54 protein-coding genes (2 of these 54 cut by a window edge) are annotated in these 54556 nt (G+C 68.8%); 27 read left to right on the top strand and 27 right to left on the bottom strand.

Going from position 1 to position 54556, the window contains the following annotated elements:
* A protein-coding gene (locus tag AMK58_RS12180; protein ID WP_014239340.1) for a cold-shock protein crosses the window boundary here: on the bottom strand, positions 1–144 show its 5' portion. The gene continues 66 nt to the left of window position 1, outside the view; 144 of the gene's 210 nt are visible here — the first part of the coding sequence; the start codon lies at positions 142–144; its stop codon lies off the left edge, out of view.
* A gap of 201 nt (positions 145–345) precedes the next feature.
* The gene (locus tag AMK58_RS12175; protein ID WP_035671294.1) at positions 346–1821 is read right to left on the bottom strand and encodes a DNA recombination protein RmuC; all 1476 of its coding nucleotides are present in this window, start codon (positions 1819–1821) and stop codon (positions 346–348) included.
* A 174-nt stretch (positions 1822–1995) separates the two neighbouring features.
* On the opposite strand from AMK58_RS12175, the gene AMK58_RS12170 reads away from it, so the two are divergent.
* Entirely contained in the window at positions 1996–2580 is a 585-nt protein-coding gene (locus AMK58_RS12170; RefSeq protein WP_035671298.1) for an NUDIX hydrolase, read from the top strand.
* A 6-nt stretch (positions 2581–2586) separates the two neighbouring features.
* Here AMK58_RS12170 and AMK58_RS12165 read toward each other — a convergent pair whose 3' ends face one another.
* On the bottom strand, positions 2587–3774 hold the full coding sequence (locus AMK58_RS12165) for a ChaN family lipoprotein (RefSeq protein WP_059398934.1): 1188 nt from the start codon (positions 3772–3774) through the stop codon (positions 2587–2589).
* Positions 3775–3915: 141 nt separating this feature from the next.
* On the opposite strand from AMK58_RS12165, the gene AMK58_RS12160 reads away from it, so the two are divergent.
* On the top strand, positions 3916–4653 hold the full coding sequence (locus AMK58_RS12160) for an SDR family NAD(P)-dependent oxidoreductase (protein WP_059399062.1): 738 nt from the start codon (positions 3916–3918) through the stop codon (positions 4651–4653).
* 218 nt (positions 4654–4871) lie between these two features.
* Here AMK58_RS12160 and AMK58_RS12155 read toward each other — a convergent pair whose 3' ends face one another.
* From AMK58_RS12155 to hemA, 3 genes are all read right to left on the bottom strand, one after another.
* Positions 4872–5648 carry a response regulator gene (locus AMK58_RS12155; RefSeq protein WP_035671309.1) on the bottom strand — a complete coding sequence of 259 codons (777 nt, stop codon included), beginning with the start codon at positions 5646–5648 and terminating at the stop codon, positions 4872–4874.
* A 113-nt stretch (positions 5649–5761) separates the two neighbouring features.
* Positions 5762–6307, bottom strand: a complete 546-nt coding sequence (locus tag AMK58_RS12150; RefSeq protein ID WP_035671311.1) for a transcriptional regulator — start codon at positions 6305–6307, stop codon at positions 5762–5764.
* A gap of 192 nt (positions 6308–6499) precedes the next feature.
* Positions 6500–7714, bottom strand: coding sequence for a 5-aminolevulinate synthase (hemA, locus tag AMK58_RS12145; RefSeq protein ID WP_059398933.1), 1215 nt, complete (start codon positions 7712–7714; stop codon positions 6500–6502).
* A gap of 455 nt (positions 7715–8169) precedes the next feature.
* Between hemA and AMK58_RS12140 the strand changes: the two genes are divergently transcribed.
* Positions 8170–8571: a hypothetical protein gene (locus tag AMK58_RS12140; protein WP_105217731.1), complete on the top strand. Its 402-nt coding sequence runs from the start codon at positions 8170–8172 to the stop codon at positions 8569–8571.
* 74 nt (positions 8572–8645) lie between these two features.
* Here the strand turns inward: AMK58_RS12140 and AMK58_RS12135 are convergent, their stop codons facing one another.
* Complete coding sequence (locus AMK58_RS12135; protein WP_035675507.1) at positions 8646–10046, bottom strand: aspartate aminotransferase family protein; 1401 nt, start codon at positions 10044–10046, stop codon at positions 8646–8648.
* Between the two features lie 208 nt (positions 10047–10254).
* On the opposite strand from AMK58_RS12135, the gene AMK58_RS12130 reads away from it, so the two are divergent.
* The gene (locus AMK58_RS12130) at positions 10255–10890 is read left to right on the top strand and encodes a glutathione S-transferase family protein (RefSeq protein ID WP_035675506.1); all 636 of its coding nucleotides are present in this window, start codon (positions 10255–10257) and stop codon (positions 10888–10890) included.
* 20 nt (positions 10891–10910) lie between these two features.
* On the opposite strand, the gene AMK58_RS12125 is transcribed toward AMK58_RS12130, so the two are convergent.
* Positions 10911–12659, bottom strand: coding sequence for a putative bifunctional diguanylate cyclase/phosphodiesterase (locus AMK58_RS12125; RefSeq protein ID WP_059398931.1), 1749 nt, complete (start codon positions 12657–12659; stop codon positions 10911–10913).
* A 110-nt stretch (positions 12660–12769) separates the two neighbouring features.
* Positions 12770–13036 carry a hypothetical protein gene (locus AMK58_RS30385; protein WP_137165126.1) on the bottom strand — a complete coding sequence of 89 codons (267 nt, stop codon included), beginning with the start codon at positions 13034–13036 and terminating at the stop codon, positions 12770–12772.
* Between the two features lie 81 nt (positions 13037–13117).
* On the opposite strand from AMK58_RS30385, the gene AMK58_RS12120 reads away from it, so the two are divergent.
* From AMK58_RS12120 to AMK58_RS12115, 3 genes are all read left to right on the top strand, one after another.
* The gene (locus tag AMK58_RS12120) at positions 13118–13957 is read left to right on the top strand and encodes a universal stress protein (protein ID WP_035675501.1); all 840 of its coding nucleotides are present in this window, start codon (positions 13118–13120) and stop codon (positions 13955–13957) included.
* Positions 13958–14098: 141 nt separating this feature from the next.
* Complete coding sequence (locus AMK58_RS30380; protein ID WP_035675500.1) at positions 14099–14503, top strand: hypothetical protein; 405 nt, start codon at positions 14099–14101, stop codon at positions 14501–14503.
* 240 nt (positions 14504–14743) lie between these two features.
* Complete coding sequence (locus AMK58_RS12115) at positions 14744–15070, top strand: hypothetical protein (RefSeq protein WP_035675497.1); 327 nt, start codon at positions 14744–14746, stop codon at positions 15068–15070.
* 464 nt (positions 15071–15534) lie between these two features.
* On the opposite strand, the gene AMK58_RS12110 is transcribed toward AMK58_RS12115, so the two are convergent.
* Positions 15535–16425: a LysR family transcriptional regulator gene (locus AMK58_RS12110; protein ID WP_035675533.1), complete on the bottom strand. Its 891-nt coding sequence runs from the start codon at positions 16423–16425 to the stop codon at positions 15535–15537.
* A 407-nt stretch (positions 16426–16832) separates the two neighbouring features.
* Between AMK58_RS12110 and AMK58_RS12105 the strand changes: the two genes are divergently transcribed.
* Positions 16833–17078 carry a hypothetical protein gene (locus AMK58_RS12105; protein WP_035675494.1) on the top strand — a complete coding sequence of 82 codons (246 nt, stop codon included), beginning with the start codon at positions 16833–16835 and terminating at the stop codon, positions 17076–17078.
* A 26-nt stretch (positions 17079–17104) separates the two neighbouring features.
* Here the strand turns inward: AMK58_RS12105 and AMK58_RS12100 are convergent, their stop codons facing one another.
* Positions 17105–18586, bottom strand: coding sequence for a DHA2 family efflux MFS transporter permease subunit (locus AMK58_RS12100; protein ID WP_236778125.1), 1482 nt, complete (start codon positions 18584–18586; stop codon positions 17105–17107).
* Positions 18587–18646: 60 nt separating this feature from the next.
* Positions 18647–19426 (bottom strand): enoyl-CoA hydratase-related protein, encoded by a 780-nt coding sequence (locus AMK58_RS12095; protein ID WP_059398930.1) that lies wholly within the window; start codon positions 19424–19426, stop codon positions 18647–18649.
* Positions 19427–19592: 166 nt separating this feature from the next.
* Between AMK58_RS12095 and AMK58_RS12090 the strand changes: the two genes are divergently transcribed.
* The 3 genes from AMK58_RS12090 (at position 19593) to AMK58_RS12080 (ending at position 23270) form a co-directional block, all read left to right on the top strand.
* A complete protein-coding gene (locus tag AMK58_RS12090) occupies positions 19593–21269 on the top strand; it encodes a peptide ABC transporter substrate-binding protein (RefSeq protein WP_035671323.1) in 1677 nt (558 codons plus the stop codon).
* Positions 21270–21399: 130 nt separating this feature from the next.
* Entirely contained in the window at positions 21400–22365 is a 966-nt protein-coding gene (locus tag AMK58_RS12085; RefSeq protein WP_059398929.1) for an ABC transporter permease, read from the top strand.
* 11 nt (positions 22366–22376) lie between these two features.
* Positions 22377–23270 carry an ABC transporter permease gene (locus tag AMK58_RS12080; RefSeq protein ID WP_236778124.1) on the top strand — a complete coding sequence of 298 codons (894 nt, stop codon included), beginning with the start codon at positions 22377–22379 and terminating at the stop codon, positions 23268–23270.
* 134 nt (positions 23271–23404) lie between these two features.
* Here AMK58_RS12080 and AMK58_RS12075 read toward each other — a convergent pair whose 3' ends face one another.
* The 4 genes from AMK58_RS12075 to AMK58_RS12060 all read right to left on the bottom strand — a co-directional run bounded on the left by AMK58_RS12075 (position 23405) and on the right by AMK58_RS12060 (position 26545).
* Complete coding sequence (locus AMK58_RS12075) at positions 23405–23869, bottom strand: protease complex subunit PrcB family protein (RefSeq protein WP_035671332.1); 465 nt, start codon at positions 23867–23869, stop codon at positions 23405–23407.
* 8 nt (positions 23870–23877) lie between these two features.
* Positions 23878–24498, bottom strand: a complete 621-nt coding sequence (locus AMK58_RS12070) for a glutathione S-transferase family protein (RefSeq protein WP_035671334.1) — start codon at positions 24496–24498, stop codon at positions 23878–23880.
* A gap of 139 nt (positions 24499–24637) precedes the next feature.
* Positions 24638–26041: an oxygen-independent coproporphyrinogen III oxidase gene (gene hemN / locus AMK58_RS12065; RefSeq protein WP_079285222.1), complete on the bottom strand. Its 1404-nt coding sequence runs from the start codon at positions 26039–26041 to the stop codon at positions 24638–24640.
* Between the two features lie 81 nt (positions 26042–26122).
* Complete coding sequence (locus AMK58_RS12060) at positions 26123–26545, bottom strand: DUF4112 domain-containing protein (protein ID WP_051140085.1); 423 nt, start codon at positions 26543–26545, stop codon at positions 26123–26125.
* Between the two features lie 483 nt (positions 26546–27028).
* Here AMK58_RS12060 and AMK58_RS29490 point away from each other — a divergent pair, with 483 nt between their 5' ends.
* From AMK58_RS29490 to AMK58_RS12050, 3 genes are all read left to right on the top strand, one after another.
* Entirely contained in the window at positions 27029–27265 is a 237-nt protein-coding gene (locus AMK58_RS29490) for a hypothetical protein (RefSeq protein ID WP_079285221.1), read from the top strand.
* Positions 27266–27403: 138 nt separating this feature from the next.
* Complete coding sequence (locus tag AMK58_RS12055) at positions 27404–28480, top strand: Tim44 domain-containing protein (RefSeq protein WP_059398928.1); 1077 nt, start codon at positions 27404–27406, stop codon at positions 28478–28480.
* Between the two features lie 136 nt (positions 28481–28616).
* Positions 28617–29438, top strand: a complete 822-nt coding sequence (locus tag AMK58_RS12050; RefSeq protein ID WP_059398927.1) for an ImuA family protein — start codon at positions 28617–28619, stop codon at positions 29436–29438.
* 56 nt (positions 29439–29494) lie between these two features.
* Here AMK58_RS12050 and AMK58_RS30375 read toward each other — a convergent pair whose 3' ends face one another.
* Positions 29495–29665 carry a hypothetical protein gene (locus tag AMK58_RS30375; RefSeq protein WP_014239377.1) on the bottom strand — a complete coding sequence of 57 codons (171 nt, stop codon included), beginning with the start codon at positions 29663–29665 and terminating at the stop codon, positions 29495–29497.
* A 248-nt stretch (positions 29666–29913) separates the two neighbouring features.
* On the opposite strand from AMK58_RS30375, the gene AMK58_RS12045 reads away from it, so the two are divergent.
* Positions 29914–30606 (top strand): tRNA-uridine aminocarboxypropyltransferase, encoded by a 693-nt coding sequence (locus AMK58_RS12045; RefSeq protein WP_079285220.1) that lies wholly within the window; start codon positions 29914–29916, stop codon positions 30604–30606.
* A 296-nt stretch (positions 30607–30902) separates the two neighbouring features.
* Entirely contained in the window at positions 30903–31481 is a 579-nt protein-coding gene (locus AMK58_RS12040) for a tyrosine phosphatase family protein (protein ID WP_035671348.1), read from the top strand.
* A gap of 21 nt (positions 31482–31502) precedes the next feature.
* On the opposite strand, the gene AMK58_RS12035 is transcribed toward AMK58_RS12040, so the two are convergent.
* Complete coding sequence (locus AMK58_RS12035) at positions 31503–34703, bottom strand: error-prone DNA polymerase (protein WP_059398926.1); 3201 nt, start codon at positions 34701–34703, stop codon at positions 31503–31505.
* A gap of 10 nt (positions 34704–34713) precedes the next feature.
* Positions 34714–36258 (bottom strand): Y-family DNA polymerase, encoded by a 1545-nt coding sequence (locus AMK58_RS12030; RefSeq protein ID WP_059398925.1) that lies wholly within the window; start codon positions 36256–36258, stop codon positions 34714–34716.
* Positions 36259–36425: 167 nt separating this feature from the next.
* Here AMK58_RS12030 and AMK58_RS12025 point away from each other — a divergent pair, with 167 nt between their 5' ends.
* The 3 genes from AMK58_RS12025 (at position 36426) to AMK58_RS12015 (ending at position 38840) form a co-directional block, all read left to right on the top strand.
* On the top strand, positions 36426–36947 hold the full coding sequence (locus AMK58_RS12025; protein ID WP_059398924.1) for a hypothetical protein: 522 nt from the start codon (positions 36426–36428) through the stop codon (positions 36945–36947).
* Between the two features lie 104 nt (positions 36948–37051).
* Positions 37052–37615: a HupE/UreJ family protein gene (locus tag AMK58_RS12020; RefSeq protein WP_035670925.1), complete on the top strand. Its 564-nt coding sequence runs from the start codon at positions 37052–37054 to the stop codon at positions 37613–37615.
* 118 nt (positions 37616–37733) lie between these two features.
* Positions 37734–38840 (top strand): TAXI family TRAP transporter solute-binding subunit, encoded by a 1107-nt coding sequence (locus AMK58_RS12015; protein ID WP_035670940.1) that lies wholly within the window; start codon positions 37734–37736, stop codon positions 38838–38840.
* Positions 38841–38847: 7 nt separating this feature from the next.
* Here AMK58_RS12015 and AMK58_RS12010 read toward each other — a convergent pair whose 3' ends face one another.
* Positions 38848–39510, bottom strand: coding sequence for a glutathione S-transferase family protein (locus AMK58_RS12010; protein WP_035670922.1), 663 nt, complete (start codon positions 39508–39510; stop codon positions 38848–38850).
* A 369-nt stretch (positions 39511–39879) separates the two neighbouring features.
* Here AMK58_RS12010 and AMK58_RS12005 point away from each other — a divergent pair, with 369 nt between their 5' ends.
* From AMK58_RS12005 to AMK58_RS11985, 5 genes are all read left to right on the top strand, one after another.
* On the top strand, positions 39880–41268 hold the full coding sequence (locus AMK58_RS12005; RefSeq protein ID WP_059398923.1) for a leucyl aminopeptidase family protein: 1389 nt from the start codon (positions 39880–39882) through the stop codon (positions 41266–41268).
* Between the two features lie 144 nt (positions 41269–41412).
* The gene (gene fliG, locus AMK58_RS12000; RefSeq protein ID WP_035670918.1) at positions 41413–42435 is read left to right on the top strand and encodes a flagellar motor switch protein FliG; all 1023 of its coding nucleotides are present in this window, start codon (positions 41413–41415) and stop codon (positions 42433–42435) included.
* A gap of 150 nt (positions 42436–42585) precedes the next feature.
* Positions 42586–42828, top strand: a complete 243-nt coding sequence (locus AMK58_RS11995; RefSeq protein WP_035670915.1) for a DUF4160 domain-containing protein — start codon at positions 42586–42588, stop codon at positions 42826–42828.
* On the top strand, positions 42803–43081 hold the full coding sequence (locus AMK58_RS11990; protein WP_035670912.1) for a DUF2442 domain-containing protein: 279 nt from the start codon (positions 42803–42805) through the stop codon (positions 43079–43081). Before AMK58_RS11995 ends, AMK58_RS11990 begins: the two co-directional genes overlap by 26 nt.
* Positions 43082–43198: 117 nt before the next feature.
* Positions 43199–43639 carry a MarR family transcriptional regulator gene (locus AMK58_RS11985; RefSeq protein WP_035670909.1) on the top strand — a complete coding sequence of 147 codons (441 nt, stop codon included), beginning with the start codon at positions 43199–43201 and terminating at the stop codon, positions 43637–43639.
* A gap of 13 nt (positions 43640–43652) precedes the next feature.
* Here the strand turns inward: AMK58_RS11985 and AMK58_RS11980 are convergent, their stop codons facing one another.
* Complete coding sequence (locus AMK58_RS11980) at positions 43653–44579, bottom strand: 2-hydroxyacid dehydrogenase (protein WP_035670907.1); 927 nt, start codon at positions 44577–44579, stop codon at positions 43653–43655.
* Between the two features lie 55 nt (positions 44580–44634).
* On the opposite strand from AMK58_RS11980, the gene AMK58_RS11975 reads away from it, so the two are divergent.
* From AMK58_RS11975 to AMK58_RS30865, 3 genes are all read left to right on the top strand, one after another.
* Entirely contained in the window at positions 44635–45273 is a 639-nt protein-coding gene (locus AMK58_RS11975; RefSeq protein WP_035670937.1) for a pseudouridine synthase, read from the top strand.
* Positions 45274–45792: 519 nt separating this feature from the next.
* Entirely contained in the window at positions 45793–46227 is a 435-nt protein-coding gene (locus AMK58_RS11970) for a DUF983 domain-containing protein (protein ID WP_035670905.1), read from the top strand.
* 54 nt (positions 46228–46281) lie between these two features.
* Entirely contained in the window at positions 46282–46422 is a 141-nt protein-coding gene (locus AMK58_RS30865) for a hypothetical protein (protein ID WP_167555892.1), read from the top strand.
* A 221-nt stretch (positions 46423–46643) separates the two neighbouring features.
* On the opposite strand, the gene AMK58_RS11965 is transcribed toward AMK58_RS30865, so the two are convergent.
* The 6 genes from AMK58_RS11965 to AMK58_RS11940 all read right to left on the bottom strand — a co-directional run.
* Positions 46644–48281 (bottom strand): ABC transporter ATP-binding protein, encoded by a 1638-nt coding sequence (locus tag AMK58_RS11965; RefSeq protein ID WP_059399060.1) that lies wholly within the window; start codon positions 48279–48281, stop codon positions 46644–46646.
* A 49-nt stretch (positions 48282–48330) separates the two neighbouring features.
* Positions 48331–49443 carry an ABC transporter permease gene (locus tag AMK58_RS11960; protein WP_059398922.1) on the bottom strand — a complete coding sequence of 371 codons (1113 nt, stop codon included), beginning with the start codon at positions 49441–49443 and terminating at the stop codon, positions 48331–48333.
* Positions 49444–49603: 160 nt separating this feature from the next.
* On the bottom strand, positions 49604–50713 hold the full coding sequence (locus tag AMK58_RS11955; RefSeq protein ID WP_014239396.1) for a microcin C ABC transporter permease YejB: 1110 nt from the start codon (positions 50711–50713) through the stop codon (positions 49604–49606).
* A gap of 29 nt (positions 50714–50742) precedes the next feature.
* Positions 50743–52629, bottom strand: coding sequence for an extracellular solute-binding protein (locus AMK58_RS11950; RefSeq protein ID WP_035671360.1), 1887 nt, complete (start codon positions 52627–52629; stop codon positions 50743–50745).
* Positions 52630–52671: 42 nt separating this feature from the next.
* The gene (locus AMK58_RS11945; RefSeq protein WP_035671363.1) at positions 52672–53628 is read right to left on the bottom strand and encodes a hypothetical protein; all 957 of its coding nucleotides are present in this window, start codon (positions 53626–53628) and stop codon (positions 52672–52674) included.
* Between the two features lie 13 nt (positions 53629–53641).
* Positions 53642–54556, bottom strand: the 3' portion of a protein-coding gene (locus AMK58_RS11940; protein WP_236778122.1) for an extracellular solute-binding protein. 897 nt of this gene lie beyond the right edge of the window; only the last 915 of its 1812 coding nucleotides appear in the window; the start codon falls outside the window, past its right edge; it ends in the stop codon at positions 53642–53644.

Raw genomic sequence — 54556 nt, 5'->3', positions numbered from 1 at the left:
CACCTTCTGGCCTTCATTCAGGCTGCGCAGGCCCGCGCGCTCGACCGCGGAGATGTGGACGAAGACGTCCGCGCCACCGTTGTCCGGCTGAATGAAGCCATAACCCTTGGTGCTGTTGAACCACTTGACGGTACCGACGGGCATGATTGCTCTCCGTTTCGTATGAAAGGCGCCGCATCGGCCGGTGCGGCGCATCAGACTGTGTCCAGGCATAGCGACGATCTGGGCACCCGAAGGCGTAGCAGGCCGGCAGTCCGAAGCAGAATGACAGGAGGGAAATTGGGACCGCTTCCCTCCTTTGCAAGGCGAAACAAGACGGGCAAATCCGGGTTGCTGGCTTCGGCTCTACGCCCTGGCTGCCGCTCGCAGGTCCGCCGCTCGCAGATCCGCGGCCCGAGGCTCAGCCGTGCGAAGCTCCGGCGCCTGTAGCGGGCGCGGGGCGTGGTCCAGCGGTTCCAGCAGGGGAATCTCCTCGGCGCTGTCCGGGGTGGCGTGCAGGTCGCGGAAGCGGCGGGCGGTGACCAGGACGCGGGACTCCAGGCTGCCGACCGCCCCGTTGTAGCAGCCCACGGCCTTGTCGAGCTGCCCGCCCAGCCGCTCCATGTGGCCGCCCAGGTCGTGCAGGCGCTTGTACAGCTCGGCCCCCAAGGCGCTGATTTCGCGGGCGCTGTCGGTCAACCGCTCCTGCCGCCAGCCATAGGCGACGGCGCGCAGCAGCGCGATCAGCGTCGTCGGGGTGGCGAGGATCACCCGGTGGTCGATGCCCGCCTCGATCAGCGCCGGGTCGTGCTCCAGCGCCGCGGAGAAGAAGTTCTCGCCGGGCAGGAACAGCACGACGAATTCCGGCGAATCCGCGAACTGGTCCCAATAAGCCTTGGTGCCGAGCTGCTTCATATGCTCCCGCACATGGCGGGCGTGGCGCGACAACCCGTCGCGGCGGGCGCCGTCGTCGGCTGCCTGCACCCCGTCGAGATAGCCTTCCAGCGGCGTCTTGGCGTCGACCACGATGGTCTTGCCGCCGGGCAGCTTGACCACGAGGTCGGGGCGCAGCCGCCCGCCGGCGGCCTCCACGCTCATCTGCTCCACGAAGTCGCAGTGGTCGAGCATGCCGGCCATCTCGCAGACCCGGCGAAGCTGGATCTCGCCCCAGCGTCCGCGCGCCACCGGGCTGCGCAGGGCGCGGACGAGGTTGCCGGTCTCGGCGCGGAGCTGGGACTGGGTCTCCACCAGCGACAGCACCTGCTGCTTCAGCCCCTCATAGGCGCCGGCGCGGCTGCGTTCCATCTCCTGGATCTGGCCGTCCATGCGCTCCAGCGACTGGCGGACCGGGGCGACGATGTCGGCGATGGCGGTCTGCCGTTTCTCCAGGTCGCCGCGCGCCTGCTCCTGGAAGGTCGTCAGCGTCTCCTTGGCGAGGTCGAGGAAGCTCTGGTTGTTGGAGCGCAGGGCCTCCGCCGACAGGGCCTTGAAGCTGTCGGACAGGGTGGCCTGCGCGCGCTCCAGAAGGGCCAGCTTCTCCGCCGCCGACGCGCGCTCACGGGCCAGCGTGGTGGACAGTTCCGCCTGCCGTTCGCGGGCGGCGGACAGCTCACCGGTCAGCCGGGTGATCTGGTGGTCGCGGGCTTCCACCTCCTCCCGCAGGTCGCCCTCGATTCGCTCGGCGACGTCGAGCCGGGTGACCAGTTCGGCGTGGATGGCGGCGGCTTCCGCCTCGGCGCGTGCGGCGTACAGGCGCACGATCATGCCGGCGAGGATCGCCCCAAGAAGGGCGCCGGCAAGGCCGCCGAGAAGCACCGACTGTGCGTCGAACGCGAACTGCATGAAATTCCCCGAAGAACGCTGCAAATGCCGAGACCAGAGGCGAGGTTACAGGAACGAATCAGGAAAGAGAACGGGCGATGAACAAAGAAGAACCCCTCCAAAGCCCGTTCCGCCTGCACCGAGGCTCGGTGATGCGGGCTTGCCCGCCGACCCCGTCTGCGCCATATCCGACGGATGCCCGACGATCCGTCCTCCCCCTCCGGTCTTCCTCCCGGCCCCGTCAAAGGCCCCCGGCTCCGCACCGTCCCGCCCGGCGAGGACCGTGAGCGGCTGACCTGTCCGGACTGCGGCTACATCGCCTACCAGAACCCGCTGATCGTCGTCGGGTCGGTGGCGACGTGGGAGGACCGCATCCTGCTGTGTCGCCGCGCCATTGAACCGCGCAAGGGCTACTGGACGCTGCCCGCCGGCTTCATGGAGGAACGGGAGAGCACCATGGAGGGTGCCGCCCGCGAGGCGTGGGAGGAGGCGCGGGCCAAGATCGCCATCGACTCGCTGCTGGCCGTCTACGATATCCCGCGCATCAGCCAGGTGCAGCTGATTTTCCGCGCCCGCCTGCTGTCGCCGGACGTGTCCGCCGGGCCGGAAAGCCAGGAGGTCGGGCTGTTCGGCTGGGAGGAGATCCCCTGGGACGATCTGGCCTTCCCGACCGTCCAGTGGGCCTTGCGCGAGCACCGGTCGCGGCTGGGCCGCCAGGATTTCGCCCCGGCGATGAACCCCACGCCGGACGTGCTGGCGCAGTGGGAGCGGATGCTCTAACTCCGATCACTCCACCACCGGCGCAGCGGGGAACTTCGCCACCAGCTCCGCCGTGCCCTGCTCGCGCTTCACGGTCAGCGGCAGCCAAGTGCCGGGGGCCTGGCGCTGCACCACCGTCGTCAGGTCGGAGGCCTCGCGCACCGGGGACCCCGCCGCCGCGACCACGAGGTCGCCCGCCGTCAGGCCGGCGGCGGCGGCGACGCTGCCCTCGGTGACGGAGCGCACGCGCACCCCGTCCGGTCCCGGCTCCAGCATCACGCCCAGCCGGGGGCGCGGCGTCTCGGCCGGCGCCTCGCTCTCGCCCAGCCCGTAGACCGCGTCGGCGATCCGCCCGTCCAGCTCGGCGCAGGGGCGGTCCTCGTCCCAGGGCAGCAGGACGACGCTGTTCCGGATGCCCAGGTCGGCCAGCTGGTGGGGGACGCCGTCGCGCCCCTCGATGTGCCCCTGGCCAAGGATGGCGACGACGGTGCGGCCGGTCCGGCGGTGGGTCTCGGCGATCCGCTCGGCCATGGCGCGGTCCCAGACGGACTGCGCCTCGACGAAGCGTTCGAAGCTGCCGGAGCGGCGCTCGGTCGGGCCGTGGGCGGCCATCACTTGGCGCAGCCGCTCGGTGTAGGAGGCCGGGGGAGGGGCCGGGTCGCCCACGCCTTCCCGCTCGCCGGCGGGGACGGCGGCCCAGCCCTCGCGGGCGGTGCGGCTGACCAGCCCGCGGTCGACGTTCAGCGCGACCACCGGCAGCCGGTTCATCCGGGCGAAATGCAGGATCGGCAGGTAGAAGCGCGCGTCGTAGCCCCAGACCTTCGGCCAGTTGGTCTCGCGCAGCAGCTCCGCCTCGGTCAGCTGCCCGGCGCTCCAGCGGTCGAGGACCGGCTGGACGCTGCGCGGGAACATCTCCATGCCGACCGCCAGATCGGGATTCAGCGCGTGCAGGGCCGCCAGGCTGTGAAGCTGCCAGCGGTGGTGGTCGGCGTTGTCGTGCCGCTCCCCCAGCAGCACGGCGGGCGACGCCGCGGCGCGGCGCAGCAGGTCGGCGGCGTTCAGCGGGCGGGCGGCGGCGTCGGACCAGCCGCCGGGCGGCACACAGGCATTGGTCTGGGCGGCGGCCTTCGCCGCGGTGGCGTCGCCCAGGCCGGCCAAGAGGCTGCCGGAGAGCAGACCGGAGAGCAGAAGGACGGCCATCAAACGGGGGAGCACGTCGGCGGTCCTCCTGGACTCGGTGAAACGGTTGGACCCAGGCTGAAGGTTGGGCGGTGGAGGGCGCCCGTCAACGGTGCATGGTCTGACCGGCAACGGCCGCGCTGGCGCGGTGCGGCGAAGCGGGGTATCGTGGACATCATGCCGCACCGTAAAACCGTCATTCTGACCGGCGCGAGCCGGGGCATCGGCCACGCCACCGTGCAGCGCTTCAGCGCCGAGGGTTGGCGGGTCATTTCCTGTTCCCGCGAGGAGGTGCCGGACCATTGCCGGCGCGATCCGAACTGGACCCACCACATCCCGACGGACCTGTCCGATCCGGACAGCCGCGCCCGTTTCCTGGAGGAGGCCAACCGCGCGCTGGACGGCGGGCCGCTGCACGCGTTGATCAACAACGCCGGCATTTCGCCCAAGACGCCGATCAAGGAGCGCCTCGGCTGCCTGAACGGGGCCATCGAAGGCTGGCATCGGGTGTTCGAACTGAACTTCTTCGCCCCTCTGGTGCTGGCCCGCGGCTTCGCGGCGCCGCTGTCGCGGGCGAAAGGGGCGATCGTCAACGTGACCTCGATCGCCGGCCACTCGGTGCACCCCTTCGCGGGGTCGGCCTATTCGACCTCCAAGGCGGCGCTGTCCGGCCTGACCCGCGAGATGGCCGTGGAGTTCGCCGAGATCGGCGTGCGCGTCAACGCCGTAGCGCCGGGCGAGATCGAGACCGCCATGACCGGCCCGGAATACGACGTGCTGATCCCGCGCATCCCGCTGAAGCGCATGGGCACGCCGGAGGACGTGGCGGCGGTGGTCTTCTACCTGTGCGGTCCTGATTCGGGCTACGTCACCGGGACGGAGATGTTCATCACCGGCGGGCAGCACCTGTATTGAGGCGGGTGGTTGCCCGTTGCGAGTGACGGACTGGGATCACAAGATTCACACGGATTTCACCGATCTTTTCACGGATTTCACGGATTTTTTAGATCGCTTGCTCAGCAATGGCTCCTCGACAAGCCACTACTGGGCGAGCATCAAAGAAAAATCCGTGTAATCCGTGCTCTAAATCCGCGAAATCCGTGACGTCATTTTGCCCGCAAGAGTCCTGAACCTCAGCCGAGGTTGTGCTTCGCCACCACCGCCGCGAAGTCGTCGCCGAAATGCTCGCCGACGCGGATGACCGAAACGCCGTGCGGGATCTCCTTCAGGGCCGGGTTGTCCAGGCTCATCGAGGTCAGCAGCGCCATCGGTACGTTGTGGGTGACGCTCATCGCGCGCAGGCCGCGGATCAGGTCCAGGCCGGACAGGCCGTCCATGACCATCGACGCGATCAGCATGTCCGGCGGGACGCGCACGGCGAGGCTGATCGACTCGATGGGGTCGCTGACCGTCACGGTGCGGAAGCCGCAGGCCGCCAGCTCACTGCCCAGCTTCTTGGCGACGACCTTGGACGGGGTGACCAGCATGATTTCGACGTTGCTGATCTGGATGTCGGTGATCTCGAACTGGTAGCGCACCGGCAGGGCGCGGATGATCCGGTTCGTTTCCGCAACCTGGGGCTGCTCGGCGCGGTCCACCAGCTCGGCGATCCGGTCCACGAAGGTCTGCGCGTCGTTCAGCTCGCGCGCCTCCAGCCGCTTCAGGCCGGACAGGTAATCCTCCAGGCGGTGCGCGACGAGGCTGACGGTGGGGTAGCCGAAGCTGGTGCCCATGCCCTTGAAGTTGTGGGCCTCCAGCCGGAGCACACCGATGACTGCGCTTTCCTCCCGCGTGCCCTTGGACAAACCTTCCAGGGCGGCGTTCATCACTTCCAGCCGGTCGCGGGCGTCGTCCATGAATTCGACGCGCAGGCGGTCTTCAAGATCGTCGGGCGACAGGTTGGAAGCCATGGGAGGGGGTCCTGACTATGCTTTCGGGTTAGGCATTATGGCCCCGAAAGTTACACCAGAACCCTAACGCGAAACAAACTCCCGCATGAAACGCGGCTAAAACGCCGCGCCGATCACAACCGCGACAGGAGATTGTTGAACCAGTTCAGCCGTTCCTCGGCCTGGGCGATGTCGTGCTCCAGCCAATCGGCGAAATGGCCGTCGGTTCCCGCACTCGCCCGCTTCAGGTCGCCCAGCCGGGCCAGCTCCGTCTCGCACAGGGAGGCGAGGTGGTCGATCTGGTCGCGCTGCGACTCGACGTCCAGCAGGTGCAGGAAGCGCAGCTTCAGCGCGATGACCAGCTTGTTCAGGCCGTCCGCCGACGGGGCGCGCACGTTGGCGCGCATCAGCGTGTCGAATTCCGCCCGTCCGGCCTCAGTGGCGCCGAGCAGGGCGTTGTCCTCCATGCCGGTGCCGTCGAGCGCCTCGATCAGCCCCTCGTAGCGCAGCATCTCCAGCGACGTGCCCATGAGGTCGAGCGACGGGCCGACGATGCGGTCGAGGAAATGGCGGAGTGCGCCGGCCAGCTCGGCGTAACGCTGTGGCCCGTTCTGGATCAGCGTGCCCAGGACGGCGAGGCGCACGGCCTCCTTCGGCATCAGCGAGTTGTCACGGTACATGGCGAACCCCTGGGCGGTGGCAATTGGACAGCGGCTGTCGACGTTTGCGGACCGAACGTTGCGAAACGTTCTCATCAACGTCTAAAGGTAAGGCGCCCCGGCCCACAAGTCCAGAGCGCCGATGCCATCATCGCAGGGAGATCACCGAATCCCCTCCCCCGCACGGGCGGGGCGCGGAGGAGGGGGGAGAGGTTACGCCGCCAGACGCAGCTCCAGGCGGCTCCACACGTCGAGCAGGGCGTCGACGAGCCGCGCCATCTCGGCGTCGCTGTGCAGTGGGGTCGGGGTGAAACGCAGGCGCTCGCCGCCGCGCGGCACGGTCGGGTAGTTGATCGGCTGAACATAGATGTCATGCCGTTCCATCAGCTCGTCCGAGGCGCGCTTGCAGCGGTGGGCGTCGCCAACCATCACCGGAACGATGTGGCTGGCCGACGGCATCACCGGCAGGCCGGCCTCGGCCATCAGCCGCTTCAGCGTCGCCGCGCGCTCCTGGTGCTGGTCGCGCTCCGTCTGGCTCTGCTTCAGATAGCGGATGCTGGCCAGCGCCCCGGCGGCCAGGACCGGCGACAGGGAGGTGGAGAAGATGAAGCCGGCGGCGAAGCTGCGGATGCAGTCGACCAGCGCGGTGGAGCCGGTGATGTAGCCGCCCTGGACGCCGAACGCCTTGCCCAGCGTGCCCTCGATGATGGTCAGCCGGTCCATGGCGCCGTCGCGCTCCGCCACGCCGCCGCCGCGCGGGCCGTACATGCCGACCGCGTGCACCTCGTCCAGGTAGGTCATGGCGCCGTGCTTGTCGGCGACGTCGCACAGGTCATGGATCGGGGCGACGTCGCCGTCCATGGAATAGACGCTCTCGAAGGCCACGACCTTCGGGCGGTCCGGGGCGATCTGCGACAGCAGCTCGTCCAGGTGCTTGGGATCGTTGTGGCGGAAGATGTGCTTCTCGGCGCCGCTGTTGCGGATGCCGGTGATCATCGAATTGTGGTTCAGCGCGTCGGACAGGATCACGCAGTTCGGCAGCAGCTTGCCCAGCGTCCCCAGCGTCGCGTCGTTGGACACGTAGCCGGAGGTGAAGAGCAGCGCCGCCTCCTTCCGGTGGAGGTCGGCCAGTTCGCGCTCCAGCAGCACGTGGTAGATGTTGGTGCCGGAGATGTTGCGCGTGCCGCCGGCGCCGGCGCCCACGCCGTCGATGGCGTCGTGCATCGCCTTCAGGACGACCGGGTTCTGGCCCATGCCCAGATAGTCGTTGGAGCACCAGACGGTGACCTCCCGCTCCTTCCCGGCGGCGTCGCGGAAGGTGGCTTTCGGAAAGTTCCCCGCTTGCCGTTCGAGGTTGGCGAAGACCCGGTAGCGGCCATCCTGCTTCAGGCTGGCGATCTGGGTGCGGAAAAAGCTCTCGTAATCCATCGCGCGTTCCGTTCGCGTTCATCCGAAGGGGCGGGTGCAGTCCGGGCGGTCCAGCCACCGGGCCTAGCACGTTAGGAAGATGGCATGATCGTCGCCGCGTTGCCACCCGGCATTGACCGATGTCAATAGGTCCGCCCGGCAAGGAGGCAATTCTCGCCGATCCGCCGCCGCGAGGCCATTCGACCTATGGATGATCGTCCGCGCGGAGCGATTCATGTCCGTCACCCGTCATGCCATTGCGGAGGGCGGGAAACACCCTTTCTTCCTGTCATTCCATTGGTGATCGCAAGTGATTGTGAATATCCATGAGGTATAACGGACAGCAAAGGCAGAGGCGTCTCCTGTCCGATTGTGCCAAATACCTTTGTTGTGTTCTTTTACGAACAAGGTCGTATGGACGAAAGAGGGGGTAAGTGAGAGGGTTCAGTTAAGTCGTTGATGGGGAGTGTTGCGCGATGAGTGCCGTTCTGACGTTCGACAGCGCGCGTAGCCGGCGAATGTCCGGCCCGGAATTGAGCCATGGTGCCATCGGTCCCGGCGGCAGCAAGGTCATCCCCTTCCATCCGGCCCCCGCCGCGGCGGTTTCCCCAGCGCCGTCCCTGCCGCGGCGCCCCGCGGTGCCGTCTCCGGCCCGCGCCGATGGGGTGGCCCCGCCGGCGGAGTCCACGCCGCGGCCCGAGCGTCTGGCGCGGCTGATCTACATGGCGAGTGTGGGCGGCTACATGGCCGTGCGTGAGGATACCCTGGTGGAACTGGGCGGGCGCATGGTTTGGCCGACCGCCGACGCGCTGATCCGCGATGCGGCGGCGGCGGGCGTCCCGGTCTCGTCGCACGTCATCAACACCGCCCGTTCCTGACGCCTGCCTTCGAATGAAAAGGGCCGCCCGCGCCGGATGGGCGGGGCGGCCGTTCGTCGTCGCGGAGCCCGGCGTTACCCGCGCAGGACGGGGATCGCGGCGTCCAGCGCCGTGGTCAGGCGGTCGAACATGAGGTTGATGTCCTCTTCGCCGATGACCAGCGGCGGGCAGACCGCCACACTGTCGCCCATGGCACGGATGATCAGGCCGTTCTCCTGGCTCAGCCCGTTCACGACGGCGCCGGCCCGGCCCACCGGATCGAACGGGGCCTTGGTCTCCTTGTCGGCGACCAGTTCAAGGGCGCCGATCAGCCCGATGCCGCGCGCCTCGCCGACCAGCGGATGGTCGGCCAGAGCCTTCAGCCGGCGCTGGAACAGCGGGGCCACGGCACGGACATGGCCGACCATGTCCCGCTCCTCGTAGATCTTCAGCGTCTCCACGGCGACCGCCGCCGCCACCGGATGGGCGGAGTAGGTGTAGCCGTGGCCGAAGGTGCCGATCGTCTTGCTCTCCTCGACGCAAGCCCGGTAGACCGCCTCCGACACCATCACGGCGGAGATCGGCAGATAGCCGGAGGACAGCTGCTTGGCGCAGGTTATGATGTCCGGCTGCATGCCCATGGTCTGGCTGCCCCAGAAATTGCCGGTGCGCCCGAAGCCGCAGATCACCTCGTCGGCGACCAGAAGGATGTCGTACTTCTTCAGGATCGGCTGGATCTTCGCGAAGTAGGTCTCAGGCGGTACGATGACGCCGCCGGCCCCCATCACCGGCTCGGCGAACATGGCGGCGATGGTGTCCGGCCCCTCGGCCAGGATCAGCGCCTCCAGGCTTTCCGCCAGACGGGTCGCGAACGCCTCCTCGCTCTCGCCCGGCTCGGCGAAGCGGTAGTGGTGTGGGCAGTCGGTGTGATGGATGCGCGCGATGGGCAGGTCGAAATCGCGGTGGTTGTTCACCAAGCCGGTCAGGCTGGCCGTCGCCACGGTGACGCCGTGATAGGCCTTCACACGCGACAGGATCTTCTTCTTCTCCGGGCGGCCCAGCGCGTTGTTGTAGTACCAGACCAGCTTGACGGCGGTGTCGTTCGCCTCCGACCCGGAATTGGCGAAGAACACCTTGGACATCGGCACCGGGGCCAGCTTGATCAACCGCTCGGCGAGGTCGATGCCCGGCTCGTGGCTCTTATGGCCGAACACATGGTAGGTCGGCAGCTTGCGCATCTGCCGGGTGGCGGCCTCGACAAGGCGCTCCTCGCCCCAGCCCAGCGACACGCACCACAGGCTGGCCAAGCCCTCGATGTATTCCTTGCCGCTGTCGTCGAAGACGCGCACGCCCTCGCCGCGCTCAATGATCAGCGGGCCCTGGGTCTCGTGCGCGTGAAGGTTGGTATAGGGGTGGAGGAAATACGCCTTGTCGCGGCTGGCGGCGGAGTTTCCAGCCCCAAAACTTTCAGTCGCCGCGGCGCCCTGTTCGGTCATGATCTCTATCCCTGTGTTCGCTGCCGGAGTCGGTCGTTGCCGATGCTGGTTCGCCGCTGTTGAAAATGTTAAACGGCGCCTCCGATCATAGGCATGGTTGGCCCTCCTGACAAAGCCGGAGAATCGGGGGGTGGGGCGGGCATTCCCATCCTGCATGGCGCCCGGGCCCGTTGCGCAAGCTCCGGAGATTCGGAAGAGACGGGGAACGATGATCACCTTGTATGGAATGCCGAGCAGCGCGTCGATGGCGCCGCACATCCTGCTGCGCGAGATCGGGCTGCCCTTTGACCTGGTCCTGCTGGACCGCGCCACCGCCGCGCACAAGGCGCCGGACTATCTGCGCCTGAACCCCAACGGACGGGTGCCGACGCTGGTCGACGGCGATCTGGTGCTGTTCGAATCAGCAGCGATCTGTCTGCACCTCGCCGACTCGCATCCGGCCGCCGACTTGGCCCCCGCGCCCGGCACGGCGGAGCGGGCGCATTTCTACCAGTGGCTGGTCTTCCTGACCAACACCGTCCAGGCCGACATGCTGGTCTATTTCTACCCGGAGCGTCACGCCGAGGGGGCGGAGGCGCAGGCCTCGGTCAAGGCGATGGCGGAGGCGCGGCTGCTGGAGCGTTTCACGCTGCTGGACCGCGAACTGGGGAGCAAGGCGTGGTTCCTGGGCGGCGATTACAGCGCCGTCGATCCCTACCTGTTCATGCTGGCCCGCTGGACCCGCTTCATGGGCACGCCGGCGCGCCGCCTGCCCAACCTCGGCCCCTACCTCGCCCGCGTGCTGGAGCGTCCCGCGGTCAAGGCGGCGTTCGAGGCGGAAGGACTCGGCGCCCCCTATTACTGAGGGGGCAGTGGGGTGCCGCCTTAGCGCGGCACCTGCCAGGGCAGATGCTCCGCCCCGACCAGCCGGTCGGCGTCGGCGGCGGGCATGGGGCGGGCGAAATGGTAGCCCTGCCCATAGTCGCAGGCGAGCGCGCGCAGCAGGTTGGCGTCGGCGCTCGTCTCGATGCCTTCGGCGATGACGTCGAAGCCGAGAAGCCGCGCCAGATCCATGATGATGCGGACGATGGCGCGGTTTTCCTCCGACTGGTGCATGGCCATGACGAAGGAGCGGTCCACCTTCAAGCTGTCGATGGGCAACTTGTGCAAATAGGACAGCGACGAATAGCCGGTGCCGAAATCGTCGATGGACATCTTGATGCCCAGCCCGCGCAGGGTCTGCAGCAGGCGGATCGACTGCTCGGCCTTCTCCATGACCGCGCTTTCGGTGATCTCCAGCTTGATCCAGGACGGCTCGGCCCCGGTCTCGCGCAGCACCTCGCGCACCAGCGAGACCATGTCGGGGTCGTTCAGCTGGCGGGTGGACAGGTTGATGCTCATGAACAGGTTGGCGGAGCCGGGCAGGCGCTTGTCCTGCCATTCGGCGATCTGCCGGCACGCCTCGCGCAGCACCCAGGCGCCCAGCGTGACGATCAGGCCGGTGCTCTCGGCGATCGGGATGAAGACGCCGGGGGGGATGTTGCCGCGCTCCGGATGGTTCCAGCGCACCAGCGCCTCGAACCCGGCCAAGCCGCCGGTGACCATCTCGACGATCGGCTGGTAGGCGACCCACAACTCCTCACCACGCTCCAGCGCGCGGCGCAGGTCGTGCTCCAACCGCACCTGCTCGACGACGCGGGCGTGCATGGCCGGGTCGAACCAGGCGTGGCGCCCACCGCCCTGCTCGCGGGCGCGGCCGGTGGCGATCTCCGCGTCGCGCAGCACGTCCTCGGGCCGGGTGTGGGTGTCGCAGGAGGCGGCGACCCCGATGCTGGCCGACAGGAAGACCGAGGCGCCCGACGCCGTCTTGGCGGAGCGGACCAGGGATGCGATGGTGGACAGCCGCTCCTCCACCGCCAGCGGGTCCTGCGTTCCGCCGATCAGCAGCGCGAAGGCGTGGTCGCTGATGCGGGCGATCAGGTCCACCGAACCGGCCCGCACACTCAGCCGCGTGGCGACGTCGGTCAGGATCTCGTTGGCGAAGCTCTGGCCCAGGCTGGTGCGCACGTCGACGAAGCGGTCGAAATCCACGATGACCAGCGTGAAGGGTTCCCCCATACCGTGGAAGTCGGCCATGTGCTTGACCAGCAGGAGCCGGTTCGCCAGCCCGGTCACCGGGTCGTAGTAGGCCAGCCGGAAGAGGTCGTCCTGCGTGCGCCGCCGCTCCGTCATGTTCTGCATGATGACGAAATAGCCGGCGATGGAACCGTCCGGGCCGCGGTAGGGCGCGTGCACCCGCGTCACGTAGTCGTTGCCGCCGCCGGACCGGGGAAGCCAGCCTTCCACCTGCACCGTCTCGCCGTCCAGCGCGCGTTCAACCGCGGCGCTGTTGTTGCGCTGGGTCTCCGGCCCGAGGATGTCGCCCACCGTGGTCCCGATGAGGGAGTCCAGCTTGCGGCCCATATAGTCCAGATACGCCTGGTTGGCGTAGAGGTGCCGCCGCTGCGTGTCGAGCAGGCCGACCATCGCCGGCATGACGTCGAGAAGCTGCCGCAGGGTGTCGAGCGCCGGAGCCCCGGAAGCGGTGCCGGACAGGGCTGCGGCAAGGGAGGCGAGGTGAGGGTCCGGCTTCATGGGCGCGAATGGTCGAGACACCGTTGGGAAAACGACGATCAACACTTACGCGAAAGAATGCCCGCCCGTCAAAACCAAAGCCGCCGAAGACGGTGGAAAGCATCGCCCCACTATAGTTGCCCGATGACAGAACCGACCTTCATACTCGGGTATTCATGCAAATCACGGTTGATGTTTTGATTGGCGATGATTGATTTTGCGGCATCGGCGGCGCCCGGGGCCGGCAGCGGCGTGGCGTTCCGCGCCGGACCACGGCAGGTTGCCGGCCCTGTGAAAGGCCACGAATGGTCGAATTCTAGGCTGTTGACCGGACCGGTGGCGCGCGCAGAGGCGGCATGCCAGCGTTCCCCATTCTGACCATCGTCAGAGACGGCCATGCCGGGCTATAATTTCGACCAATGCGCGAGAAGAGGTGGTGCACAACGATCGCCCACCCGCGCGAGCGAGGGAGAATCGCCATGGCACTCAAGGACCTGCTGGTGGTCGTCGACGACACCGCCGCCGCTGCGGCGCGAATCGATGCCGCCGCCCAACTGGCCGCGCGCACCGACGGCCACATCACCGGCCTCTACCCCGTCGTTCCGCTGACCCTGCCGGGCTACGTCGAGGCGGAACTGCCGGACGAGGTGCGCGCCATGCAGCGCGGCTACACCGAGAACCAGACCGCCAGGGCGGAGGCTCTCTTCGCCGACGCGGTGCGCCGCAACGGCCTGACCGACCGCTCGGAATGGCGGGTCCTCTACGGTCACCCGACGGACAGCGCGGCGCTGCATGGACGCTACGCCGACGTGGTGGTGGTTGGGCAGGCCGATCCGCACCGCGACCGTGACCGCCCGATCGCGGTTCCGCAGGATCTGGTGTTCGAATGCGGGCGTCCGCTGCTGGTCGTGCCCTACGCCGGCTCTTTCCCCCACATCGGGGAACGCGTGCTGGTCGCCTGGAACGGCAGCCGCGAAGCGGCCCGCGCGGTGGCCGACGCGATGCCCATCCTCACCGCCGCCAAGCGCGTGGTGGTCATGGCCGTCAACCCCAAGGCCGGCCCCGCCGGCATCGGCGACGAGCCGGGCGCCGACATCGCCAAGCACCTGTCGCGCCATGGCTGCCGGGTGGAGGCCACCCACATCGTGACCGACCAGATCGATCCGGGCGACACGCTGCTGAACACGGTCGCCGACGAATCCTGCGATCTTCTGGTCATGGGCGCCTATGGCCGCTCGCGGCTGCGCGAACAGGTGCTGGGCGGCATGACCCGCTACATGCTGGAGCACATGACGGTTCCGGTCCTGATGAGCCATTGAGGCCCACTGAACCGTCCGGTCGCCGGCTTGTCCGGGAGTCGTCTGGCCGGGAATAGTCCGGCAGGGCCGCCTGTTCATCCCAGTGAGGCGGCGCCGGACTTCGGTCGACGGGCGCCGCCGGACCTGCGAAGGAAAGCCGGCATGAGCGCGCTGATCCCCACGTTCCTCCACCGCATGCGTCCTTCGGGCGTGGCTGCGGCTTTTCGTTCGGCGGCCCGTATGGCGGTGCTGGGCGCCGCCGGTGCGCTGGCGCTGGCCGTTTTTCCCGCGGCGGCGGACGCGCATGGCCCGCGTGACCGTGGCTCCTGGTACGGCGGTTCTCCCTATGGCGGTCCTTCGGTGATCGTGCCGCCGCCGGGGAGCCGGGTGATCGTCGTGCCGGGCTACCGCCCCCCGCCGCCCATCGTGGTCGCCCCACCTCCCTATTGGGGGCCGCCGCCCCGTCATCACCATCACCGCGCCTGGCGCAACGATTGGGGACCCCGCCCCTATCCGGGGCCGAGCGTGCAATTCTATGGCGGATGGTCGTCGGGCAGGGGCTGGTGACGGGCCGGTCCGCTTCAATGCCCTCCGCTTCAAGGGGGTCGGTTTGAAAAGACTCTGGTTTGAAAAGTGGTGAGCTGAGGCGGTCGGCCCTGGGTTGGCGCTCTGGCACAGGACGTCCTCCTGCCTGTTGATCCGAGGGGACGAAGGAACGGCGTGCTGGAGGACGATCCGATGAGGGGCGGAACAGTCGGAAGGGCAGGGTGCCTCCGGGTGCTCCAGCTGGGGGGAGCCGTCGCGTTGATGGTTCTTGTGGCCGCCTGCGCCGGGCTGAGCCCGCCACCACAGGCCACACCCGAGCCCGGCGCGGTGAGCGCCCTGGATCGGCTGAGTCCCAACCGCTGCAACGGGGCCGTCGCCTCGTCCCTCGCCGGGGTGCGGATACCGGTGTCCGATGTCCGCTATCTCGCCTATGGCCTGTATCGCAACATACCGGGGGACATCGTCGGCTACGATGCCTGGGTGGGCTTGAACAGCCAGCCCGGAGCCGTGGTGGTGCAACTCGATGAATATTGCGCGCCGCGTCAGATCTATGCGCGCGAGGGCGCCCGGCTCCCCGGCGCCCGATGACGGGTCTACCGCTCCCCTCCGGACCGTCCCGACAAAAAACTGCCGGCTAACCCATTGATTAGCCGGCGAGTTGAACAGGGAGGCTTCACGTCTGGGAGACGCTGGGTCCGAGGACCCAACCCCGGAAGCGGGCTTCCGGGACGAAACGCCGGATGCTGCGGCGCAACATCCAACGCCCAAGATTTGACCATTCTGCCCAAAGGATTCCATCCCCAAATATCCAATTCGGCCATGCGAGAACCGCATAGCTTGTAAGGCGTTGAAGAAAAGCGAAAAAATGGCGTGCGGGGGCGTATGGTGCTGAAGGGTGGGTGGCTGGGGACAGAAAACGGCAACCGGATTGCAAAGATGGGGGAGGGGTTTCGGTACAATCCGTACAAAAAGAAAGGCGCCCGGCATAGCTTGCTGGGCGCCTGTGCATAAAAAACAGGCAAACATCATGTCTGCCCAAAGGCTGAGCTTGGTCAGAAGGCCGACTCCGCCACCTTCTTCACCAGGAAATCGCGGAACACCGCGATGCGCTTGGAATGACGCAACTCCTCGGCATAGACGAAGTAGGCGTCGACCTTGGGGCCGTCCACGTCCGGCAGGACGCGCGTCAGCTCCTTGCTGCCGTCCACCAGGAAGTCGGGCAGGGCGGCGATGCCCAGGCCGCTCTCCACGGCGCGGTACATGGCATAGATGCTGTTGACCTGCAGAATCGGCTTGCGCACGCCCGGTGCCGGGTCGCCCACCTCGTTGATCCAGTTGACGTTGGCGATGGGCGCGCGGACGTCCGGCGGATAGGCGACGATGTCGTGCCCGTCCAGGTCGGCGGGGATCTTCGGGGCGCCGCGCTTCTTCAGATACTCCTGGTGGGCGTAGAGATGGAAATGCACCGACATCAGGTGGCGCTGGATCAGGTCGGGCTGGCGCGGCGTGTTCATGCGGATGGCGATGTCCGCCTCGCGCATCGCCAGATCCAGTTCATTGTCATCGATCAGCAGGGTGAGCTGGATGTCCGGGTAGATTGACAGGAACTCGTTGACGCGCGGGGTCAGCCAGGTCGAGCCGAAGGCCACCGTGGTGGTCACGCGCAGCGGACCCTTCGGATGCTCCCGGCTTTCGGTCAGCATCGCTTCGGTCATCGACAGCTTGGCGAAGACATCGCGGGCGGTGCGGTGCAGAAGCTCGCCCTGCTCGGTCAGGATCAGGCCGCGCGCGTGCCGGTGAAACAGCGGCACGCCGAGGCTCTCCTCCAGCGCGCTGATCTGGCGGCTGACCGCCGACTGGCTGAGGTTCAGCGTCTCGCCGGCGTGCGTGAAACTTCCAGCCTCGGCCACGGCGTGGAAGACCCGAAGCTTGTCCCAGTCCATCATGCCTGTCTTGCTGCCCGCGCCCTGGCGGGGAGCCTCCCGTTTATTCTGAAGACGGCGCATAGCCGCCATGCTCATTTATACCGGGAACGCGCGGCGAACGCACCCCCAACCAAAGGCTCACCGCACGAAAAAGAGCCAAGCTTGGTAAGAATTTTCCGTTGTGCTGCGAAGAGCGCACATTTGCTTATCCCGCATTGTGGGATTTTTGCCTATTTCGCAACCGAAGGACGACGTCGCCGCGCTGGATTTGCTCGGAGGACAATCGAGGGCCGGTGCGGGACCAGGGGACTCGGGAGAGAGCATCCCCCTTGTTGCGGCGGGGCTTCCACCCTTGCGCCGTTGCGCCGGCCGGGAGACGGGCCGCTAATCGTGGGGATGCGGAATTTGGAAGGAGGGGGTTCCGAATGCCCGATCAGCATCAGCCGGCGCTCACCCGCGATCAGGTGATCGACATCTGCGGGCGCCTGGACGACATGCGCATCGCCAGCATCATCGGCACGGGCGCAACGCCTGCCGAATTGATGGAGGCCGCCAGTTGGACCGGCGCCGACGATTACATGGGGGAGGCGACGCAGCATCCTCCTTCGGGCCGGGTCGCCCGGCTCCTGGAACTTCTCAAGGCCGACGAGCCGGACTGGGAAGACCGCTGATCCGGCCCATTTGATCCGGCTGCGGATCAATCGGCGGCTTCGAGCGCGCGCGGCGGCTCCTTGGCCCGCGCGCGGGCGCGGTGGCCGCTGATCTCCGCGCCGGCGTCGGGCGGCAGCCGCAGGAAGAACAGGGCCGACACGCAGGCCATCCCGCCGACCGTCAGGAAGGCCGGCACGAAGTCGGTGGGCGTCAGCGAAGCGCCGGGGCCGCTGGTGACGCTCTGCGTGAGGTGCAGCACCGTCGCCCCGACCGCCACGCCCAGGCTGAGCGAGACCTGCTGCATCACGCTGGCCAGCGTGTTGGCGCGGCTCAGGCACTCCTTGGGCACCTCGGCGTAGGCCAGGCTGTTCAGGCCGGTGAACTGCAGCGAGCGGAAGAAGCCGCCCATCAGCAGCGCGCCCAGGATGACCCAGTGCGCCGTCTCGGGCCGGAAGGCGGCGTAGCTCGCCAGGATCAGGCCGCTGATCAGCGCGTTGGCGGTCAGCACCCGGCGGAAGCCCAGCCGGCGCAGGATGGGACCGGCCAGCGCCTTCATGGTCAGCGCCCCGGCGGCCCCGGCAAAGGTCAGCGCCCCGGACTCGAAGGGCGTGCGCCCGAAGCCGACCTGGAGCATCAGCGGCATCAGGAAGGGCACAGCGCCGATGCCGATGCGGAACAGCGTGCCGCCCATGACCGAGGCGAAATAGGTCGGCAGCCGCAGCAGCGAGGGGTCGAGCACCGGCCGCTCCATCCCGCGGGCGTGGCGCAGATAGAGCCACGCGGCGGCAAAGCCCAGCCCCAGCACCCCGGCGACCGCGGCGGGCGGCAGCACCCCGCGGCCGACATTCTCCAGCCCGAACATCAGCGCGGCCAGGGCCAGCGCGCTCAGCATGAAGCCGCGGCCGTCGAAGGGGTCGCGCTCGGTCTCGCGCACATTGGGGATCAGGGTCAGCACCAGCGCGATCCCGATCAGCCCGATCGGCACATTGATGTAGAAGATCCAGCGCCAGGAGGCATAGGTGGCGATGAAGCCGCCGACCAGCGGCCCCAGCGCCGGGCCGATCAGCGCCGGCAGGGTCATCTGGGCCATGGCGGCGACCAGCTTCTCCTTGGGCACCGTCTTCAGCAGGATCAGCCGGCCGACCGGCACCATCATCGCCCCGCCCAGCCCCTGGACGATGCGCGCACCCACCAGCTCGTACAGCCCGTCCGACTGGCCGCAGAGGATCGAGCCGACGGTGAACACCCCGATCGCCGCCGCGAAGACCGTCCGCGTGCCGTAGCGGTCGGCCATCCAGCCGCTGACCGGCAGGAACACCGCCAGCGCCAGCATGTAGGAGGTCATGGCGAGGCTGAGGCGCAGCGGGTCCTCGCCCATCGACCGCGCGATCTCCGGCAGCGCCGTGGCGATCACCGTCGCGTCCAGATTCTCCATGAACAGGGCGCAGGCGATGATGAAGGGAATGTAGCGGGTGGCGCGGGGCATGGCGGGGTGGGAGCGGTGGGACGGGGGAGGCAATTTTTCCAATCTGGACTTCCCCCGTCCGGAAACCACCGCTATGGCGCGAACCCTGGCATGCGCGGGCGCTCACCGCCCCTTGAAGACCGGCTTGCGTTTCTCCAGGAAGGCCCGGTAGCCCTCGCGGAAATCCTCCGTGCCGAAGCAGTGGTAGCATTCGGCGATCTCCGCCTCCGACAGCGGGGCAGGGTCGGACAGGCGGCGGACGAACTGCTTGTGCAGGCGGGCGGCCAGCGGGGCGCCCCCGGCGATGCGCTCGCAGGTCGCGGCGATCTCACCCTCGAAGGCCTCGTCGGCCACGAGGCGGTGGACCAGCCGCTTGTCCTTGGCCTCCTCCGCGCCGAAGACGCGGCCCTCCAGCAGGATTTCCAGCGCCGCCGGGCCGCCCGCGATGTCGTGGAGCAGCTTCAGCTCGGGCAGCGCCATGGAGATGCCGAGCCGGCTGACCGGCACGCCGAAGCGGCTGCCCGCGGTGCAGACCCGCAGGTCGCAGGCCAGCGCCACGGCCAGACCGATGCCGCAGCAGGCGCCCTGGATGGCCGCCAGCGTCGGGTGCGGCAGGTCGCGCAGCAGGGCCAGCCCCTCGTCCATCAGCACGCCGTAGTCGGCGCCCTGTTCGGGGCTGTTGCGCTCCGTCTCGAATTCGGAGATGTCGGCGCCGGGGCTGAAGGCCCGCCCGCCGGCCCCGCGCAGCACCACCGCGCGCACCGTCTCGTCGGCGCCGAGCCGGCGCAGCAGCGGGATCAGCGCCAGCCACATCGGCTTGTCGAAGGCGTTCAGCCTGTCGGGGTTGCTGAGGGTCAGCGTGGCGACGACGCCGTCGCGGCTCAGGGTCACGGTGCCGGCCATGGCCTGTCGGGCTCCCCATCCATTCGGTTGCGTATGGGGCAGACCACAAACACCCGCAGCCCCGTTCCGTCAAGGACTTCGCAGACTTCGCTTCCACTCTGGACCGGAAGCCCGCGGGTCCCCATAGTTCGTAGCCGGGACTTCACCGGACGGAGACGACGCCGCGATGCAAACGGGATTGGCGCGAACGGGAATAGCCGCCCTTACCCTGGCCGCCGCCCTCATAGGCACTCCCGCGCTGGCGGCGAAGGATGAGCTGGTGATCGGCATGACCCAGTTCCCGTCCAACTGGCACCCCTCCATGGAAGCGATGATGGCGAAGAGCTACGTCCTGTCCATGGCGCGCCGGCCCTTCACCGCCTACGACCCCGACTGGCGGCTGACCTGCCTCCTCTGCACCGAGCTGCCGGCGCTAGACAAGGGCACCGCGGAGGTCGAGACGCGGGCCGACGGCAAGAAGGGTATCAAGGTCACCTACACCATCAACCCCAAGGCGACCTGGGGCGACGGCACGCCGGTGACGACCGAGGACGTGCTGTTCACCTGGACGGTCGGCAAGCACCCGCAAAGCGGCTACAGCAATTTCGACCTGTTCGCCCGCGACATCGTGGCGATCGACGCGAAGGACGAGCGCACCTTCACCATCCACCGCGACAAGGCGGTGTGCAGCTACGCCGAGATCAACGACTTCGAGGTCCTGCCCGCCCATCTGGAGCGCGCGGTGTTCGAGGCCGACCCGGCGACCTACCGCAACCGCTCCAAGTACGAGACCGACACGACGAATCCCGGCCTGTGGTTCGGTCCCTACCGCATCGCCCAGGTCGAGCCGGGCAGCCATGTGGTGCTGGAGCCCAACCCGACCTGGTGGGGGGCCAAGCCGGCCTTCAAGCGGGTGATCGTGAAGTCCATCGAGAACACCGCCGCGCTGGAGGCCAATCTGCTGGCCGGGCAGGTCGACATGGTGCCGGGGGAGACCGGCCTGCCGCTCGATCAGGTGCTCGCCTTCGAGAAGCGGCACGGCAGCCGCTACAACGTCTTCTACAAGCCGGGCCTGTTCTTCGAGCATGTCGAGCTGAACCTCGACAACCCGGCGCTGGCCGACGTGCGGGTGCGCCGGGCGCTGCTCCACGCCATCGACCGCGAGGCGATCTCCAAGCAGCTCTACGACGGCCGGCAGCCGGTCGCCCACAACGAGATCAGCCCGCTCGACCGCGTGCACGCGCCGGGCTACCCGACCTACGCCTTCGACCCGGCGCTGGCCGGCCGGCTGCTGGACGAGGCGGGCTGGAGCGAGCGGCGCGCCGGGGTGCGCCACAACGCCAAGGGGGAACGGCTGTCGTTGGAGATCATGACGACCGCCGGCAACCGCTCCCGCGAGGTGTTGCAGCAGGTGCTCCAGGCGCAATGGCGGCAGGCCGGGATCGAGGTGCGCATCGTCAACGAGCCGGCCCGCGTGCTGTTCGGCGAGACGCTGGAGAAGCGCCGCTTCAAGTCGATGGCGCTGTTCGCCTGGATCAGCGCGCCGGAGAACATCCCGCGCACCATCCTGCATTCCAGCATGATCCCGACGGAGGCCAACAACTGGGCGGGCCAGAACTACACCGGCTACAGGAACCCGGAGATGGACAAGGTCCTGGAGGACCTGGAGCATGTCTGCGAGCCCGACGCCAACCGCGCGCTCTGGGCGAAGCTGCAGACGCTCTACGCTCGGGACCTGCCGAACCTGCCGCTGTTCTTCCGCGCCGATCCGTTCATCCTCCCGCCCTGGCTGGAGGGCGTGGTGCCGACCGGGCATCTGGATTCCAGCACGCTGTGGATCGAGACGTGGAAGGCGAAGGAGTGAGGAAAGGCATGCCGGCGATTGCCCCCACCCTAACCCTCCCCCGCTGCGCAGGGGAGGGAATGGCTCCTCCCCCTGCGCAGCGGGGGGAGGTTGGGAGGGGGGCTCCGCTCAGCAACGCCCTCAACACTCCATGACCCGCTTCCTCGCCTCCCGCCTGCTCCAGGCTCTGGTCGTCCTGCTGCTGATGAGCTTCGTCATCACCGTCCTGATGACGCTGATGCCGGGCGATCCGGTGGACATGATGCTGGCCGGCAATCCCCGCGCCACGCCCGCCGACGCGGCGCGGCTGAAGGCGCTCTACGGCCTCGACAAGCCCTTGCTGGACCGTTACTGGCACTGGCTCCAGGCGGCGCTGATGGGGGATTTCGGCTTCTCCCGGCTCTACGCGCAGCCGGTGCTGACGATCCTGCTGCCGCGGCTGGGCAACACGCTGCTGCTGCTCGGCGCGGCGATGGCGCTGACCCTGGCGGTGGCGTTGCCGCTTGGCGTCTACGCGGCGCGGCGGCCCTACGGCTGGGCGGACAACGCCATCAACCTGTTCTGCTTCGCCGGCATCTCCGTCCCGGCCTTCTGGCTGGCGCTGCTGCTGATCCTGCTCTTCGCGGTGGAACTGCAATGGCTGCCCGCCTCCGGTCTCGGCCCGGTGGGCGGGGAGGGCTGGTGGGAGCGGCTGCCCTACCTCGTGCTGCCGGTGGCCTCGCTGACCCTGGCGAGCATCGGCGGCTACACGCGCTACGTCCGCGCCGCGATGATGGGGGAGCTTCGCCAGGATTACATCCGCACCGCCCGCGCCAAGGGGCTGGGGGAGGGGCGGGTGGTTTGGCGCCACGCGCTGCGCAACGCGACCATCCCCATCGTGACCATCGTGGCGCTGGAGTTCGGCGCCCTCTTCTCCGGCGCGCTGGTGACCGAGACGATGTTCGCCTGGCCGGGCATGGGCAAGCTGATCTACGACAGCATCATGGGCAACGACCTGAACGTGGCGCTGGTGGCGCTGCTGTTCGCCACGCTGACGACGCTGGCTGGCAACCTGCTGGCCGACGCCGCCTACGCGGGGCTGGACCCGCGCATCTCCTTCAAGGGGGACGGGGCGTGAGGGCCGGGCGCTTGAAGGCTGGGCGCTTCCTGCGGCGCTTCGCCCGCCACCGGCTGGCGGTGGCCAGCGCCCTGCTGCTGCTGGTCCTGGCCGTCGCCGCGGTGGCGGCGCCCTGGGTGGAACACTGGCTGGGGGTGGAGGCGACGGGCATCAGCCTGCTCGACCGCTTCGGCCCGCCCTCGGCCCTGCACCCGCTGGGCACGGACGAGCTGGGGCGCGACGTGCTGGTGCGGCTGCTCTACGGCGGGCGGGTGTCGCTGTTCGTCGGCGTGACGGCGGCGCTGGCCTCCGCCGTCATCGGCACGGGGATCGGGCTGCTGGCCGGCTATTTCGGCGGGCGGCTCGACGATCTGCTGATGCGCGTCACCGACGGGCTGATCGCGCTGCCGCTGCTGCCGTTGCTGATCGTGCTGGGTGCCATCGATCTGACGCGGCTGGGCATCCCCCCGGAGGTGGCGGGATCGGAGGACGCCAGCCTGCTGCGCATCGTCGTTCTGGTGGCGCTGTTCGGCTGGACGACGGTGGCGCGGCTGGTGCGCGGGGCCACCCTGTCGGCACGGCGGCGCGACTATGTGCGGGCGGCGGTGGCGATGGGGGCGGGCAGCCGCCGCATCATGCTGGCCCACATCCTGCCGAACGTCGCGGCCCCCGCCGTGGTGGCGACGACGCTGACGGTCGGCAACGTGATCCTGCTGGAGTCCGTGCTGAGCTTCCTCGGGCTGGGCATCCAGCCGCCGCTGCCCTCCTGGGGCAACATGCTGACCAACGCGCAGGAGCTGGTGGGAACCGCGCCGCTGCTGGCGGTGTGGCCGGGGCTGTTGATCTTTTTGACGGTGATCGCCGTCAACCTGCTGGGCGACGGGCTGCAGGACGCGCTGGATCCGCGGGTGGTGGGGAAGCGGTAGGGGGGCGAGGTCTTGCCCCCTCCCTGACCCTCCCCCGCTGCGCAGGGGAGGGGATAATCTCCCTCTCCTGCGAAGCGGGGGAGGGAAGGGGCCCGCGGCGAAGCCGTGGGAAGGGTGGGGGCAACCGCGCCCCCTCACTTCTCCCTTTGAAACTTCGCCGCTCCCGCCGCCATCGGGATCAGCCGCACCGCATAAGGCGACGTCTGCATCTGCGCCACCGCCTGGGCCGGGCCCGGAACGCGCTCGCGGTAGCCGACGACCACGTCGCCGCCGGACGCCCGCGCGCTGACGATGGACACGCCGTAGCCGCCGGTGTCGCGCGGGCCGAGGAAGACCGCCGCGGCCATGCGGTCGCCGGGCAGGGGACCCGGCGCGGCCTCGCCGACGCGGGCCCAGAGATCGTTCCATTCCTGCGGGTTGCGGGCGACGACATAGGCGCGCTCGTAGGCTTGGCTGCGGTCGCCCTGCCAATAGGTGCCGGGATCGGCGTCGGCGGGGAGCAGAGACTGCGCCTCCGCCCCGTCCGGGGCGGTCTGGCAGGCACCGAGAAGGGGAAGCGTCACGGCGAGGGCAAGCAGGGCGGCGGTCGGGCGGGTCATGCGGCGGCTCACTCCGGCACCGCCATGCCGCGCTTGACCGCAGGGCGTTCCGCGACCGCGTCGTGCCAGCGCTTCAGGTTGGGGTAGCGGTCCAGCACGTTGCCCTCCGCCTTGGCGGCCACGGCGACGAAGGGGAAACAGGCGATGTCGGCGATGGAGAAGGCGCCGCCGGCCAGATAGTCCGACACGCCCAGACGCTCCTCCATTGCGGCGTGGATGCGCTGCAGCTCGCCTTTGAAATAGTCGATGGCGTAGGGGATCTTCTCCGGCGCCATGACGGCGAAGCGGAACTTGCTCAAGCCCGAGGGGCCGAGGTCGCTGACGCCCAGCATCAGCCAGCTCAGCGCCTCCGCCCGCTCGTCCTCGTCCTCGGGCAGCAGGCGGCCGGTGCGCTCCGCGTAATGCAGCAGGATGGCCCCCGACCCGAACAGGCGGCGCTTCCTGCCGCCGGGCAGATCCTCGACGACGGCGGGAATCTTGCCGATCGGGCTGACCGCCAGATAGTCGGGCTGACGGCCTTCGCCGGCCACGAGGTCGACCTTGTGGACCTTGTAGGTGAGACCCAGCTCTTCCAGCAGGATCGAAGCCTTTTGCCCATTCGGCGAGGCGAAGGTGTAGAGCGTGATCATCGGTGCCCGTCCCTGGAGCCTGTCCCTTTGCCATGTCCGCAAAGGCGTTCAACAGGCTCCAGTTTCGCCGATTTGCGCACGGAAGGCCAGAGGCAGGCAAAAAGCGCCTTTTTGCCTGCCGATCACAGGGGTGTCACGCTCACACCGCGCGGCTGTGCTTCCCGGCGCCGGTGGACAGGTAGGTGTCGAAGCGCGCGGCGACGATGCGCATCAGCGGGCGGGCGGGCTCCGGCACATGGACGCGGCGGCCCTCCACCACGGCGACCCCGTCGGCCACCAGATCGGCCATGGCCTCCAGGTCGGCGTCGAAGGTCCCGGCGGCCAGCCCGTGGGCCTCGGCCACCGCGCCGACATCCACCGACAGGTCGCACATCAGCCGCACGATCAGGTCGCGGCGCAGCCGGTCGTCGGCGGTCAGCGTCAGCCCCTTGCCAGTCGGGAAGGTTCCGGCCTCGACGGCCTGGGCGTACTGGTCGAAGGGAACGGCGTTCTGCACATAGCCCTGCGGCAGCGCCCCGATGGAGGAGGCGCCGAAGCCCAGAAGCACCTCCGCGTCGTCGGTCGTGTAGCCCTGGAAGTTGCGGCTGAGCCGCCCCTCGCTCTGCTGCACGGCCAGCTCGTCGTCGGGCCGGGCGAAGTGGTCGAGGCCAATGGGCTGGAAGCCGGCGTCGGTCAGCACAGCGGCGATGGCCGCGAACTGCTCCCAGCGGCCGAGCGTGCCGGCGAGCGCCGACTCGTCGATCTTCTTCTGGTGCGTCTTCATCCACGGCACATGGGCGTAGCCGAAGACCGACAGCCGGTCCGGCGCCATGGTCAGGGCGATCTCGGCGGACCGCGCGACGCTCTCAACCGACTGGCCGGGCAGGCCGTACATCAGGTCGAGGTTGATGTGGCGGATGCCGTTGGCGCGCAGCCATTCCAGCGTCTGCTCGGTCTGCTCCCGCGGCTGGATGCGGTTGATGGCCGCCTGCACCGAAGCGTCGAAGTCCTGCACGCCGAGCGAGGCGCGGTTGACCCCGGCGCGGCCCAGCGCCTCGGCCATCTCGCGGGTCAGGGTGCGCGGGTCGATCTCCACCGCGATCTCGGCGTCCGGCGTCACGTCGTAGCGCTCGCGCAGCAGGGCGATCAGCGATTCGAAGTCGTCCGGCGCCATCATGGTCGGCGTGCCGCCGCCGAAATGGATGTGCCGCACCCGCAGCCGTCCGGAAATGCGGTCGGCGACCATGCCGATCTCGCGGCGCAGATGGCCGAGATACTCGGCGATGGGGGCGTAGCGGGCGACGATCTTGGTGTGGCAACCGCAGTACCAGCACATCTTCGCGCAGAAGGGCACGTGCAGGTACAGCGACCCCGTGTGCGCCGCCGTGTCCAGCTCCGCCAGCCAGTCCGCGTAGCGCTCCGCCCCCACGGCGGCCGTGAAGTGCGGCGCCGTCGGGTAGCTGGTGTAGCGGGGCACCCGCAGCCCGTCGTACTTGGCCAGCAGAGCGGCGTTCAGCGGGGCGGTCGGGGCGGTGGCGCAGGCCACGGGGGAGATCGCGTTCATGGCGGGGAGGATCGTGCAGACCGCCGTCCGCCGCTTTGACACAAGTCAAGCGTTCGAACGCCCGCCGGTCAGGTTCGCCCGTCAGGCGGCCGCCAGCCGGTTCTCCAGATGCTCCAGCAGCAGATTCAGGTTGCGGCGGTTGGCCTTGAAGCCGATGTCGAAGAGGGCGCCGATCACCGGGACCGAACCGCCGGCCCAATCCACGGCCATGTTGGCGATCATCCGGGCGATCAGGCTTTTCGGAAGGTCGAAGCGGGCGGCCTCCATGACGATGTAGGCGGCCACCACGGTGGTCGCCGTGCTGCCGGCGATCGGGACCAGCGCGGCGATGCCGTCCAGCCCGAAGGGGATGCGGGTGCCGGGAACGCGCCAGCGCGTGTCCATCAGCCGGGTCAGCCGGCGCAGCCGCTCCAGCCTTTCCAGGTCGATGTGGATGACCGGCGGCGCCGTGGCGACGCCCGAGAGGGTGGAGGCGGGCGCGGGACGCGTGCGGATGTCGCTCATGGGGCTTCACCGGAGCAGGAGAGCCGCCGTGGGGAGCCGCCGGCGGGTGGAGCCGTGGGCGGAGCCGGTCGGGCGTGTCGGGTTGAGCAACCCGCGGCTGTGCCCGGCGGTTCCCGGCCTATCTCCATCGGGTGTCCGGCACCTCCGACGCGCTCACGTCCCGGGCGGGTCCGCCGTCATACGGATGATCGGGCGGACGCAAGGTCATCGTCCGAACGGAGAGGGGGTGGCGGACCGGATGCGGCGAATGGACGCGCGATCCGGATTTGCGGAAGCTAAGCAATTGTTGTTTCGACGATTTTTCCGGTATCGCCGGGTTCTCGGACGGCCATATGCCGAAGGCATCTCTGGTCTGGGGCGTCCCAAAGCACAACAATGGTGCGCGCAGGTCGAGGCTTAAGACCGAAAAGAACCGAACGGGCACCCGCTCCACAGGGTGATGGGCGGGGCACCAGTCATCGGAAAAAAACAGGGAGGATCATCATGACCACGCTTTATTGCGCCTGCTGCGGACAGCCGTTCCGCCGCAGTTCGCCGCGCGGGCCGGCGCCGCTCTATTGCTCGCGCGATTGCCGCCGCCAGATCGAGGTCCGCCGCCGCGTCTGGACGTCGCTGCGGGCAGCGGAACGGACGGGCGCAGCACCGCTGACGCCGGTGGTTCCGGCCGGTGCGGGGTCTTTCCATAGGGGGGAAATCGTGTGGGAGCGCGCCTCCGCCTGATCGGGCGCCGCACGCGGTCTGCGTATTTTTTGGCCGGTTTGGTTGTGGTCCCTCTAAAACAGCAGGGCAGCCATACCATATAGGAGGACGCTACATGATGAGCGTCCCCCTGAACCGAGGGCTTTTCCGAACACGGCCATGATCCAGAAAACGCGATCCCCCCGCTCCGTCACCCGCACTCCGGCCCGCGCCTTCGGCGCCGTTGCTCTGGCGCTGGCCGTGGCGCTGACCGCCGGCACCGCCGATGCCCGCGCGGGCAAGAGCAGCTCCGTGGGCAGCCGCGGCTCGCGCACCTACGAGGCGCCGGCCCAAACCAACACCGCGCCGCGCGCCGCTCCGATGGAGCGCTCGGCCGCCCCGGCCCAGACCCCGGGCGCGCAGCAGCCGGGCATGCAGCAGCCGGGCATGGCGTCCCCGGCGGCGGCGCAGCGCGGGGGCTTCTTCTCGCGCGGGGGCTTCATGCCGGCGCTGATGGGCGGCCTGATCGGCGCCGGCATCGCCGGCATGCTGTTCGGCGGCGGCTTCCTCGACGGGCTGGGCAGCTTCGCGGGCATCCTGGGCTTCATCCTCCAGATCCTGCTGGTCGTCTTCCTCGTCCGTCTGGCCATGCGCTTCTTCCGCAACCGCTCGGCGGGCGCGGCGCGGCCGGCGGGCATGGGCGCTTCCAACGCCGCCTATGCCGGCCCGAATCCGGCTGCCATGAACCGCGAGGCGGTGGACGCGCGCGCAAACCCGATGGGCGGTGGCGCCCGCGGTGGTGCGGCGGCGGGTCCGGCCTCTTCCGGCCGCCCAGGCGTGCGCCGTGACGACCTGGGCATCGGCCCGGCCGACTATCAGGCGTTCGAGCAGACGCTGGTCACGGTCCAGACCGCCTACGGGAACGAGGACCTGATGGCCCTGCGCGGCGCCGTGACGCCGGAGATGGCCTCCTACTTCACCGAGGAACTGGCGGCCAACCACAACCGCGGCGTGGTCAACCGCCTGTCCGACGTCCGCCTGCTCCAGGGCGACCTGGCCGAGGCGTGGCGCGAGGGCAACGCGGAATACGCCACCGTGGCGATGCGCTTCTCGCTGACCGACGTGACGGTGGACCGCGCGAGCAACCGCGTGGTCGAAGGCGACCCGAACCGTCCGGTCGAAGCCACGGAAATCTGGACCTTCACCCGTCCGCGCGGTGGGCGCTGGGTCCTGTCGGCGATCCAACAGGCCGGCTGACCACTCTCCACTCCTCAACCGGTCTTGCGGGGGGGCGTCCGAAAGGGCGCCCCCTTTCGCATTTCCGGACTCCCCTGGGCAGATGGGACATGATAGAACATAGCAGGAACAAATACCTGCCAGACGGAATCGAGTCATGCCCGAATGTCCCGCGTCCGAGTCTTGCGAAGAAGCAATCCCGGCAGACCGGGCGGCCGTTCTGGCCGATCTGCGCGCCCGCATCCGGGGCCTGGAAGGGCTGGGCGGGGAGGGGGCGCGGGTGCTGCCCTTCGGCCTGCCGGACTTCGACGGGGCCTTTCCGGCGGGGGGGCTGCCGCTCGGCTGCCTGCACGAGGTGGCGGGGGAGGAGCCGGGGGCGGGGACGGCTTTCGCCGCGTATCTGTTGGCCCGCCTCGCCAGCGCGGCGGCGCCCGCGTTGTGGGTCGTGCGCGGGCGCGACCTCCACGCAGCCGGGCTGGCCGCCTATGGGCTGACGCCCGACCGGCTGATCGCCGTGCGCGCGACCCGCGACACCGACGCCCTGTGGGCGATGGAGGAGGCGCTGCGCTGCAAGCGGCTGTCCGCCGTGCTGGGGGAGGTCGGGGGAGTCGACCTGACGGCGAGCCGGCGGTTGCAGTTGGCCGCCGAATCGTCGGGTGTAACGGGAATCCTGTTGCAGGATGCGTCGCGGAATGCGAACCGCCGCTCGGCGGCGAGCGCGGCGGTCACCCGCTGGCGGATCGCGCCGGCGCCCAGTTGGACGGCGGAGCCGGGCGTCGGCGATCCGCGCTGGCGCGCCGAACTGGAGCGCTGCCGGGGCGGGCGTCCGGGGCTGTGGCTTCTGGAGTGGCGTGACGGTGCCCTGGTTCCGGCGCAAGCACCGGAGCGGGCCGTTTCCACGCCGGCATCCGCGTCCACCCCGGTCCGGCGCCCGGCTCCGGCGGGCGGACACGGACCCTCCTGGGCCGAGGTGGCGTGATGCGGACGGGAAAGGCGGTTCTGTCGCTTACACGACAGCCGCCTGTCGGCTTCCGGTCAGTAGTTGGTGGCCCAGTCGGGCAGGGGATGCCCGGTCTCGGTATCCGGATCGGCGTCGGGTGGAAAGGGCGCGTCGTCCGCGTAGAGCGGCAGTTGCCGGGCGAATTCCGCCGATTCCTGAGCCCGGCGTTGCTCCAGCAAGCGGGCGGCCAAATGAGCGGGCAGCATGGCAAGCCTCCTTCTGAGCGTCGGGAGAGCCTGGGGAGCGGTCCTGTCGGCCGCCCTCGGCCCAACCCGTCCTGTGTGTCTGGACGCTATCATGCAAGGTCCAGGCCTCTAAGTGATGCAGATCACGCGTTATGCAAACTTTAATGCGCCCGGTTTCTTTTTCAGGCCCCGTTTCTTTTTCCGGATGGGAAGCCCATAGTCCCCGCCTTCCGCTTTTTCCGCCGACGTTCCTTCTGCCGAGACCGACCATGCACGCCGAACCCTGCTCCACCTGCCTAAAACCTATGCATTTGTGCGTTTGCGAGGCGGTGGAGCCGATCGACAACGCCGTCTTCCTGCTCATCCTTCAGCACCCGCAGGAGAAGCGCGAGACGCTGGGCACCGCGCAGATCGCCCATCTCCAGTTCAAAAACTCCGCGCTGAAGGTGGGGCTGAGCTGGTCGAACCTGAAGCGCATCCTGGGGCGCGAGGTCGATTACAAGCGCTGGGGCGTGCTCTATCTCGGCCCGGTCAAGCAGGGCGCCGCCCCGCTGCCGGAGGTGTCCGTGGTGGACAAAGGCGGCGTCCCGCAGAAGGACAGCGAGCTGGTGCTGGGCGACCTGGAGGGCGTCATCGTCCTGGACGGCACCTGGAGCCAGGCCAAGACGCTGTGGTGGCGCAACCCGTGGCTCCTGAAGTGCCGCCGCATCGTGCTGAACCCGCAGTTCCGCTCCCTCTACGGGCAGGCCCGTAAGGAGCCGCGGCGTGACAGCGTCTCGACCCTGGAGGCCGCTGCCTTCCTGCTGTCGCGGCTGGAGGCCGAGCCGGCGGTCCTCGACCGCGCGCTGAAGCCCTTCGCGCTGCTGCTGAAGAAGTTGCGCGCCCCGCGCCCGCGCCCTGTGGCGCCGCCCCGCCCGGAGGCGGCCGCGGAGATCTCCCCGGAGCGGGACGAAGCGGAATAATCCGCGTTTCTTCCGGGATCGCCCTTTCCGGGTAAGCCCCCCTCGACCAGGGCGGCCGAGGCAACCAATGCGCTGTTGCGCTGTTGGGGATTGCATCGGCCGCTCGGGCCTCAACCAAGGGAGCGATCCATGAAGGGCGTTTTGCTGTGGCTTGTCGGTATTCCGATTCCGATCATTCTTCTGCTGTACCTGTTCAACGTCCTCTGATTGGGCCTCCGATCGGCTTGACGGCACGGACCGGCGGCGCCACATGCGAACCGCGCCGCCCTCCGCGCGCACGGCAAGAGACGAGGACCATGGCCCGCGATTTCGTTCCCTTCGGACTGACCGTCTGCGGCATCGAGGAGCTGAACGGCTTCTGCGAAGCCGGCGTGACCCATGTCCTGTCGATCCTCGACCCCGGCCATCCGGAGCCGACCGCTTTCGGCTCCTACGGCGAGCACAAGCGGCTGGAGCTGCGCTTCCACGACATCATCGACCCTTACATGGGCCAGTCCCTGCCGCAGCGCGCCGACGTCGAGCGCATCCTGGCCTTCGGGCGCGACCTGCTGACCGAGCCGACCGGGGTGGGGGGGCTGCTGGTCCATTGCCACGCCGGCATTTCGCGCTCGACCGCCGCCCTGACCATGATCCTGGCCCAGGCCAGCCCCGACCGCCCCGCCGCCGAGGCGATGGCTGCCGTGGTCGGCATCCGCCACAAGGCGTGGCCCAACCTGCGCATGATCGAATTCGCCGACGAGATCCTGGAGCGCCGGGGCGAGCTGGTCGATGCCGTCCGCGCCCGCCACCGCAGCTACGGCCGGGAGCGTCCCGATCTGGTCCAGTTCATGATCGACAACGGCCGGGTGCGCGAGGTCGCGGACCTGATCGACTGACCATTCCTTTCCAACCGTTCCTCAGCGGAAGTTCCGCCCCTCCGGGAAGACCGCGGCGGCGGAGCGATTGGGGAGCGCGTCAGGATCGGTCAGGTCGCGCAGCCGGTGTGTCAGGTCGCTCAGCCGCTCGACGCGCAGGTGGATGACCTCGCCGCCCTCGTCGTTGGGCTTGCCGCTGCGCTCCACCCGGCCGGTGGCGGCGATCAGGCGGGCGCCGATGATCGTCTTGCGGAAGGTCTCGAACACGTCCGGCATGATGACGAGGTTGGCGATGCCGGTCTCGTCCTCCAGCGTGATGAAGACCACGCCCTCGGCGCTGCCCGGCCGCTGCCGGACCAGCGCCAGCCCCGCCACGGTCAGCCGCGTGCCGGCCCGCACCGTGCCCAGCCGTTCGGTCGGGGCCACTCCGGTGAAGCCGTCCCGCAGCAGCGCCATGGGATGCGCCTTCAGCGACAGGCACAGGCTGCCGTAGTCCATCACCACATGCTCGCCCAGCGCCATGGCGGGCAGGAGGGCCTGCGGCTCGTCCTGGGCGGAGTCGGTGAGGCCGCTGAACAGCGGCAGCGGCTGCGCTCCCAGCGCCTTCACCGCCCACAGCGCGGCACGCCGGTCCAGCCCGACGGAGCGGAAGGCGTCGGCCCTGGCCAGCCGCTCCAGCCCGGCGACCGGCATGCGCGCGCGGCGCCACAGGTCGTAGGGATCGCGGTATCCCGCCCCGCGGCACAGCACGAGCCGCCGGGCGTCGTCCTCGTCCATCCCCCGGACCAGCCGCAGGCCGAGCCGCAGGGCGTAGCGGATGTTTCCAGGGCTCCCTCTCCCCCCCGGGGAGAGGATATGCGGTCCCGTTTTGGAAAGCGGTTCCAGCGTGCAGTCCCAGTCGGAGGCGTTCACGTCCGGGGGCAGCACCGTCACGCCGTGCTCGCGGGCGTCGCGGACGATCTGGGCGGGGGCGTAGAAGCCCATGGGCTGGCTGTTCAGCAGCGCCGCGGCGAAGACGTCCGGATGGTGGCACTTCATCCAGGCCGACACATAGGCCAGCAGGGCGAAGCTCGCCGCGTGGCTCTCGGGGAAGCCGTACTCGCCGAACCCCTCGATCTGCTGGAAGCAGCGCTCGGCGAAGGCGCGGTCGTAGCCTTTGCCGACCATGCCCTCGATGAACCGGTCGCGGAAAAGCTGGACCTCTCCGGTCTTGCGGAAGGTCGCCATGGCGCGTCGCAGCCGGTCGGCGTCCTCCGCGCTGAAGCCGGCGCCGACGATGGCGATCTGCATCGCCTGTTCCTGGAACAGCGGCACGCCCAGCGTCCTTTTCAGCACTGCTTCCAAATCCTTTGAGGGGTAGGTCACGACCTCCTCGCCGCTGCGGCGGCGCAGGTAGGGATGGACCATATCGCCCTGGATCGGGCCGGGGCGCACGATGGCAACCTGAATCACCAGATCGTAAAACTCTTTGGGCCGCAGGCGGGGCAGCATGGACATCTGCGCCCGGCTTTCCACCTGGAAGACGCCCAGGCTGTCGGCCCGGCACAGCATGTCGTAGGTCGCCGAGTCCCCCTGCGGCACCGTCGCCAGCGTCAGGGGGCGCTTGTAGTGCCGCTTCAGTAGATCGAAGCCACGGTGGAGGCAGGTCAGCATCCCCAGCGCCAGCACGTCCACCTTCAGGATGCCCAGCGCGTCGATGTCGTCCTTGTCCCACTCGATGGTCGTGCGGTCCTTCATGGCGGCGTTGGCGATGGGGCAGAGGTCGCTCAGGGGGCCGCGGGTGATGACGAAGCCGCCCACATGCTGCGACAGGTGGCGGGGGAAGCCGATCAGCTCCTGCGCCAGCTCCAGCGTCTGGCGGAGCCGCGGGTCGTCGGGATCGAAGCCGTATTGCCGGGCGCGCTCCTCGTCCACGCCGTGGCGGCTCCAGCCCCAGACGGAGGAGGACAGCCGCGCCACCAGATCGGCGGACAGGCCCATGGCCTTGCCGACCTCGCGGATGGCGCCGCGGGCGCGGTAGCGGATGACGGTGGCGGTCAGCCCGGCCCGCTCGCGCCCGTATTTCCGATAGATGTATTGGATAACCTCCTCGCGCCGCTCATGCTCGAAATCCACGTCGATGTCCGGCGGCTCGTTGCGTGCCGAGGAGATGAAGCGTTCGAACAGCAACGTGGTGGTGGCGGGATCGACCGAGGTGATGCCGAGGCAATAGCAGACCGCCGAGTTGGCCGCCGAGCCGCGTCCTTGGCAGAGAATGTCCTGCGAGCGGGCGTGGCGGACGATGTCGTGCACCGTCAGGAAATAGGGCGCGTAATCGAGCTGCCCGATCAGCGCCAATTCGCGGTGCAGGGTCTGCGCCACCGTCTCCGGCACGCTGTCCGGATAGCGCTGGACTGCCCCGGCCCAGGTCAGGTTGGTCAGCGTCTCCTGCGGGCTGCGCCCGTCCTCGGCGACCTCGTCCGGGTATTCGTAGCGCAGCTCCTCCAGCGAGAAGCGGCAGGCGGCGGCGATCTCCACCGTGCGGGCGACGGCGTCGGGGTGGCGGTGGAACAGGCGGGCCATCTCCACCCCGGCCTTCAGGTGCCGCTCGGCGTTGGCGGACAGGCGCCAGCCGGCCTCGTCGATGGTGGTGCCGCTGCGGATGCAGGTCATCACGTCGGCGAGCGGGCGACGGGCGGGCGTGTGGTAGAGCACGTCGTTGGTCGCCACCAGCGGCACCCGCTCCGCCTCCGCCAGCCCGCCCAGCCAGGACAGCCGCCGCTGGTCGTCGCCGCGGTAGCGGTGGCTGGCGGCGAGATGCAGGCGGTCTCCCAGATCGTTGCGCCAGCCGCGCAGCGCGTGGACGAAGGCGGGGTCGCGCCGGTCCGGCGGCACCAGCAGGAACAGCATCCCCTCCGCATGCTCCAGCAGGTCGGCGCGGGCGATGAAGCAGGCGCCCTTGGGCGCCCGCCGCTTGCCCAGCGTCAGCAGCCGCGACAGCCGCGCGTAGGCCGCCCGGTCGGTGGGGTAGGCGAGCAGGCTGTCCGCGTCGGTCAGGTCCAGCCGGCAGCCGACGATCAGGCGCAGGCCGTGCTTGCGGGCTGCGGCATGCGCCTGCACCACGCCGGCCAGCGAGTTGCGGTCGGTCACCGCGACGGCGGCGTGGCCGAGGCCGGCGGCGGTCAGCGCCAGCTCGTCCGGGTGGGACGCGCCCTCCAGGAAGGTGAAGCTGGTCGAGACCTGGAGTTCGGCGTAGGGGGTCATGGCGGCCCTGTCACCCGAAGAAGCCGTGCAGGAACCACAGCGCCGCCACGCCGGGCCGGTACAGCCCCTGGCGGAAGACCCAGAAGCGGCGGCCGGCCTCGTCCTCGACGCGGTAATAGTCGCGGGGCTCGCCGTCGCGCCGCCACCATTCGGCCGCGATCCGCTCCGGCCCGTCGGCGCGGCGGATTCGGTGCCGGGCGCCGCGCCAGAGGAACATCACCGGCGGGTCGTCGGGAAGCAGGGCCATGGCCTCGATGGGCTCCGGCGGGGCGAGAAGCCGCACCGGGCGGGGGCGGTCGGCGGGCCACAGCGCACCGCCGGGGGCGGCCGCGAAGGCCGGGGCGGGGGCCACGCTGCGCTCCGGCAGCCAGCTTTGCCGCGGGACCAGCCGCAGCACCGCCCGCTCCCCCAGCCGGTTGCCCAGCCGGTCCATCAGCTCTCCCAGTTCCGGCTGCCCGTCCGCATCACCGTCCAGCGCGGTCTGCGCGGCGGCGAGCGGGCCGGTCTCGGTGGCCGACAGCACCATCAGCTCCAGGCCGGGGCCGGGCTCCACCCGGTCGAGCTTCTGGGCGAACAGCCGCATCAGCGCGTCCGGGCGGCGCACCGGGTGGCCGGTGCCGATGGCCAGCGTCTGGGGCGCGTCCTCCAGCCGGCGGTCCACCCGGTGCAGTTCCAGCCGCAGCCGGCGGGCACCCTCGCCGGTGTTCTCCAGCCCGGCGCAGAGGGCGGCCAGCAGGCGGCGCAACGCCTCGGCGATGGCCTCGGCGGTGGTCAGCGGCTCGGGCAGGGCGAGGCGGACGCTGTGCGGCGGCACCGGCAGGCGGGGGGACAGCGGCTCGTCCAGCCGTCCATAGGCTTGGTCGAGCCGCCGCAGCAGCTCCGGCCCGAAGCGGGCGGCCAGCGTGGCGCGGGGGAGGGCGTGCAGGTCGCCGATCCGCCGCAGCCCCACCGCGGCCAGACCCTCCACCGTGGCGGCGGGCAGACGCAGCGCGGCGACGGGGAGGGGGGAGAGGAGGCTGTCGTCCCGGTTGCCCCCACCCTCCCGCTTCGCGGGTCCCCCCTTCCCGAACCGCGCCAGCGCCCACGCCGCCGCGGGCGTGTCGGCTACGGAAATCCGCGATTCGAAGCCCGCCGCGGTCAGGCGGGCGGTCAGGTCGGCGGCCATGGCCTCCTCGCCGCCGAACAGGTGGGCGCAACCAGTGATGTCCAGCGCCACCCCGTCCGGGCCGTCCGGGGCGGTCCAGGGGGTGTAGCGCGTGCACCAGCCGGCGATCCGTTCCAGCAGGCGGGCGTCCGACTCGGGCTCGGCGTCGAAGACGGCCAAGGCGGGTTCGATGGCGCGGGCATCGGCCAGACTCATGCCGGGATGCACCCCGGCCTCCGCCGCGGCGCGGTTGACGGCGGCCACGCCCAGCCGCCCGCGCTCGGCCAGGATGGCGGCCAGGGGATGGTCGCGCCGCTCCGGATGGCGGCGGCCGTAGGCGTCGGTGGGCAGCCGCGGCAGCCACAGGGACAGGATGCGCCGTGCCGTCCGTTCCGCCCCCCCTTTCCCCATGCCACCCTCCCTGCACCGCTCGTTTCGTCAATTGCTTCATCTCGAACAAATCAAGAACATCCTAGCGGCAAAAGTCGGCGGGCGGGAGTCCCCTTACGGCCTCACCAAGAAGGGGGAGCTCGCCGGGAGGGCCTTGTCCCGTCTCCGCGGGACACGACATGGTTGGTATGACACCGATCCGTCCCACCGCCGTGTTCCTGCCCGTCGCCGTCGCGCTCGCCGCCCTTGCGCTGGGAGCCTGCGCGACGGAGGTGCACGACGAGATGCCGGGACGGGCCCAGGCGGCCCCGCCGGTGTCCGCGCAGAGCGGCGGGCTGAAGACGCTGCGCCAGATCCAGGCGGAGGAGAACGCCCGTCCGGACCCCGCGCCGCGACCGCAGACTCCGCCCGCCCCGCCGCAAAAGCTTTCCGACGCCTCGCAGACGCCCAACCAGCCGCCGCCGGTGCGCCGCCGCGGCAGTTCGTCCCCGCCGCCGCCGCCCATCGACCAGCCGGCCACCCCCGCCCTGCCAGCGCCGGGTTCCACCCAGGGGCTGACCGACCGCGCCAAGCGCGACCTGATGAGCCCGGAGGTCGACCGGCTGCGCACCGAGGACGCCATGGGCCGGCTCGACCCGCTGCAGCAGCGCGACCTGCTCCGCAAGCAGCAGGACCTCCGCCAGTACGGCCCCGGCCCCCTGGGCTATTGATCTCCCGGTTCTTGAAGCCCGCCGCCCTGGTCACTTGACCCCACCCCGCGCAGCGGCCATACCGGCCCGGTGCTGGGCAAGACGTTGGGGAAAAGGGGTAGGGGATGGTGGCGATCCGGTCAGTTCTTCTGGCGCTCGCATTGATCGGCGCCGGTGCCGCGCCCGCGCTGGCGCGGATGACGGTGACCGGGCCGTTCGGCACCGGCCTGACCGAGCCCGTGTGGGTCTTGCAGCACCTGCTGGGCTTCCTCGCCATCGGGCTGTGGAGCGGGCAGAACGGCGGCGCCTCCGTCTGGCAGCTTCCGGTGGCGGCGCTGACCGCGGTGCTGGCCGCTGGACTGGCCGCGCAGATCGGCATCCGTCTGCCCTACGCCGCGGAAGGGCTGTCGGCGTCGTTGATCCTGATGGGCGGACTGGTCGCCTTCGGGCTGAAGGTGCCGCTGGCGCTGGGGGTGCTGACGGTCGCCGCAGCGGGGGCTTTCCACGGCTATGTGCATATGGGCGGGCCGCTGTTCTGGGCCGGGCTGTCCTCCGGCGTGCTGCTGGTCATCGGCGCCGGGCTGGGCCTGTCGGTGGCGGTGGGGCAGGCGGCGTCGGGCCGGGTCGTGCAAATGTGTGGCGGCGCGGTAGCACTCGCCGGGGTTCTTGATCTGGCGGGCGTCTTTTAAGCCCCCGACGCCTTGAAAAAGCCGGGCTGCGGGTATTCTTGTAAGAGCGTGTCCAACACACGCCGCCGATGGCCCATGCCGCCGGGACGGCTGGCCAGCAGGAAAGGTGGACCCGCCGGTGCCGCGCGCAGGAGCCAACCCCCGCCTTTCCGACGCCCCCCTTTCCTCCCAGGGCCTTCCCAGCCGCCGCCATGTGCTGGCCGGCGTCGCCGGGGGGGCTCTCCTGGGCCTGCTGCCGCGGGGTGCCGCGGCGCAGGACATCCGCTATTTCCGGATCGGCACGGGCACCACGTCGGGCACCTATTTCCCGATCGGCGGGCTGATCGCCAACGCCATCTCCAACCCGCCCGGCTCGCGCCCCTGCGACCGTGGGGGAAGCTGTGGCGTGCCGGGGCTGATCGCGGTGGCGCAGGCCACGCTCGGCTCGGTGGAGAACATCGAACTGCTGCGCTCCGGCGCGGTCGAGGCCGGAATGTCCCAGGCCGACATCGCCTATTGGGCCTACACCGGTTCCGGCATCTTCCACGGCAAGGCGCCCTTCGAGGGGCTGCGCTCCATCGGGATGCTCTACGCGGAGGCGATCCAGCTCGTCGTGCGCGCCGACAGCGACCTGCACGGCGTGGCCGACCTGAAGGGCAAGGCCGTCTCGCTGGGCGAGGAGGGCTCCGGCGTGCTGGTGGAGGCGCGGGCGATCCTCGACGCCTTTGGCGTGAAGGAGGCGGAGCTGCGGCCCCCGGCCTACCTGAAGCCCGGCACCGCGGCGGACCGGCTGGCCAAGAGGGAGCTGGACGCCTTCTTCATGGTCGGCGGCTTTCCGGTGGCGGCGGTCACCGACGTGGCGAACCGCGAGCCGATCCGCCTGATCCCGCTCGACGGCGAGGTTGCCGACGGGCTGCGCATCCGCCAGCGCTTCTACATGGACCAGACCATCCCCGCCGACACCTACCCCGGCGTGCCGGAGATCCACACGCTGGGGGTGGGGGCGGAGTTGCTGGTCCGCGCCGACCGCGACCCCGCCCTGATCCACGGCGTCACCAAGGCGCTGTGGCACGAGAACACCCGCCGCCTGCTGATCGAGGGCCACCCCAAGGGGCGCAGCTTCGACGCCACCAAGGCGGTCGCCAACGTCTCCGTGCCCCTGCATCCGGGCGCCGAGCGCTACTACCGCGAGGTTGGGCTGATCGGCAACGCTGCCAACGAACCGACGGGCGGCGCGACGCCCTGATGTCGTCCTACTGCGGGTCCCGTTCGTCCGCGTAGATGTCCCAGGGCTCCGCCTTGGCGGCGGCCACCCACTCCACCATGGCCGGCAACTCCATCACCGCCCGCGCGTAGTCGCCGCACAGCCCGTCCATCTCCACCCCGTAGGTGAGGAGGCGCGTCACCACCGGCGCGTACATGGCGTCGGCGATCGAGAAGTCGCCGAACAGGAAGGGGCCGCCCGCCCCGAAGCGGGCGCGCGTGTCGCGCCACAGCGCGAAGACGCGGGCGATGTCGGCCTCGCTCTCGGCGTTGCGGCCGACGCCGGGGCGGAAGGCCTTGAGGTCCATGGACATGTGGGTGCGCAGGCCGACGAAGCCCGAATGCATCTCCGCCGAGACCGACCGCGCCACCGCGCGGGCGTGGGCGTCCGCCGGCCAGAGGGCGGCTTCGGGAACGGTCTCCGCCAGATACTCGCAGATCGCCAGCGAATCCCAGATCACCCGGTCGCCGTGCCGCAGGCAGGGCACCCGGCCGGAGGGCGAATGCTCGGCGATGCGGGCCGCGGTGTCGGGCTGGCGCAGCGGAATGAGGATTTCCCGGAAGGGCCGGCCGGTCCGCTTCAGCACCAGCCAGGGCCGCAGGGACCAGGAGGAGAAGGCCTTGTTGCCGATGACCAGGGTCAGGTCGTCCATGGGTGCGCCTCGGGAGCGAAGGAAGGGGGGCGGAGCATGCCTGCCCCGCGCCGATCCGGCAAGCCGGCCCGCAATCCCCAAGGGCAATCGCCCGAACGCCGTGTGCCGAAGACGCGGACAAGATCGACACGGATTTCACGGATCACACCGGATTTCACGGAGTTGATCGGCCCGATGCGTCCGGCTTGCGGCCGGAACGGGTCCGTCCGTGCCATCCGTGTTGAAATCCGTGAAATCCGTGTCGATCTTGCCCCCGACCGGGCGGCGTCCCCTTCAAGCGATTGCCTTGCGCAATCCCCCTTTTCAGGGACGCCCCGGCGCGCCATGCTTTCCTTGACCGATTCCGTTTCCTGACGAAGGACGCCCGCCTTGCTCGCCACCCTGCTCGCCACGGCCGGCCCCGGCACCGTGATCATCACCCCGCTGAACAAGGCCGGCCTCGCCACGTGGCTGGAGGGTCAGCCGCCCGCCACCGCGGCCTGGGTGAAAGCCGTGAACTTCACGGCGGAGGCCGGTTCCACCGCCTTCATTCCGGGGGACGGTGGGGCGGTCGCCCGCGTGCTGGCCGGCGTGTCGGCGCTGGACGACCTGTGGGGCCTCGCCGGGCTGCCCGCCGGCCTGCCGCCGGGGAACTACCGGCTGGACGAGGCGGTGGACGCCGCGCTCGACCGCCGCGCCGCCACCCGTCTGGCCCTGGGCTGGGCGCTCGGCAGCTACCGCTTCGGGCGCTACAAGGCGTCGGAGAAGACCTTCGCCAACCTCGTCTGGCCCAAGCACGCCGACCAGGGCGAGGTGCAGCGCACCGCCACCGCGACCTATTTGCTGCGCGACCTGGTGAATACGCCGGCCAACGACCTCGGCCCGGCGGAACTGGCCGAGATGGCCCATGCCGTGGCGGAGGAATTCGAGGCCGGGCTGGAGGTGATCGTCGGCGACGATCTGCTCGACCGCGACTATCCGGCCATTCACGCGGTGGGGCGGGCCAGCCCGCGGGCGCCGCGGCTGATCGACCTGCGCTGGGGCAACCCGGCGCACCCGAAGGTGACCATCGTCGGCAAGGGTGTCTGCTTCGACAGCGGCGGGCTGGACATCAAGCCGTCGTCGGGCATGCTGCTGATGAAGAAGGACATGGGCGGCGCCGCGCACGCGCTGGCGCTGGGCCGCATGGTGATGATGGCGGGACTGCCGGTGCGGCTGCGCGTGCTGGTGCCGGCGGTGGAGAACGTGATCTCCGGCAACGCCTTCAAGCCGATGGACGTGCTGAAGACGCGCAAGGGGCTGAGCGTGGAGGTCGGCAACACCGATGCCGAGGGCCGGCTGATCCTGTGCGATGCGCTGGCCGAGGCGGATTCGGAGAAGCCCGCCCTGCTGATCGACTTCGCCACCCTGACCGGGGCCGCCCGCGTTGCGCTGGGGCCGGATCTGCCGGCGCTGTTGGCCAACGACGACGGCCTCGCCGACGACCTGCTGGCCGCCGGCGAGGAGCAGAGCGACCCGCTGTGGCGCCTGCCGCTGTGGGCGCCCTACCGCAAGGGGCTGGACAGCAAGGTGGCGGACCTCAACAACGTGACCAGCAACGGCATGGCCGGGGCGATCACCGCGGGTCTGTTCCTTCAGGAGTTCGTGTCGAAGGACACGCCCTGGGCGCATCTCGACACCTTCGCCTGGAACAGCGGCGCCCGCCCCGGCCGCCCGGAAGGCGGCGAGGCGCTGGGCCTGCGCGCGGCCTATGCGGTGATCGCCAAGCGGTTCGGGTGATAGAACGGCGCAACAACCGGTATATGGTTAAAATTGTCACTCCCGCGGGCGTCGCGGGAGTGGCGTGCCGATTCGGAAAGGACTAAAACCTTCGGGTAGGACCGGTTGGACTTGGGTGCCGGCCGGGTTTTTGGAGGCGGACACATGGCGCTGAAGGTTCGTGAGGATTATCGCACCCTCACCGGTCCGGAGAAGGCGGCCATTCTGATGCTGGCGCTGGGCGACGAGCATTCGTCCAAGCTGTTCGCGATGATGGACGACGAGGAGATCAAGGAGCTGTCGCAGGTGATGGCGAACCTGGGCACCGTCTCCGCCAACCTGATCGAGCGCCTGTTCGTCGAATTCGCGGAACAGATGTCGGCCACCGGCTCGCTGGTCGGCTCTTTCGACTCCACCGAACGCCTGCTGCTGAAGACGCTGCCCAAGGACAAGGTCGACTCCATCATGGAGGAGATCCGCGGTCCCGCCGGCCGCACCATGTGGGACAAGCTGGCCAACGTCAACGAATCGGTCCTGTCCAACTACCTGAAGAATGAATATCCGCAGACCGTGGCGGTGGTGCTGTCGAAGATCCGTCCGGAACACGCCGGCCGCGTTCTGACCCAGCTGCCGGAGAGCTTTGCGATGGAGGTCATCATGCGCATGCTGCGCATGGAGGCCGTGCAGAAGGAGGTCCTGGACGATGTCGAGCGCACGCTGCGCACCGAGTTCATGACCAACCTCGCCCGCACCAGCCGCCGCGACAGCCACGAGATGCTGGCGGAAATCTTCAACGGCCTGGACCGCACGACCGAGCACCGCTTCATGGCCGCCCTGGAGGAGCGCAACCGCGACAGCGCCGAGCGCATCAAGTCGCTGATGTTCACCTTCGAGGATCTGTCCAAGCTCGACCCCTCCGGTGTCCAGGCGCTGCTGCGCAGCGTCGACAAGCAGAAGCTCGCCACCGCGCTGAAGGGCGCGTCGGAGACGCTGAAGGACCTGTTCTTCTCCAACATGTCCGAACGCGCAGCGAAGATCCTGCGCGAGGACATGGCCGCCATGGGTCCGGTCCGCGTCCGCGAGGTGGACGAATCCCAGATGTACATGGTCCAGCTTGCCAAGGACTTGGCGGCCCGCGGCGAAATCGTCATCTCCGAAGGCAGCGGCGAGAACGAGTTGATTTACTAACCCACTTCCTGTATGATTTAAAAAATCTGCTGAGACAGAGAAAAGGGTAACCATTTACTTGTTCGGAACGATCTTTCCGGGATTTTTATAGAGACTTTTTCTTTTTTGTGTGCATAATCGGTTGTCGCCCTATCCTTTGAGGACGACGCCATGCCGACCATCCATCGCCAGGACGGCTTCCGGTTCTACTTTTACAGCCATGAGCCCAACGAGCCGGCGCATGTTCATGTGGACCGAGGCGGCGCCTCGGTGAAAGTCTGGCTGACCCCGGTATCCGTTGCGATTAATATGGGCCACTCGGCAAAGGATCTGGCCGACGTGCTGCGGATCGTGCGGGAGCATCGGGCGCGGTTCCTGGAGGAATGGCATGGCTTTTTCGGCACCCAAGGTTGATTTGCGCATCAAGGCTGTGCTGCTCGACGACGAGCGGCTGACGGTCGACCTTATGGATGGGCGGTCCATCGCCGTGCCGCTTGCCTGGTACCCGCGCCTGTTCGACGCCACACCGGAGCAGCGCCGGAATTGGGAGATCGCCGGGGGTGGCTACGGCATCCACTGGCCCGATGTGGATGAGGATCTCAGCACCGAAGGGCTTCTGCGCGGGGCGCCGGCCCCTCGGCACGTTTCCCCACCCGCGACACCCTGACCGATCGATCCGGCTGCGAAACGCTTGCCTGTCCGGGCCGGGTTGGGGGACACTCCTTCGCCGCGCGTTCCGAATGCGGGGGCCTTCGGGGCAAGAAACGCGGCGCGGGGGGAAAACATGGCACGGAACCTGAAAGCGCTCGGCCTGTGGCGGACGGCTCTGATCGCCAGCGTCCGGCAGGACGGGCCGGACCTGTCGGCGCGGCAGATGGCCATCATGCTCCAGGTCTATCTGACCGATCCGCCGCACACCGTGCGCGGGTTGGCGGCGGCGCTGAACATCTCCAAGCCCGCGGTGACCCGCGCGCTCGACCGGCTGTCGCTGCTCGGCTTCATCAAGCGCAAGCGCGACGTCGAGGACAAGCGCAGCGTGCTCGTCCAGCGCACCGTGAAGGGCAGCGTCTTCCTGTCCGACTTCGCCGAGCTGGTCGTCGCGGCGGGCGCCGTGGCGCCCGAGGACATGGCGGTCATCCGCGCCGAGGAGGAGGTTGCCGCCTCCGCCAAGGCGCGGCTGGAGGCGCAGTTGAGCACCTCCGGACCCGTGGCGGTGCCCGCCTGACCGGCGACCGCTTTCAGTAGCCCTGGCTGCGGTCCACGAGGTTCGGCAGCGGACGGCCCTCGCGGAAGGCGGTGATTGCCTCGGCCACCACCGCGGCGGAGCGCGACGGGTGGGTGACGGCGGCGACGTGCGGCGTCACATGCACCTTCGGGTGGGTCCAGAAGGGATGGCCGGCGGGCAGCGGCTCCTCCGCGAACACGTCCAGGCTGGCTCCGGCGAGGTGGCCGCTCGCCAGCGCTTCCAGCAGATCCTCCTCCACCAGATGCCCGCCGCGCGCGGCGTTGACGACCACCGCCCCCTTGGGCAGGGCGGCGAACAGCTTGCGGTTCAGCAGGCCGCGCGTCTCCGCCGTCAGCGGCAGCAGGCAGATCAGCAGGTTGCACTGCCCGAGCATCGCCGCCAACCCGTCGGGTCCGGAGAAGCTTTCCACCCCTGGCAACGTCTTCGGCGTCCGGCTCCAGCCCAGCACGCGGTAGTCCATGCTCAGCAGCGTCTTGGCCGAGGCCATGCCCAGCTCGCCCATGCCGAGGATACCGACACTCACCTCCGACGCCGGGCAGGGGTCCAGCGGCTCCCACCGCCCGGCCTGCTGGAGCGCCTTGTACTCGTCGAGAAGCCGGTGCCAGCGCAGCACCTGGAGCGCCACATAGCCGGCCATGTCCACCGTCAGCCCCTCCGACACCATGCGGACCAGCGGCACCTCAGGCAGGGTGGGGTCGAGCAGCAGCGATTCCACCCCGGCGCCCAGCGACACGATCAGCTTCAGGTTCGGCAGGGTGGCGAGCAGTCCGTGCGGCGGCTTCCACACCAGAGCCATCTCGATGTCCGCCGGGTCCCCCATCTCGGGCCACACCCGCACCTCCAGGCCGGGCAGGCGGGCGTCCAGCTCGCTCAGCCAGCGGTCGGAGCGGTCGGTGGTGGAGCAGAAAAGCAGCGTCACGGCGCAAACCCCTGTAATGTTGTCGTTGTTCGTCTCAAACCCGTTCGAGCCAACCGTGCCCCGTCTGATCCTGCTGAACAAGCCCTATGGCGTGCTGCCCCAGTTTACCGATGAGCAGGGGCGCCCGACGCTGGCCGACCATGTGCCGGTGAAGGGAGTCTACGCCGCCGGGCGGCTGGACCGCGACAGCGAGGGGCTGCTGGCGCTGAGCGACGACGGCGCGCTGATCGCCCGCATCGCCTCGCCGAAGCACAAGCTGCCCAAGACCTACTGGGTGCAGGTGGAGGGTGTCCCGACCGAGGAGGCGTTGCAGCGCCTGCGCGACGGGGTGACCCTCAACGACGGCCCGACCCTGCCCGCCGAGGTGCATAGGATGGAGGAGCCGGACGGCCTGTGGCCGCGCGACCCGCCCGTGCGCTACCGCGCCGCCATCCCGACGAGTTGGATCGCCCTGACCTTGCGGGAGGGGCGGAACCGGCAGGTGCGCCGGATGACCGCCGCGGTCGGCTTCCCGACCCTGCGGCTGATCCGCTGGTCGATCGGCGATTGGACGCTGGACGGTCTGGCCCCCGGCCAATGGCGCGAGGTGGCGGTGCCGGGGCGGAACTCCCCGAAGACGCCGCCGGTCAGGGCAAAGACGCCGCTCGGCAACACGAAGGCGAAGCGCCCGCGGAGTCAAGGCAATCGCATTTGATCCTTATAGCCCTTTCCCCTCTGGGGAGAGGGTTAGGTCCTGTCGGATGGCCTGGGAAGGCGCAGGCAGGCCTGCACCGGCACACAGCCGTAAGCCTTGTCCCCGGCCAGCCGGTGCGGTCGGAGGCAGCATCGGACCAGCGATCAACATCCGCAAGACGGAAATGACCGCCATTACTGGGCCGTCAGACAGAACTTGGCGAGTGGATCCGCGGTGAATTCGTCATACGCCTGCGTGCGACGGAGATTGGTGCCGTCGGCAGCGATGCCTGCGCCGCGTCAACGCCGCCGGAGGCTGTCCATGTCGCGCTCGGCGCTCCAGAAGGATCGCTGGGAGGCTGCGCGAGGCATCGCGGTAAGTGGCCGACATTCAGGCTGAGACACCTGCCATATCCCATGGTTGTATGAATTCCGACGGCGTATTGAATGCATTCAAGTTGACATTGTCGGTCGTTATGGTGCATACGATTACGCATTGCATGCAGGCATTGCTTGCTATTGCCTCCCGAAGGAACACGCGATGTCATCCGAACAGGAGTGGCCGCCTCTTCCCCCTTTCAGCACCGGCGTGCGTGGTCGCTGCCCACGCTGCGGCCAGGGTCATCTGTTCAGCGGCTTCCTGAAGCTGCGCTCCCACTGCGAGGTCTGTGGTCTGGACCACTCCTACGCCGATCCGGCTGACGGCCCCGCCTTCTTCGTCATCTGCTTCGCTTCCATTCCCACGGTCATCCTGGCGCTCTGGATCGAGGCAAGATTTGAGCCCCCATACTGGGTGCACCTCGTCACGACCCTGCCGTTCCTGTTGCTGACCTGTGTTCCGCCCTTACGGCCGTTGAAGGGGTGGCTGGTGGCCAGCCAGTACTTCTACAAGGCCGAGGAAGCCCGCTTCGTTACAGCCACGCCAACCCAGCCGCCCGTGGCCCCGCCCGCAGACAAAGTCTCGCGCTCGACCTGACTGCCGTCAGGTTTCCTTGACGATAGATAGTGTCATAGCCTGGAGATGTTCAAAATGTATGACTGGTTCCCTATGGTCTTCTTTCCATTCAAGATTATCGTGTTGGGAACGGGCATGTTCTTCGCCATCAAGTGGCATCACGATCAGGCGAAGAAGGATAAAGCGAAGAAGAATAACGAAACCAACGGACCGTAAGCGCCTGCCGAACACAACGGCCGCCGCCTTGCGAGGACGCCAGCGGCATCAGATCCGCGATCGACTCCTCCTGTGCCGGGCTGAACTCATGCCGCCGCATTCCGCACCCTCACGGCTGCTGATCAGCAACAAACAGACGGAAATGACCGTCATCACAGGGTCGTCAGACAGGACCTAACCCTCTCCCCAGAAGGAAGAGGGGGGCATTGAATGCAATTGCGCTACATCCGCACGGCGTCGGACTTGACGGCTTCCAGGTTCAGCGCGGCGGCGAGCAGGGCGCGGGTGTACTCCTCGCGCGGCTCCTCGAAGATGCGGCGGGTGGGGCCCTGTTCCACCACCTTGCCGTCCTTCATGACGATGACGTGGCTGCTGAGCGCCCGCACCACCCGCAGATCGTGGCTGATGAACAGGTAGGCGAGGTTGTTGCGCGCCTGGATGTCGCGCAGCAGGTCGACGATCTGCGCCTGCACCGACATGTCGAGCGCGCTGGTCGGCTCGTCCAGGACGACGAATTTCGGCTTCAGCACCAGGGCGCGGGCGATGGCGATGCGCTGGCGCTGGCCGCCGGAGAACTCGTGCGGGTAGCGGTGGCGGCTGGACGGGTCGAGCCCCACCTCCTCCAGCGCCTTGGCCACCATGGCGTCGCGCTCGGCGCCGGAGCCGATGCCGTGGATGGTCAGCCCCTCGCCGATGATCTGGCCGACCGACAGGCGGGGCGACAGGCTGCCGTAGGGGTCCTGGAAGACCACCTGCATCTCCCGCCGCAGCCCGCGCAGCTTCTTCGCCTGCCAGCCCTGGATGTCCTTGCCGTCGAAGCGGATCGCCCCCTCGCTGGCGTGCAGGCGCAGCAGGGCCAGCCCGAGGGTCGTCTTGCCGGACCCGGACTCGCCGACCACCCCGACCGTGTGCCCCTGCCGCACGTTGACCGACACGCCGTCGACGGCGCGGACGTGATCGACGGTGCGGCGCAGCAGGCCCTTCTTGATGGGGAACCAGACCTTCAGGTTGTCGGCCGCCATGACCTCCGGCGCGTCGGCGGGCGGGGTCAACGGGTCGCCCTTCGGCTCCGCGGCGAGGAGCTTGCGCGTGTAGGGGTGCTGCGGGCGGGCGAAGATGTCGGCGACGTCGGCCTGCTCGACGATCTCGCCCTGGTTCATCACGCAGACCCGGTCGGCCATCTTGCGCACCACGCCCAGATCATGGGTGATGAGCAGCAGCGCCATGCCGAAGCGGCGCTGGAGGTCCTTCAGCAGCTCCAGGATCTGCGCCTGGATGGTGACGTCCAGCGCGGTGGTCGGCTCGTCGGCGATCAGCAGGTCGGGCTCGTTGGCCAGCGCCATGGCGATCATCACGCGCTGGCGCTGGCCGCCCGACAGCTCGTGCGGGTAGGCGTTCAGCCGCTTTTCCGGGTTGGGCAGCCCGACCAGCCGCAGCAGCTCCAGCGTGCGCTTGCGCGCGGCGGCGCGGGACAGGCCCTTGTGCAGGAACAGCGTCTCGTTGATCTGCCGCTCGATGCTGTGCAGCGGGTTCAGCGAGGTCATCGGCTCCTGGAAGATCATGGCGATGCGGTCGCCGCGCACGTTGCGCAGCACCTTCTCCTCCGCCCCCACCAGCTCGGTCCCGCGGAAGCGGATGGAGCCCTGCGGGTGGCGCGCCATGGGGTAGGGCAGCAGTTGCAGGATCGACAGGGCGGTGACCGACTTGCCGGACCCGGACTCGCCGACCAGCGCCAGGGTCTCCCCCTTGGCGATGTCGAAGGAGACGCCCTTCACCGCGTGCATCGCCCCGCCGCCCGAGCGGAACTCGACATGGAGGTTGCGGACCTCGAGGAGATCGTCGGCCCCATTGGTCGTCATGTCGGTCATGGGCGGTTCCGCCTTCTTGGGCTGGTGGTCGTTGGGGACATCATTCCGCGGCCTTCTGCGCCACCGCGCCCGCCTCGTTGGCGGTTCCGGTGGCGGTGGAGAGCTGGCCGATGGTCTTGCGCGGATCGAAGGCGTCGCGCACCGCCTCGCCGATGAAGATCAGCAGGCTCAGCATGATCGCCAGCACGAAGAAGGCGGTCAGGCCCAGCCAGGGCGCCTGGAGGTTGGCCTTGCCCTGGGCCAGCAACTCGCCCAGCGAGGGGGAGCCGGGGGGCAGGCCGAAGCCGAGGAAGTCCAGCGCCGTCAGGGTGGTGATGGAGCCGTTCAGGATGAAGGGCAGGAAGGTCAGCGTCGCCACCATCGCGTTGGGCAGCACGTGGCGCACCATGATCGTCGCGTCGGTGGCGCCCAGCGCGCGGGCGGCGCGCACATAGTCGAAGTTGCGCGCCCGCAGGAACTCCGCCCGCACCACATGGACCAGCGAGGTCCAGGAGAACAGCAGCAGCAGCCCGAGCAGCCACCAGAAGTTCGGCGTCACCACGCTGGACAGGATGATGAGCAGGAACAGGGTGGGCAGGCCCTGCCAGATCTCGATGAAGCGCTGGAACAGCAGGTCGGTGATGCCGCCGAAGTAGCCCTGGACCGCCCCGGCCATGATGCCGACGACCGAGGAGAAGGCGGTCAGCACCAGACCGAACAGCACGGAGATGCGGAAGCCGTAGATCAGCCGCGCCGTCACGTCGCGCCCCTGGTCGTCGGTGCCCAGCCAGTTGTCGGCGGACGGCGGGGCCGGGGCGGGGACCGGCAGGTTGTAGTTGATGGTGCGGTAGCCGTAGGGGATCGGCGGCCAGACGATCCAGCCCTTTTCCTCGATCAGCTGGCGCACGTAGGGGTCGCGGTAATCGGTCTCCGTCTCGAACTCACCGCCGAAGGTGGTCTCCGGGTAGGCGGTGAAGACGGGCCAGTAGAGCGCGTTGTCGTACTTGATGAGCAGCGGGCGGTCGTTGGCGATGAACTCCGCGCCCAGCGACAGGGTGAACAGCACCAGGAAGATCCAGAAGGACCAGAAGCCCCGCCGGTTCGCCCGGAAATTCGCCAGCCGCCGCCGGGTGAGCGGCGTGACGCGGAAGCCGAGGAAACGGTCGCCGGTCATGGGCGCGTCCTCCAACGGGCATTTGCCCTCTCCCCTCTGGGGAGAGGGGAGGGTGAGGGGGTTGCGCGTGGCGGTGCGTCCGGCAAACGCGCAACCCCCTCACCCCAACCCTCTCCCCGGGGGGGAGAGGGAGCATGCGTCGAAAGCGCAAAGCTTCCCATCATACCCTCCGCGCTTCGAAGTCGATGCGGGGATCGACGGCCACATAGGTCACGTCGCCGACGAGGTTCATGATGAGCCCCAGCAGCGTGAAGAAGTACAGCGTGCCGAACATCACCGGATAGTCGCGGTTGATCGCCGCCTCGAAGCCCAAGAGCCCCAGCCCGTCCAGGGAGAAGATCACCTCGATCAGCAGGGCGCCGGTGAACAGGATGCCGATGAAGGCGCCGGGGAAGCCGGCGATGACGATCAGCATGGCGTTGCGGAATATGTGGCCGTAGAGCACCCGCCGCTCCGCCAGACCCTTGGCGCGGGCGGTGACGACATACTGCTTGTTGATCTCCTCCAGGAAGGAGTTCTTGGTCAGCATGGTCAGGCCGGCGAAGCCGCCGATCACCATGGACAGCACTGGCAGCACCATGTGCCACGCATAGTCCAGGATCTGCCGCCACCAGGGCAGGCTCGCCCAGTTGTCCGACACCAGCCCGCGCAGCGGGAACAGGTCGAAATAGCGCCCGCCGGCGAAGACGACGATCAGCAGCACGGCGAACAGGAAGCTGGGGATGGCGTAGCCGACGATGACCACGCCGGAGGTCCAGACGTCGAAGGGCTGGCCGTCGCGCACCGCCTTGGCGATGCCCAGCGGGATCGACACCAGATAGACGATCAGCGTCGTCCAGATGCCCAGCGAGATCGACACCGGCATCTTCTCGATCACCAGATCGACGACGCTGCGGTCGCGGAAGTAGCTCTTGCCGAAGTCGAACATCAGGTAGTTCGACATCATGTGGATGAAGCGCTCGTGCAGCGGCTTGTCGAAGCCGAATTCCTTCTCAAGCTGCTTGATGAACTCCGGGTCCAGCCCCTGGGCACCGCGGTAGCGGCTGCCGGTGTCGCCGCCCTGGGCCTGCTGCGCCGCCGGACCGCCGGTCTCGCCGCCGCCGGTGCCGCCGATGCGGGCGGTCGCCTCCACCGCGGTGCCCTGGACGCGGGCGATCATCTGCTCGATGGGACCGCCGGGGGCGATCTGCACGATCAGGAAATTGATGACCATGATCCCGAACAGGGTCGGGATGATCAGCAGCAGACGGCGGATGATGTAGGCCAGCATCGCGCGGGTTCGCCTTTCTGTTTGCCGTCTCAGGGCGCCGCGCGGCGGGCCGTGTTGGCGAGCTTCGCGTTCTTCTCGGGATCGACCCACCAGGTGTCGGTGAAGGCCAAGCCGTATTTGGGCGCAACCGCCGGATGGGAGAAACGGTTCCAATAGGCGACGCGTCGCACGTCGTCGTGCCATTGCGGGATGACGTACCAGCCCCACAGCAGCACCCGGTCGAGCGCGCGGGTCGCCGTGACCAGGCTCTCGCGGTCGGGGGCCTGGATCACCTTGTCGATCAGCGCGTCGACCACCGGGTCCTTGATTCCGGCCAGATTGCGGCTGCCCGGCTGGTCGGCGCGGGCCGCCTGCCAATAGTCGCGCTGCTCGTTGCCGGGCGAGGTCGATTGTAGGATGCGCTGGATGACCATGTCGAAGTCGTAGCGGTCGATCCGGTTCTGGTACTGGGCGGTGTCCACCACGCGGATGGCCGCTTCGATCCCGGCGCGCTCCAGGTTGCGGACGAAGGGTTGGACGATGCGGTCCATGTCCGGCTGCACCAGCAGGATCTCGAAGCGCATCGGCTCGCCGGTCTTCGTGTTGAGCAGCTTGTTGCCCTTCAGCTCCCACCCGGCCTCCTTGAGCAAGGACAGCGCCGTGCGCAGGTTCGGGCGGATGTTGCCGGACCCGTCGGTCTGCGGCGGTTCGAAGGGCTTGGTGAAGACCTCCTCCGGCACCTTGCCGCGGAACGGCTCCAGCAGCGTCAGTTCCTCCGGCGAGGGCAGGCCGGTGGAGGCCAGCTCGGAGTTGGAAAAGAAGCTCTTGGTGCGCTGGAACAGCCCGTAGGACAGGTTGGCCCGCGTCCATTCATAGTCGAACAGGTAATTCAGCGCCTCGCGCACCTTGCGGTCGGCAAAGACCGGGCGGCGGCTGTTGAACACGAAGGCCTGCATGCCCTGCGGGTCCTGGTGCTTGATCTCCTCGCGGACGATGTGACCGTCGCGCACGGCGGGCACGTCGTAGCCGGTCACCCAGTTCTTCGACGAATGCTCCACCCGGAAATCGATGGCCCCGGCCTTGAAAGCTTCGAACACCACGTCGAGGTCGCGGTAATAGTCGAAGCGGATGCGGTCGAAGTTGTAGCGCCCGCGGTTGACCGGCAGGTCCTTGGCCCACCAGTCCTGCACCCGCTCGAAGACGAGGGAGCGGCCGGGCTGCACCTCGACGATCCGGTAGGGGCCGCTGCCGACGATGGGGTCCAGCGTGGTGCTGGCGAAGTCCCGCACCCCGGAGCCGTTTCCTTCGAAGACGTGCTTCGGCAGCACCGGCAACTGGCCCATGATGACCGGAAGCTCGGGGTTGCCGCCGTCGCGGAAGGTGAAGGTGATCGCGCGCTCGCCCGTCTTCTCGGCCTTCACCACGTCGGCGTAGTAGGTGCGGTAGAGCGGGTGGCCCTTGTCGCGCAGCGTCTCGAAGCTCCACACAACGTCGTCGGCGGTCACCGGGGCGCCGTCGTGGAAGCGCGCCTGCGGGCGCAGCGTGAAGCGCACCCAGCTCCGGTCCTCGGCGACGGTGATGGTCTCGGCGAGCAGCCCGTAGCGGGTCAGCACCTCGTCCCCGCTCTCCACCGTCAGCGTGTCGAAGGGCAGGCTGGCCCCGGCGGCGGTCGACCCGCGCAGGATGAAGGGGTTCAGGCTGTCGAAGCTGCCGTAGGTCGCCAGCTTGATCTCGCCGCCCTTGGGGGCGTCGGGATTGACGTAGTCGAAATGCTGGAAGTCCGGCCCGTATTTGGGCGTCCCATGGGCCGTGACGGCGTGCCCCCCGGTTTTCGGGGCGGCCCCCTGCGGGTTGGATTGGGCATGAGCCACGGCGAAGGGTTCCGCCAGATACAGGCACATGACCGCGGCCAGGATCGCTTTACCGGTCTTCCTCATGCCCCTCTCGGTCCTTTTGTTTCCGGTAAGGTAGGGGTCCGTCTATGGCACATTCAAGGCGGATGCGGGCTCGGCGGCGCCTAAGCTTGCACCGGGCTGGGGGGAGGGTGCGGCGATTTGCGCCTGAAGTGCGGCGGAAAGCTCGTCCACGACCCGCGTCAGCGTGTCCAGCTCCTCCAGGGAACGGGCGAACAGGGCCGGGGTCATCCGTTTCTCAAGTTCCGTGATCCCTTCGAACAGGTCGCGCCCGGTGTCGATAGCCAAAATGAATCGCTGCCCGTCGATGGCCAGCCGGGCTTGGCGGGCGCCTGCAAGGGAGGCAAGCCGCGCGGCCAGAGTTCGCAGTTCCGGTGGGAACCGGTGTTTGGCCTCCGCCAAATCGCCGTGAATCGGAGTCAGCACCGGCTCGGTGCCACGGGCGCCAAGGGTGAGCGTGCAGGACAGCGGCGGAACTCTCGGCTGCGGCAGGTCAATGCAGAGAAGCCAGCCGTGGAAGATCCGGACGGTTCCCGTCAGAAACCCCGCGAATGCGTAGAGGTCGACCTCATTGAACCAGAAATTCAAGCCTTGGCGGATGCCGGCGAAACCATCCTTAGCATGGGCGGAACGCGGCTTCAGATCACTGAAAAGCTGGCGCAACTGGTGCTGCTTGAGGCAACTGCCTGATGCGTGGATCAGATCGGCATGGCGGCAGATTGCCAGCACGAGCGAAATGATGATGCGCTTACGGTGGTGACGGAACACAACGAACGGGACAGTGATGATGGCCAGCGCTACGGCGGCATAGAGCCTCCAGCCGGCGTAGCTGGCCTTCATCAGGAAGGGCAGCTTCATCAGGACAAGCACAGTCCAGCCGGTCAGAGCGACGAAGACCAGCAGGATGAGAGCGGCGCGCGTTCTGGCGCGACGGCGCTTCAGCCGTTGCAGCAGGGGGCGGACCTCCCGGTCGAAGAGGTCTTCTGAATCAGAGGCTATCGAGGAGGGTGTCTCCGGGGTCATGGGACGGCGGCCCTCAGCCTTCCTTGCCCGGCTTCACCCACCACGCCTCCGGGAAGCCGCTGTTGCGGAAGCCCAGATCGTATTTCGGCGTCTTCTCCGGGAAGCCGAGCGTCGTCCGGTAGGCGATCCAGTTGTCCGGGTTGTACCAGTGCGGCACCATGTAGAAGCCCCACAGCAGCACGCGGTCGAGCGCGCGGGTCGCCGCCTGGACCGACGGCAGATCCTTCGCCGCCAGCGCCTTTTCGATCATCGCGTCGGCCGCCGGCTCCTTGATGCCGGCGTAGTTGGCCGATCCCCGGACATCCGCGGCGGCGGAACCGAAATAGCTGCGCAGCTCGGTGCCCGGCGGGGTGAAGAAATTGAAGTTCGCCACCACCACGTCGAAGTCGAACTCGTCGGTGCGCGCCTGGAACTGGGCGGTGTCGACCACCCGCAAAACCGCGTCGATGCCCGCCTTGCGCAGCGCCTCAACATAGGGCTGGATCACGCGGGTCAGCGCGCCGGTGCCGTCGAGGAACTCGATGCTCAGCACCTCACCGGTCTTCGCGCTGGTCATCCGGCCGTTCTTCAGCTCCCACCCCGCTTCGCGGAACAGGCGCATGGCCTCGCGCAGGTTGTTGCGGTTGTTGCCGCTGCCGTCGGTCTTCGGCGGCTCGAAGGGGGTGGTGAAGACGCGCTCCGGCAACTGGGCGCGGAAGGGCTCCAGCAGAGCCAGCTCCTCCGGCGTCGGCGGCCCCTTGGCGCCGAAGTCGGAATTGGGGAAGTTGGAGGTGGTGCGGAGATACTGGCCGTACAGGATGTTCTTCTGAATCCATTCGAAGTCGAACAGATAGCCCAGCGCCTCGCGCACCCGCGGGTCGGCGAACTTGGCGCGGCGGGTGTTCAGGCGGAAGCCCTGGGCGCCCAGCGGCAGGTCGCTCTTCACCTC

The organism is Azospirillum brasilense, from assembly GCF_001315015.1.
Classification (GTDB): domain Bacteria; phylum Pseudomonadota; class Alphaproteobacteria; order Azospirillales; family Azospirillaceae; genus Azospirillum; species Azospirillum brasilense.
This window is presented reverse-complemented; position numbering and strand designations above follow the sequence as displayed.

Coding starts and splice junctions, on each gene's coding strand:
- AMK58_RS12175 (WP_035671294.1), bottom strand. CDS start 1,821: ATGCAGTTCGCGTTCGACGCACAGTCGGTGCTTCTCGGCGGCCTTGCC.
- AMK58_RS12170 (WP_035671298.1), top strand. CDS start 1,996: ATGCCCGACGATCCGTCCTCCCCCTCCGGTCTTCCTCCCGGCCCCGTC.
- AMK58_RS12160 (WP_059399062.1), top strand. CDS start 3,916: ATGCCGCACCGTAAAACCGTCATTCTGACCGGCGCGAGCCGGGGCATC.
- AMK58_RS12155 (WP_035671309.1), bottom strand. CDS start 5,648: ATGGCTTCCAACCTGTCGCCCGACGATCTTGAAGACCGCCTGCGCGTC.
- AMK58_RS12150 (WP_035671311.1), bottom strand. CDS start 6,307: ATGTACCGTGACAACTCGCTGATGCCGAAGGAGGCCGTGCGCCTCGCC.
- hemA (WP_059398933.1), bottom strand. CDS start 7,714: ATGGATTACGAGAGCTTTTTCCGCACCCAGATCGCCAGCCTGAAGCAG.
- AMK58_RS12140 (WP_105217731.1), top strand. CDS start 8,170: ATGAGTGCCGTTCTGACGTTCGACAGCGCGCGTAGCCGGCGAATGTCC.
- AMK58_RS12135 (WP_035675507.1), bottom strand. CDS start 10,046: ATGACCGAACAGGGCGCCGCGGCGACTGAAAGTTTTGGGGCTGGAAAC.
- AMK58_RS12130 (WP_035675506.1), top strand. CDS start 10,255: ATGATCACCTTGTATGGAATGCCGAGCAGCGCGTCGATGGCGCCGCAC.
- AMK58_RS12125 (WP_059398931.1), bottom strand. CDS start 12,659: ATGAAGCCGGACCCTCACCTCGCCTCCCTTGCCGCAGCCCTGTCCGGC.
- AMK58_RS30385 (WP_137165126.1), bottom strand. CDS start 13,036: ATGGCCGTCTCTGACGATGGTCAGAATGGGGAACGCTGGCATGCCGCC.
- AMK58_RS12120 (WP_035675501.1), top strand. CDS start 13,118: ATGGCACTCAAGGACCTGCTGGTGGTCGTCGACGACACCGCCGCCGCT.
- AMK58_RS30380 (WP_035675500.1), top strand. CDS start 14,099: ATGAGCGCGCTGATCCCCACGTTCCTCCACCGCATGCGTCCTTCGGGC.
- AMK58_RS12115 (WP_035675497.1), top strand. CDS start 14,744: ATGGTTCTTGTGGCCGCCTGCGCCGGGCTGAGCCCGCCACCACAGGCC.
- AMK58_RS12110 (WP_035675533.1), bottom strand. CDS start 16,425: ATGGACTGGGACAAGCTTCGGGTCTTCCACGCCGTGGCCGAGGCTGGA.
- AMK58_RS12105 (WP_035675494.1), top strand. CDS start 16,833: ATGCCCGATCAGCATCAGCCGGCGCTCACCCGCGATCAGGTGATCGAC.
- AMK58_RS12095 (WP_059398930.1), bottom strand. CDS start 19,426: ATGGCCGGCACCGTGACCCTGAGCCGCGACGGCGTCGTCGCCACGCTG.
- AMK58_RS12090 (WP_035671323.1), top strand. CDS start 19,593: ATGCAAACGGGATTGGCGCGAACGGGAATAGCCGCCCTTACCCTGGCC.
- AMK58_RS12085 (WP_059398929.1), top strand. CDS start 21,400: ATGACCCGCTTCCTCGCCTCCCGCCTGCTCCAGGCTCTGGTCGTCCTG.
- AMK58_RS12075 (WP_035671332.1), bottom strand. CDS start 23,869: ATGACCCGCCCGACCGCCGCCCTGCTTGCCCTCGCCGTGACGCTTCCC.
- AMK58_RS12070 (WP_035671334.1), bottom strand. CDS start 24,498: ATGATCACGCTCTACACCTTCGCCTCGCCGAATGGGCAAAAGGCTTCG.
- hemN (WP_079285222.1), bottom strand. CDS start 26,041: ATGAACGCGATCTCCCCCGTGGCCTGCGCCACCGCCCCGACCGCCCCG.
- AMK58_RS12060 (WP_051140085.1), bottom strand. CDS start 26,545: ATGAGCGACATCCGCACGCGTCCCGCGCCCGCCTCCACCCTCTCGGGC.
- AMK58_RS29490 (WP_079285221.1), top strand. CDS start 27,029: ATGACCACGCTTTATTGCGCCTGCTGCGGACAGCCGTTCCGCCGCAGT.
- AMK58_RS12055 (WP_059398928.1), top strand. CDS start 27,404: ATGATCCAGAAAACGCGATCCCCCCGCTCCGTCACCCGCACTCCGGCC.
- AMK58_RS12050 (WP_059398927.1), top strand. CDS start 28,617: ATGCCCGAATGTCCCGCGTCCGAGTCTTGCGAAGAAGCAATCCCGGCA.
- AMK58_RS30375 (WP_014239377.1), bottom strand. CDS start 29,665: ATGCTGCCCGCTCATTTGGCCGCCCGCTTGCTGGAGCAACGCCGGGCT.
- AMK58_RS12045 (WP_079285220.1), top strand. CDS start 29,914: ATGCACGCCGAACCCTGCTCCACCTGCCTAAAACCTATGCATTTGTGC.
- AMK58_RS12040 (WP_035671348.1), top strand. CDS start 30,903: ATGGCCCGCGATTTCGTTCCCTTCGGACTGACCGTCTGCGGCATCGAG.
- AMK58_RS12035 (WP_059398926.1), bottom strand. CDS start 34,703: ATGACCCCCTACGCCGAACTCCAGGTCTCGACCAGCTTCACCTTCCTG.
- AMK58_RS12030 (WP_059398925.1), bottom strand. CDS start 36,258: ATGGGGAAAGGGGGGGCGGAACGGACGGCACGGCGCATCCTGTCCCTG.
- AMK58_RS12025 (WP_059398924.1), top strand. CDS start 36,426: ATGACACCGATCCGTCCCACCGCCGTGTTCCTGCCCGTCGCCGTCGCG.
- AMK58_RS12020 (WP_035670925.1), top strand. CDS start 37,052: ATGGTGGCGATCCGGTCAGTTCTTCTGGCGCTCGCATTGATCGGCGCC.
- AMK58_RS12010 (WP_035670922.1), bottom strand. CDS start 39,510: ATGGACGACCTGACCCTGGTCATCGGCAACAAGGCCTTCTCCTCCTGG.
- fliG (WP_035670918.1), top strand. CDS start 41,413: ATGGCGCTGAAGGTTCGTGAGGATTATCGCACCCTCACCGGTCCGGAG.
- AMK58_RS11995 (WP_035670915.1), top strand. CDS start 42,586: ATGCCGACCATCCATCGCCAGGACGGCTTCCGGTTCTACTTTTACAGC.
- AMK58_RS11990 (WP_035670912.1), top strand. CDS start 42,803: ATGGCTTTTTCGGCACCCAAGGTTGATTTGCGCATCAAGGCTGTGCTG.
- AMK58_RS11985 (WP_035670909.1), top strand. CDS start 43,199: ATGGCACGGAACCTGAAAGCGCTCGGCCTGTGGCGGACGGCTCTGATC.
- AMK58_RS11970 (WP_035670905.1), top strand. CDS start 45,793: ATGTCATCCGAACAGGAGTGGCCGCCTCTTCCCCCTTTCAGCACCGGC.
- AMK58_RS30865 (WP_167555892.1), top strand. CDS start 46,282: ATGTATGACTGGTTCCCTATGGTCTTCTTTCCATTCAAGATTATCGTG.
- AMK58_RS11965 (WP_059399060.1), bottom strand. CDS start 48,281: ATGACGACCAATGGGGCCGACGATCTCCTCGAGGTCCGCAACCTCCAT.
- AMK58_RS11960 (WP_059398922.1), bottom strand. CDS start 49,443: ATGACCGGCGACCGTTTCCTCGGCTTCCGCGTCACGCCGCTCACCCGG.
- AMK58_RS11955 (WP_014239396.1), bottom strand. CDS start 50,713: ATGCTGGCCTACATCATCCGCCGTCTGCTGCTGATCATCCCGACCCTG.
- AMK58_RS11950 (WP_035671360.1), bottom strand. CDS start 52,629: ATGAGGAAGACCGGTAAAGCGATCCTGGCCGCGGTCATGTGCCTGTAT.
- AMK58_RS11945 (WP_035671363.1), bottom strand. CDS start 53,628: ATGACCCCGGAGACACCCTCCTCGATAGCCTCTGATTCAGAAGACCTC.